Genomic DNA, 56,427 nt, shown 5'->3' on the forward strand with positions numbered 1-56,427 from the left:
TGGGCGCGGAGATCGAACTGGCGGCCGGCTATGTGAAGGCGAGCGCGCCCGATGGCGGGCTCAGGGGCGGGACGATATCCTTCCCCGTCGTGTCTGTCGGCGCGACGGAAAATGCGGTTATGGCGGCCGTGCTCGCCAAGGGCGAGACGGTGATCGAAAATGCGGCGCGCGAGCCGGAGATTGTCGACCTGTGCAACTGTCTGGTTGCGATGGGCGCGGAGATCGAAGGGATCGGCACCGACCGGCTCGTCATCCACGGTAAAGACAGGCTGCACGGCGCGACCTACAGCGTGATGCCGGACCGGATCGAGGCGGGCAGCTATGCCTGCGCGGCGGCGATTACGGGCGGCGAACTCATGCTGTCCGGTGCGCGCGGGGCGGACATGCCGTCGATCATCGCGGGCCTGCGCGATGTCGGGCTGGCGGTCGAGGAGCTCGACGATGGCGTGAAGGTGACGGCCAATGGCCGGCTCGATCCGGCGACGATTTCGACCGCGCCGTTCCCCGGTTTTCCGACCGACATGCAGGCGCAATTCATGGCGATGCTGACGTTGGCCAACGGCACAAGCATGCTGACCGAAACGATTTTCGAGAACCGCTATATGCACGTGCCCGAGCTCGCGCGGATGGGCGCGGATATCGAGGTACGCGGGCGCACGGCGGTGGTGAAGGGCGTGGACGAGCTGGTCGGTGCGAACGTTATGGCGACCGATCTGCGCGCCTCGATGAGCCTTGTTCTTGCGGGTCTCGCGGCAAAGGGCGAGACGAAGGTGCTGCGCGTCTATCATCTCGATCGGGGCTACGAACGGCTCGAGGAGAAACTCAGCGGCGTCGGCGCCGATATCGAGCGCGTCAGCGAGGGGTAAGAGATTTTATTGTCAGGATCTCCCTATCGGGAAATCGCGGCACCAGCCCTCTCCCCCTCCCGACCTCCCAACCAGGGTACACTCAATGGGAGGTCGGGAGGGGGAGAGGGCTGGTGCGGCGATTTTCCGCCAGGAAAATTCTGACAAACTAGCTCCCGCTCAGAAAATCACGATGATTGTGTGGATGGTCAGGCCGACCAGTCCGCCGACCAGCGTTCCGTTCATCCGGATATATTGCAGATCGCGGCTGACGGCGTTTTCGACGCGGTCGGTGATCGTTTTCGCGTCCCAGCTTTTTACGGTTTCGGAGACCAGCCGAACGATGCTGTCGCCATAATCGGCGACGGCGCCAACCGTCGCGCGGCGGGCAAAGCTGTTGATCGCGCGCCGGATTTCGGGATCGTCCTGCAGCGTCCGGCCGAGTTCCTGCAGCGCCTCGCCGAACCGGCCTTCCATCGCGCGGTCTGGGTCGCGCGCGGCGCGGAGCAGCGCTTCGCGCGCCTGTTCCCATAACCCGTCCAACCATTCTGTGACCGCCGGATTGTCGATCATCTCCAGCTTGAACTGTTCCACTCGCGCGCGCGTCTCGTCGTCATGCTGGAGATCAAAGGCTAAGCGGACAAAGCCTTCATTGGCTTGATCGCGGAGCGGATGGTGCGGATCGCCTTCCATCTGCACGAGCAACCGGCGCAGGCCGTTGATGATCGCGTCGGACAGCCGGTCGTCGATCGCGAGCCAGCGCATGAAATTATTGGCCCGCTCATAGACCATGGCGCGGACGATTTCCTCGTTGGAATCGAGGATATTGGCCGCCCAGCGGACGAGGCCGTCGACAACGGGCACATGCCGATCCTCGCGCATCGCGGCAACCATCGACTGGCCGAGCAGCGGTGCGACATCGAGTTCGCGCAGCCGGTTGGCGATCATCGTCTTGGTCGTACCACCGAGTCTCTCATCGTCGAGATTTTCGAGGATCATCGCGATCAGTTTGGACGCGCCCTCGCGCATCCGCCCGCTGCCGCCCTCGGGATTGGTCAGGAAGTTGCCGATCGCGCCGGCGACGTCGAAGCGCTTCATGCGCCGGGCGACGACGGCGGGGGTGAGGAAATTATCGCGCAGGAACCAGGCCAGTTGCTCGCCGATCTGGTCCTTTTTGCGCGGGACGATCGCGGTGTGCGGAATCGGTATACCCATCGGGTGACGGAACAATGCGGTCACGGCGAACCAGTCAGCCAGCCCGCCGACAAGACCGGCCTCGGCAAAGGCGCGGACGAAACCCCAGGCCGGATGCGCGTCCTCCATATTGTGCGCGAGCACGAATATGCCGGCCATGAGGAACAGCATCGCCGTCGCTGTCCGGCGCATCGCGCGCCCGCGGTCTTCGGTCGAATTAAACCGGCTGATTGGCCGGGAAGGATCGTGCTCGGTCATTCGGCCGGCTGGATGGTGGCCTTCTCGTCATCCTCGGGCTTGTAGGTCAGGGCCCGCCCGAAGAAGCGGCGGATGCGTTTCTCGGTGCTGTCCGCCAGACTGAAACAGGCCGGCACGATCACAAGCGTCAGCACGGTCGAAAGCAGCAGCCCGCCGATCACCGTCCAGCCCATCGGCGCACGCCATGCGCCGTCGCCAGTAAGCGCCAGCGCCGTCGGGATCATCCCGGCCGTCATGGCGACGGTGGTCATGACGATGGGTTGGGCGCGCTTATGGCCCGCATCGATAATCGCCGTATCCTTGTCGACGCCCTTGTCCATCTCCTCGATCGCGAAATCGATGAGCAGGATCGAGTTTTTGGCGACGATGCCGAGCAGCATCAAAAGGCCGATAAAGACTGGCATGGACAGCGGCTGGCCGACGATATGAAGCGCGATAGCACTGCCGAGCGGCGCGAGTATCAGCGATCCCATATTGACGAGCGGCGCCATGATCCGACGGTAGAGCAGTACCAGTACCGCGAAGACGAGCAACACGCCGGACAGGACCGCCACCATGAAGTTGAACAGCATTTCGGCCTGCCACTCTTCGGGACCGGCAATGACCCGGTCGACGCCCGGCGGCATATCTTCCCAGAAAGGCAGGGCGTTGATTTCCGACATGGCGTCGCCCGTCACGAGACCCGGCGCGAGATCGGCGCCGACGACGATGCGGCGGCGCTGGTCATAGCGGCGGATTTCGGTCGGGCCCGAGCCGAAATTGATATCGGCGACGAGGCGCAGCGGCACCGATCCGCCATTTTGCGTCGTGACCGGCAAGTTCTCGATCGTTGAAAGGTCGCGGCGCGATTCCTCGGCCAGCGCGACGCGGATCGGGATCTGACGGTCGCTGAGCGAGAAGCGAGCGGCATTCTGATCGATCTCGCCCTGCGTGGCGATGCGGATGGCGCGGCTGAGTTCGGCCGTCGTCACACCGAGATCAGCGGCCAGATCGAGCCGCGGCGTCACGACGATTTCCGGTCGGCTGAGATCGCCGTCGATCCGCGGTGCAACGATCGTGTCGAGCTCGCTCATCTGGCGGACAAGCTCGTCTGCCGCGGCTTCCAGCACCTCGGGATCGTCGCCGCCGATCACCATCGAGATATCGCGGCCGCTAAAGCCGCCTTGCTGCGACTGGAAGGTCACGCGTGCATCGGGGATGGCGCGCAAGAGTGGTGCGGTTTCGCGTTCGAATTCGGTGCTCTCGCGCTCGCGATCGTCATGCAGCGTCATGAAGATGCGACCGCTGCCCGGATCGATCCGCTGGAAGGCCGTGCGCACTTCGGGCTGTTCGCGCAGGATCGCGGCAACCTGATCGGATACGCGTTCGGTTTCTTCAATCGTAGTGCCCGGCACCATCTCGATATTGACCCGGCTGAAATCATTATCGGTTTCAGGCTGGAAGGTGATCGGCAATGTGTAGAAGGCGAAGATCGTGGCGACCAGCGCCCCGCCGCCGCCAATCAGCGCGGTCTTCCAGCGATGGACGAGCGACCATTTGAGGAGCGCCATATAACGGTCCATGGCCGGGCCTGCGCCATGTTCGCGCACGCCTTCGGCGCGCAGGAAATAGGCGGCCAATAGAGGCGTGATCAATCGCGCGACCGCCAGGCTCATGATCACCGCGACGCAGGTCGTCAGTCCGAACTGGATGAAGAACTGGCCCGAAATACCCGGCATCAGCGCAACGGGCAGGAACACCGCGACAATGGCCGCCGTCGTCGAGAGCACGGCGAGACTGATTTCCTCGGCCGCGTCGATCGACGCCTGATAGCTGGATTTGCCCATGCGCATATGTCTGACGATATTCTCGATCTCCACGATCGCGTCGTCGACAAGGACACCGGCCACCAGACTCAGCGCGAGCAGGCTGATGAAATTGAGCGAGAAGCCGAACAGGTCCATGAACCAGAAGGTCGGGATGGCCGAGAGCGGAATAGCGATCGCCGAGATCAGCGTTGCGCGCCAGTCGCGCAGGAAGAACCAGACCACGATGACCGCGAGGATCGCACCCTCGATCAGCGCCATCATCGCAGACTCATAATTTTCGCGCGTATATTCGACGGTCGTAAAGAGGCGCGTGAACTCGACGCCCGGATTGTCTTCCTCGATCTCGCGGAGCACCCGCTCGGCTTCGTCATAGACGGTAACGTCCGACGCGCCTTTCGCCCGCTCGATGCCGAAGCTCAGCACCTGGCGGTTGTTCATCTTGGAGAGCGACCGCTGTTCGCCATAAAGATCGCGCACATCGGCGATATCGGCGAGTTTGATCGTCCGGCCGCCGCCGAGCGCGATATCGGTCTGGCCGAGCTCATAGGCCGTATCGGCATTGCCGAGCACACGGACCGACTGTTCGGACCCGGCCACCTCGGCGCGGCCGCCGGCCGCGTTCACATTGACCGCGCGCAGCTGCGCATTGACCTGGCTCGCCGTAATGCCGAGCGATTGCAGGCGCGCCGGATCGAGGATCACGCGGATCTCGCGACTTACCCCGCCACCACGATCGACGGCCGCCATGCCGTCGATCGACAGCAATTGCCGCGCGACATTATTGTCGACGAACCAGCTCAGCTCCTCGAGCGTCATGTCGACATTTTCGACGGCGAAATAGGCGATCGTGCCGCCACCATTGATCTCGACCCGCACGATCTGCGGTTCGAGAATGCCTTCGGGCAGGTCGCCGCGGATCTGCGCCATCGCATTGCGCACGTCGTTGACCGCCCGGTCGACCGGCGTGCCGATATCGAACTCGATAAAGGTGCGCGAATTGCCTTCGTTGACGAAGGAGGAGAGCGTGTTGACGCCACTGATGTTACGCACCGCCGCCTCGACCCGCTGCGTCACCTGCGTTTCGAGTTCGGTCGGAGCGGCGCCCGGCTGCGCGATGATTACCTGCACCGCCGGGAAATCGACCTCCGGACTGTCATTGACGTCGAGCCGGATGAAACTGACGATGCCGGCCAGCATCAACCCGAGGAACAGCACGAGCGGCGGCGTCGGGTTCTTGATGGCCCAGGTCGATAATGTCCGGAAACTCATTGAGTAGCTCCTAGCTCTCGTTTTCCTGGGTCATGCGTTGCGGGATGACCTCATCGCCCGGGTTGAGGAACGCGCCCGCCGACCGAACGACACGCTCATTGCCCCGCAGGCCTTCGCGGATCGTTATCCCGGTCGTGCTGACCGTGCCGATCGTCACTTCGCGCCGTTCCACAATATTATCTTCATTGATTATATACACATAATTGCCGTCATTGTCGCTCTGCACTGCCGATTCCGGCAGCATCGGCGCATCGATCGAGCCGCTGACGATTTCCGCGCTCGCAAAACCGCCCGGGCGGAGGCCTTCCTCATAGGATAATGCGACGCGCGCTTGTCCCTGTCGGCTGGTCGGATCGATTGTCGGCGAAAGCTGCCAGATCTGGCCTTCGAAACGATCGGCGGTGCCAACCGGGACGATCGTCGCCTGCTGTCCGACCGACATGCGCCGGAGATCGGATTCCGACACTTGTGCAATCATCTCCATTTCGCCGCCTTGAGCGAGCATGAACAGTGCGCCGCTGCCCGCGCTGACGACCTGACCCGGTTCGGCGCTCCGCTGCAGCACCAAGCCCGCGGACGGCGCGCGAATGGCGAGTCGACCCGCCCGGGCGCGCAGTTCGTTAAGCTGAGCCGCCGATACGTTGACGCGGGCCCGTTCGGCATCGCGCGTCGCGGTCAACCGGTCGATATCGGCCTGGCTGATGAAACCGCGCTCGACGAGCTGGAGCGAGCGATCGAGATTGGCTTGGGCAAGTGCGAGATTGGCGCGTGCGACTTCGAGCTGCGCGGCCGCGCCGCTCACCTGCTGCGACTGGACCGAGCTTTCGATGGTCGCAAGCACCTGACCGGCACCAACCCAGTCGCCGGCATCCACGAACACCCGCGCAATCTGGCCGCCCTCGCCGGCGACACCGACCGGCATCGGCCGCCGTGCGGCGAGCGTGCCGCTCGCGGTTATGGTATTGGATATGGATTGCGAGCCGGGTACGATCACGGTGACCGTCGGCAGGTCGCGCGCAGGGCCGTCTTCGCCCGCCGCAGCGCCCGCATTTTCGCCGGACCCGCCTGCGAACATGAAATAGGCCGCGACAATGACCAGCGCGCCGACCACCACGCCAATGATGATCATGCGCCGCCGCCGGTCGCGCCGCCGTTCTTCTTCCTCAAATTCGCTCATCGGCGCTGCCCCCTCGCCTTCGAAGCGTTGTTCGACGTTCATATCTGCCACCTTGGCCTTGCTCCGCATTCTTCACTGTCGTGCTGTATTACAATAATAGAACACGAGGCTCAAGCGGTAAGTGTTTTCGCGGCTCGTTTGCGTTTTTAACGGTGCGAAATCAAGGTGTCCTAACGGACGGATTCGACCGTTCATCGAAGCGCAACCCCGAATCTGCTCGGGGAATCGGGTAAGGATGGCCCATGGGCCGAAATCCTGCAGCCAAATCCAATCGGGAGTGCCCTCTATGAGATATTTTCTTCCCACGCTCGCTTTTGCCTGTTTTGCGGTCGCCGTTACGCCGCCGGCGGTGGCTCAAATGCCTGCGCCGACGATGGCGATCGACGGCACACGGCTCGATATCGTCGCCATGGGCGAATCGCGCCGGACACCGGATATCGCCGTGATCAACGCTGGCGTAGTGACCGAGGCCCCGACGGCATCCGCGGCGCTGCAGGCCAATAATCAGCAGATGAGTCGCGTGTTCCGGGCGCTCGAAGCCGCTGGTTTCGCCGAGCGGGATATCCAGACGGCCTCGATCAACCTCAGTCCGCGCTACGATTATTCGGACCGCAGCGAGCGACGACTGATCGGCTATACCGCGTCGAATCAGCTCACCATCCGCTTTCGCGAGATCGAGCAGGCGGGTTCGGTGATCGACACGCTGGTCGCGCAGGGCGTGAACCAGATCAACGGGCCGAGTTTTCAGGTCGATTCGCCCGAAGAGGCACTAAACGAGGCGCGGCGCGATGCGATTGTCAAAGCGCGTGAGCGGGCCGAGCTCTATGCGGCGGCTGCCGGTATGCGCGTCGTGCGGATCGTTGCGATCAGCGAAGCCGGTGCGGCCCGTCCGCCGGTGATCATGCAGCGCGGCGGGATGGCGATGGATGCAGTGGCCGAAGCTGCACCTTTACAGGTCGCGCCGGGCGAACAGCGGCTGACGGCGAATGTTTCGGTGACGTTCGAGCTGCAATAGGCGCAAAAAAAGCGCCGGGCGCACTGCCGCCCGGCGCTTTTTTGATTCACTGTCGCTTAGCGGACCCGTCCGCGCTGGATCAGGTTGACGATGCCGAGCAGGACAACCGCGCCGACAAAGGCGACGACGAGCGTTTCGATATTGAACGCGCTGTCACGCAGGCGCGCCGACTCGCCGCCGATGAAACCGTAGAGAAAACGGCCGAGCACCGAACCGATACAGCCGACGATGACGTTCCAGAAAATACCCATCGATGCGTCGCGGTTCATCACCATGCTGGCGAGCCAGCCCATCACGCCGCCCATCACCAGGGCGATAACAAATCCAATCATGCGGTCCTCCCAATAGCTGCGCCCCCGTATTGGCGGCGCTTCCGATCATAGCTGGGTTACGCATGGCGACGGCCATCCGTTCCCAGTGCGATTCGCGTATCGGGGAGGGTGCTAGCCGGTTATCGTCCAAAAACAAATTCCCCGGCCGCCGACGGAGATGGCGACCGGGGAATCCGTTGCTCGCTGGCGGCCGCTGCTCGGCCGTGCGACAAATTCGGTTCTAATATTTCTGCTGGCGTTCGTAGAGCGACTTGTAATGCTGGAGGCGCGTGACGCGCAGGCCCGGCATGCCGGAGCGATCGATCGCGCGCTGCCAGCTGGCGAATTCCTCGACCGTCAGGTCGTAGCGTTCGCAGGCTTCGTCGACCGTCAGCAGACCGCCATTGACCGCAGCCACGACCTCGGCCTTGCGGCGCACGACCCAGCGGCGGGTCGAAGGCGGCGGCAGCGTTTCCAAGGTCAGCGGCTCCCCCAGGGGACCGATCACTTGCGCCGGGCGTATCTTCTGGTTCTCGATCATTCTTTCCTCGATAGGATCAGCCGATCCGGGCTTGTTCCGTAGCATTACGATGAACGCCTTATAATCAAAGGCCGTTGAAAGAAGCCTAAAATGCCAAGGTAAACAGCCATTTTACCAAGCTTTCCGTTCGGTTAGCGCGGCGTTCCAGGATGGGACGGCAGGGTTGAAGCTGCCGCGCAAAATCGCCGCCCGCGCCATGCCGGTCAGGCCGTCATCTTGCGGTTGCGGTGCGAACAGCGCGGTCAGCGATTGGGCGATGTCCATCGTGCGCCCATTGCCCATGGCGAGTCGCGTCGCGAGCCGCGCCGTCGGCTGCGCGGCCTGCGCCGCGGCAAGCAGGGCGACCAGCGCGCGAAAGTCCGGCGCTATGCGTCCGGCTGCGTCCATGCGGCCGCCAAAGGGGCTGAAGTTCATCTCCATGACCCCGGCTATTAGGGATCAAGGCTGAAAACGTGGTAAAGGCGCCGGCAACGCTTTGGTGAGGAATTGTGGCGGCGAAACCGCACGATGGTTAGCAAAGCGAGAATGGCGATGCCGATTGCCCCTTTGCGCATAGCGTCATCAAACCCTAAATAGCGCGCCATGACGGAAGCCGATTTTCAGCTCGATCGCCCGGCCAGCGAAAGCCGGATCGTCGTCGCCATGTCTGGCGGCGTCGACAGCTCCGTCGTGGCCGCGCTCGCCGCGAAGACGGGCGCGGAGGTGATCGGCATCACGCTGCAGCTCTACGATCATGGCGAGGCGACGGGCCGCACGGGCAGTTGCTGCGCCGGGCAGGATATCCGGGATGCGCGTGCCGTCGCCGAAAAGCTCGGTATTGCGCATTATGTATTCGACTATGAATCCCGCTTCCGGGAATCGGTGATCGACGATTTCGCCGACGAATATATGGCGGGCCGCACGCCGATCCCGTGCATCCGCTGTAACCAGAGCGTGAAGTTTCACGACCTGCTCGGCATGGCGCGCGATCTCGGCGCGGATTGCCTGGCGACCGGCCATTATGTCCGCCGCGTGATCGGTGAGCACGGTCCCGAACTGCACCGCGCCCATGATCCGGCGCGCGACCAGAGCTATTTCCTTTTCGCGACGACGAAAGGCCAGCTCGATTATCTGCGCTTCCCGCTGGGCAATATGCCGAAGACGCAGGTGCGCGAGATTGCGCAGGAGCTTGGCCTCGTGGTCGCGCTGAAGCCCGACAGCCAGGATATCTGCTTCGTGCCGGACGGCGATTATGCGAAGATCGTCAAGAAAGTGCGCCCCGAGGCCGGCGAGGGCGGCGAGATCGTGACGCGCACCGGCGAGGTGCTCGGCGAGCATAAGGGGCTGATCCACTATACGGTCGGCCAGCGGCGCGGCCTTGAGATCGGCGGCCAGCCCGAACCGCTTTATGTCGTGAAGCTGGAGCCCGAGACCCGGCGCGTGGTCGTCGGCCCGAAATCCGCGCTGGCGGTCAGCGCGGCCCGTATCGAGGACCTCAACTGGCTCGGCGATGATTTCCATGGCGCGATGACCGCGAAAGTCCGCTCGCTGGCCAAGCCCGCGCCGGCCCGCTTCGACGGCGAGATGGTCACCTTCGATACGCCGGAATACGGCGTCGCGCCCGGCCAGGCGGCCGTGCTCTATCAGGGCGATCGCGTCATGGGCGGCGGCTGGATTGCCGAAACGGTGGCCGCCGAAGAGGCGCTGGCGGCCTGATGCGGTTCGCGCGCTGGACGTTCGGCATCGCCGCGGTCTGGGGCATCGCGATCATCGCACCACTCTATTTCCTCGAAAGCCGGATCGCGGCCGATTTCCCGCCGCCCGTCGCGCGCCCCGAACTCTATTACGGATTTGTCGGCGTGGTGCTGGCATGGCAGTTCGTCTACGCGCTGATCGCGATCGATCCCGTTCGCTATCGCCCGCTCATGCTGATCGGCGCGCTCGGCAAGCTCTCCTTTTTCGGTGCCTGCACCGTGCTCTATCTGCAGGGCCGCGTCGACGCCACGCTCGTTGCTACGACGGCACCGGACCTGCTGCTGGCGCTGCTATTCTGTCTGGCCTGGGTGAAGACGGGCCGTTCGACTCGCAGCGCCTGACTACCTAATCCGCTCCCGGCAGCGGCTCCAACACGCACCCCAAGCCTTCCCGGAACTGCGCCGAACGGCTCGCGAGCAGCGGCACGCTCGCCGTGATGCGCTTTTCCGCCTCGTCTTCGGTCATCGAGATCATCTCCATGCCGGGCTCATAGTCATTGTAGCAGCTCTCCATGTCGCGCCCGCCGATATAGCGGCAGGAGCAGACGACATGCGCGCCATAGCCGACGCCGAGTTCGACCGTCGGCCGCATCCGCATCGCATAGACGATGACCGCGATCAGCAGGATCAGCAGCACGATAATGGTGCCCGTCAGAATTGGCCGCTTCACTTTCATGGCGGTCAGCCCTAGCCTGACGCAATGATGAAGCAAAGATGGCTTGTTCCTCTTGCCGCCAGCGCGGCGTTGATCGCAATCGCCGCCGCGCCCGTACTCGAGACCGGCGATGCGGAAGAGACCGTTGCGTCCGAAGAGACAACGGCCGCCCCGGTCGTGGCGCGTCCCGATATCGCGCCGCTGGTCGATGATCTGTTCAGCGACGATGTCGTCGGCGAAACACGCGTCGTGCTCGTGATGCATGACGGCGAGATCGTGGCTGAACGCTATGCGCCCGGTTACACGGCGGACATGCGCTACGTCTCCTGGTCGATGGCGAAGACGGTCACGGCCATGCTTGTCGGTTTCCTCGTCGACGATGGCGTGCTCGAACTCGATGCCCCGGCGCCGATTTCCGAATGGCGGGACGCAGACGATCCGCGCGGGGCCATCACGCTGCGCCACCTGCTCCATATGGCGTCCGGGCTCGAACATACCGAAGTCAATGATCCGATCTGGGATTCCGATACCAATCGGATGCTCTTCACGAGCGGGACGGACGATATGGCGGCCTATGCCGTGTCGCAGCCGCTCGAAGCCGATCCCGGCAAGAAATATGAATATTCGAGCGCGACGACGGTTATCCTCTCGCGGATTATCGCCGATGCGCTGACGGATTCGGAAGATCCGGGCGAACGCGCGGCGGCTTATCGCCGCTTCGCCGAACAGCGGCTGCTCGGGCCGGCCGGCATATCGAGCGTCTATTTCGAGTTCGACGCGAGCGGCACGCAGATCGGCGGCAGCCTGATCCATGCGACGGCGCGGGACTGGGCTCGGCTCGGCGAGGTCATGCGCACCGGCCAGGCGCCGGACGGCACGCAGATCATCTCGCCCGAATGGCGCACCTTCATGCTCACGCCCTCACCGTTGAACGGCGAATATGGCGGGCAGACCTGGCTCAACCGGCCCGGCGGCGTGTTCGATACGCCCGTCCTGTTTCCGGATCGCGGGCCCAATACGATCTTCGCCTTTAACGGGCATCTCGGCCAATATGTGATGGTCTCGCCCGAACAGGGGCTGACGGTCGTGCGGCTGGGTAATACGCCCGATGGCGAGCTGCGCGAGGCCGTCGTCATGCGGATGGCGCGCATTTTCGAGGCGTTCGGCTGATTCTCGCGCCTGTGTTTTAAGTCATAGCCGGTGCGCCGCTTTGCGGCTAAACGCGCTCGGGACGCGGGTCGAAAACGCTTTATCGCTGTTCAGCCCCGCTTCACCGCAGCCATGCCATGGGGGTCATGGGTCGGCGCATTGGGGAAGAAATGATTATGAAATCCAAGATATTGGCAAGTTGCGGCGTCGCGATGATGGCGATTGCGCTGAGCCCGCCGGTCATGGGGCAGGCGCAGGACGGTGCGTTGACGCTCGGCCAGACCGCGCAGGGCGAACTGGAGGCCGGCGATCAGGTATCGGGCGGCAAGGGCCAATATTATGATGAATGGACCCTTCGCGCATCAGCCGGTCAACAGGTTTCGGTCATCCTCGAATCCGATGCTTTCGACACGAAGCTCGAGGCGCAACTTCCAGACGGTACGCGGCTCGTAAACGACGATAACCACTGGGTGCCGGAAACGACCAACAGCCGTTTGGACTTGGTGATGCCGGCATCAGGCGAGCTTGCCGTGCGCGCGCAATCCTTCCGCCCCCAGGAAAACGGTGCCTACACGATCCGTCTGGTGCCGACCGATAGGCTGCAGGTCGCCGAAACCGTTATCGCACCGCAGACGATATCAATCGGGCAGACCCGCAATGGCAGCCTGTCGTCGGACGGCGATGCCGAGGTCAACGGCCGCTATACGGACCGCTTTGTGTTTCGTGGCACGCGCGGTCAGCGGATCGATCTGCGCGCTTCGGGCGATTTCGACACGATGCTGACGCTGATCGGCCCGGACAATTTCCGCGTGCGCAACGACGATGACAGCACGGCGCGGGAGCCGACGCTCAACAGCCGCGTGCTCGCAACGCTGCCGGCCGATGGCGAATATACGATCGCCGTCACCAGTTACGGCCGCGGCTCGACCGGCGATTATGAACTGGCGACCGGCCTCAATCGGAACGGCGTGGCCGATACCGCGATGATCGGCGGCAATGCCGCACCGCTGAGCTTCGGGCGGACGCTGACGAGCGAGCTCGGCAAGGATGACGAAACGCTGGGCAGTGGCGAATATCTGGAGCGCTACAGTTTCGAAGGCCGGCGCGGCCAGCCGGTGACCATCGATCTGAGTTCGGATGAGTTCGACACCTATCTGATCCTGCAATCACCCTCGGGCGAACAGGTCGATATCGACGATACCGGCGAATCACTGAACAGCCGGTTCGAGCGGGTGCTGGAGGAAGACGGCATATATACGCTGATTGCGACCAGCTATGCGCCCGGCGAAACCGGCGCGTTCCGTCTCGCGTTGAGCGAGGGCACGACGCGCATTCCGGCGAATCCGGAGCAGCGCCAGGTCTTCGCGATTTCGGTCGGCATTGCCGATTATGGCGGCAACACGTCCGATCTCAGCTTCACCGACAGCGATGCGGCGAAGCTGTACCAGAAGTTCGAGGAGCTCGGCATGCTGCGGCAGGAGAGCATCCTCTTGACCAACCAGGATGCGACGCTGCCCGAATTTCGTCGCGCCTTTCAGCGCGTCGCGGCGCAGGCGGGGCCTGACGATATCTTCCTGTTCTTCTTCTCCGGCCATGGCAATCAGATCGACGATCCCAACGATCGCGCCGAGCTGGACGGGCGCGACGAGACACTCGTGTTCGGCGATGGCGAGGAACTGACGGATGACGAGCTGGCGCAGATGTTCGCCGGCCTCAATGCGGGCACGACGATGATCGTGCTGGACGCCTGTTTCTCGGGGGGGTTCGAACGCGATCTGATCACGCGGCCCAATATGATGGGGCTGTTCAGCTCGGAAGAGGATCTGACGAGCCTTGTCGCGTCGGAGTTCAACGCGGGCGGCTATCTGTCGCGTTTCTTCTCGGACGGCGTCGCTGGGCAGGCCGATGACAATGCCGATGGCAATATTACGGCGGGCGAGCTCGTCTCCTATCTCCGCTATCGCTTCCGCGAACAGTGCGACGGGCGCAACTGCATCGAAGCGGAAACCGGCGATGCCCAGCGCAACCATCAGGAACTGGTCGTGCAGCGCGGCAGCGTTGAGGTCGACGATATCCTCGTCACCCTGCCCGAACGGTTCGGCGTGATGAGTGGCGCGCGCTAGAAGAAAAACTCGCCTTCGATAACCGTCGCGCAGTGGCCGGATAGTACCGCACGATCGCCATCGAGGCGGCAGCCCACATGGCCGCCACGGGCGCTGGCCTGGAAAGCGGTAAAGCGGTCGCGGCCCAGCCGTTCGGCCCAGAAGGGTGTCAGTACGGCATGAGCTGAGCCCGTCACCGGGTCTTCATCGACACCCGCGCCCGGTACGAAGACGCGGCTCACCACATCGGTCTCGCTACCGGGCGCCGTTGCAATGAACTGCCAGTCTCCGATTGCGGCGAGTGCGCGCATATCGGGCGCCAGCGCGCGGACCTGATCTTCATTCTCGTAGAGATAGAGAGAATAGCGGCCCTCATGAAAATGGGTTTCGAGCGGCTCTGCGTCCAGCGCCGCAACGGCCTCGGGCAAGGCTTTGGGTGCTGGCGGATAGGCGGGCAGCGAGACTTCAAAGCCCTCGCCATTGCGGCGCACTTCGAGCAGGCCGGCCTTGCGCGTGCGAAATATGACGCTGTTTCGCGCCCAGCCCTCGCGCAATATGTGCGCGCCCGTCGCCAATGTCGCATGACCGCATAGCGCGATTTCGAGACCCGGCGTGAACCAGCGCAGTTCGAAATCGGCCTCGGGGTCGTCTTTGGCGGGCAGATAGAAGGCCGTCTCGCTGAGATTATTCTCGACCGCGATGGCCTGCAGGATATCGTCTTCGAGCCAGCTTTCGAGCGGCATTACCGCCGCCGGATTGCCGCCGAATGCGGTTTTCGAAAAAGCATCGATCTGTACGAGGCGCAGCGTAGGCATCACCTGTCTCCCTTCGCCACGGCGCATAGGCGCGCGCAAAGCGAGCGGAAAGCCCGATTATCTCGTCAGGGGTAAAGCAGGCCTTCGTCCCAGCCGTACGCCGTGCGTGTGAACACCCGCCGATGGTGTAGGCGATGTTCGCGATCTTCCCAGAATTCGATACGCTGCGGATCGAGGCGGAAGCCCGACCAATGCGGCGGGCGGGGCACATCGCCGCCCTCGAACCGCGCGCGCATTTCTTCATAGCGCGCCTCGAATGTCTCGCGGCTGTCGAGCGGGCGCGACTGGTCTGACGCCCATGCGCCGAGTTGCGAATCCCGGCTGCGCGTTGCGAAATAGGCATCGCCCTCTTCGTCGGACACCCGGCTCACCGGGCCTTCGATCCGCACCTGCCGGCGCAGCGATTTCCAATGGAAGAGTAGCGCGGCCTTTTCGGTTGCCAGCAATTCGTCGGCCTTGCGGCTTTCGAGATTGGTGTACCAGACGAAGCCGCGTTCATCATGCCCCTTGAGCAGGACCATGCGGACCGATGGCTGATGATCGGGCGTGGTCGTCGCGAGCGCCATCGCATTCGAATCGTTGATTTCGCTGGCCCGCGCTTCGGCGGCCCAGGCGGTGAAGATGGCGTGCGGATCGTTGGTCATGCCGGAGCTTTTAGGGCAGCCGGGCATCGTCTATCAACGCCGGAAATCAATTCGATCAAGCGCAGGCTTTCGGGGGGAACGATATGGATTGGCCGACAATATTCAGCATAGCGAACCTGTTCGCGCTACTCGCCTGGGTGGCGTTGATCTTCGGACCGCGGCGGGAGATCGTTTTCACGGTCCTGCGCGAGGGCGTGGTCGGCTTGCTGAGCCTCTTCTATGCCGCCCTGCTCATCTATCTGATGGTCTTCGCGCCTGCGCCCGGCGGGGCGGGGCCGGACTTCTCGACTATCGAGGGCGTACGCACGATTTTCGCGACGGATGCCGGGCTTACGCTCGGCTGGGTCCATTATCTGGCGTTCGACCTGTTCGTCGGTCTGTGGGTCGCGCGCAACGCGGACGCGATATCCCTGTCCCGCATCGTCCAGGCGCCGATCCTGCTCGCGACCTTTCTTTTCGGGCCGATGGGATTGTGCATCTATCTGATCGTCCGCCGCATTCACGGCATGCCGAAAACCGCTTGAAAAAGCGGGAGCTCTCCCCCATTTCAGTTGTTGTATTTTTGCAACAGTTGGCTAATGGGACATGATGTACGACACGGACACTATGGCAGCAGATCCTTACGCTACTTTGGGTGTATCGCGCGGCGCGAGCGAGGCGGAGATCAAGTCCGCCTATCGCAAGCTCGCGAAGGAACTGCATCCGGATCGCAACAAGGACAATCCGCAGGCGGCCGAAAAATTCTCGGCGGCCACCAACGCCTATGACCTGTTGAGCGACAAGGACAAGCGCGCGCAGTTCGACCGGGGCGAGATCGATGCCGAGGGCAATCCGACGCATCCGTTTGCGGGCGGCGGTTTCAGTGGCGGCCGCCCGGGGCGCGAGGGCACGCATTTCGAATTCTCCGAAGCCGGCGATATCGGCGATATCTTCGAGGGCCTGTTCGGTGGCGGGGGACGCAGTACGGGTTCGTCGCGCGGCCCGTTCGGCGGTTTCGGCCGGCGTCAGGCGCCGCCGCGCAAGGGCGCGGATATGGGCTACAAGCTCGCCGTGCCGTTTGAGGACGCGGCGCGCCTCGATGATCAGCGGATCACGCTTTCGAGCGGCAAGACGATCGATCTCAAACTCAGGCCCGGCGTCGAAAGCGGCACGCAGATGCGGCTGACCGGACAGGGGCAGGAGGGCCCCGGCGGCGCGGGCGATGCGATCGTCACGATCCTCGTCCAGGATCACAAATTCTTCGAGCGCGATGGCGACAATATCCGGCTCGATATTCCGATTGGTCTCGACGAGGCCGTGCTCGGCGCGAAGATCAAGGTGCCGACGGTCGACGGGCCGGTAATGCTGACCGTGCCGAAAAATGCGGCATCGGGGAAAACACTGCGGCTCAAGGGCAAAGGCTTCCATAAAAAGGGCGGCGGCCGGGGCGATCAGCTTGTGAAGCTCGAAATCGATCTCCCCGAGGATGACAAGGATCTCGCCGAGTTCGTGAAGAGCTGGAAACCTGGAAAGCCGCAGAACCCCCGCTCCGAATTCGGTGTGTAGGGTTTAACCCTTGACGCACGAAGCTTCGCAATCGCCTGAGGCGCGCCGCAGGCTGGACGAGCTTCGGATACGCGAGGGACGGCCGCTCGAAAGGCCCGAGCCGCGCACCTGGGGCTGGACGACGCTCAAACGCATGGCCGAAGGCGTCTATGCCGAGGGCTTCGTCCATGCCGGCAATCTGGCCTTCATGGCGCTGCTCGCGCTCTTTCCCTTTTTCATCGTGCTGGCGGCAATCGCCCAGATTGTCGGGCGGACGGAGGACGGGCTGCAGGCCGTTTCGATGTTCCTCCAAAGCGTGCCGCCTACGGTAGCATCGGCGCTGGAAGACCCGATTGCGAGCGTGCTTTCCGCGCGGACGGGCAATCTCTTATGGATCGGCGCGGCTATCGGCCTTTGGACGACCACCAGTTTTATCGAGACCATCCGCGAGATCCTGCGCCGCGCCTATGGCACACCCTATGGCCGGCCCTTTTACGAGTATCGGCTGTTCTCGATCGGTCTCGTGATCATCGCGGTTGCGCTGGCGCTGCTCGCCTTTGTACTCCAGTTTCTGATCACCGGTCTCGAACAGTTCATCTATGATGTACTGCCCGTGCTCGAGGAATATCGCGTACTCGTCACGATTTCCCGCGTCGTGCCGGCTTTGGCCATTTTCCTCGCCTTCTATCTGGTCTTCTGGACGCTTACGCCGCGCGAATACCGCCCCCGTCGCTATCCCAAATGGCCGGGCGCGCTGCTGGTGACGGTCTGGTGGCTGGGTACGACGGCGCTGATGCCGATCGTGCTCTCCAACCTCATCAGCTACGACCTGACCTATGGCAGCCTTGCCGGCTTCATGCTGTCGATGATGTTCTTCTTCGTGATCGGCTATGGCGTCGTCGTCGGCGCGCATTTCAACGCGGCACTGGCGGAAGTGCCCGAAAGCGAGCTAAGGGAGCGTCTGGACGAAACTGCGTCCGAAATTCAGATCGAGGAACCGTAATGGCGGGATTGATGGAAGGGAAACGCGGGCTGATCATGGGGCTCGCCAACAACAAGTCGCTGGCATGGGGCATTGCGCAGCAGCTTGCCGATCAGGGCGCCGAATTGGCGTTCAGCTATCAGGGCGAGGCACTCGAAAAGCGCGTGCGCCCTTTGGCCGACAGCCTGGGTTCCGATTTCCTGATCGAATGCGATGTATCGGATATGGATGCGCTCGACGCCGCCTTCGCGACGCTTAAAGAGCGCTGGGAGACGATCGATTTCGTCGTTCACGCCATCGGCTTTTCCGACAAGAACGAGTTGCGCGGCAAATATGTCGACACCAGCCTCGATAATTTCCTGATGACGATGAACATCTCGGTCTATTCGATGGTGGCCGTGACGAAGCGCGCGGCCGAAATGATGCCGGATGGCGGATCGATCCTGACGCTCACCTATTATGGCGCGGAAAAGGTCGTGCCGCACTATAACGTTATGGGGCCGGCCAAGTCGGCGCTCGAGACAAGCGTCCAATATCTCGCCATGGATTTGGGGCCCGACAATATTCGGGTGAACGCGATTTCCGCCGGCCCGATCAAGACGCTGGCCGCCAGCGGCATCGGCGATTTCCGCTATATTCTCAAATGGAACGAGCTGAATTCGCCGCTGCGCCGGAACGTCACGATCGAGGATGTCGGCGGGGCCGGGCTTTACCTGCTCAGCGATCTCTCCGCGGGCGTGACCGGTGAGATTCATCATGTCGACAGCGGCTATAATGTGATCGGCATGAAAGCCGAGGATGCGCCCGATATCGCGCTCGAGAAATGAGCGTCAACAGCTTCGGCCATGTGTTCCGCTTCATGACCTGGGGTGAAAGCCACGGGCCGGGGCTCGGCGTGGTTATCGATGGCTGCCCGCCGGGGATTGCGCTCGCGGAGACCGATATCCAGCCCTGGATGGATAAGCGCCGTCCGGGCCAGTCCCGCCACACCACGCAGCGCCGCGAACCCGATGCGGTGAAGATCATGTCAGGCGTCTATGAAGGCCGCACGACGGGCACGCCGATCCATCTGATGATCGAAAATGTCGACCAGCGGTCGAAAGACTATTCGAAAATCGCGGCGAAGTACCGGCCCGGGCATGCGGACTATACCTATGATGCGAAATACGGCTTTCGCGATCCGCGCGGCGGTGGGCGGTCTTCAGCGCGCGAAACGGCGGCGCGGGTCGCGGCGGGCGCGGTGGCGCGCAAAGTGCTGGGCGAGACTATCGCTATCCGCGGCTATCTGACCGAGCTTGGCGGTATTCCGATCGACCGGTCGCGCTTCGACGATGCCGCGATCGATGCCAACAGTTTCTTCTCTCCCGATCCGGTTGCGGCGGAGGAATGGGAAGCGGCCGTCGATGCCGCGCGCAAGGACGGCAATTCGCTGGGCGCAGTGGCCGAATGTATGGCGACCGGCGTTCCGGCCGGCTGGGGCGCGCCCGTCTATGCGAAGCTCGACGGCGAACTGGCGGCGGCGATGATGTCGATCAACGCCACCAAGGGCGTCGAAATCGGCAACGGGTTCGAAGCCGCGCGGATCACGGGGCGCGACAATGCGGACGAAATGGCGCCCGGCAACGAGGGGCCGCGTTTCCTCTCGAACAATGCGGGCGGTATTCTGGGCGGCATATCCAATGGCGATGTGATCGTCTGCCGTACCGCATTCAAGCCGACCAGTTCGATCCTGACGCCGCTCAAGACGGTCACACGCGATGGCGAAGAAACCGAGATTTCGACCAAGGGCCGTCACGATCCCTGTGTCGGCATTCGCGGCGTTCCCGTGGTCGAAGCGATGATGGCGCTGGTGCTGGCCGATCAAATGTTGCTTCACCGGGCGCAATGCGGGTGATAAACCGGCTCGCTTGGGGGTAGAGTTGGAAGCAATACAAGCCTTTATCGATGTCAATCAGGCGGTTATCGGCCTGGTTATCCTCGGGATCATGTTCGTTGCCTTTCTCTTCGAACGCTTCCCGGCGGCGGTGATAGCGCTGTTCGGCGCCTGTGCGTTTCTGTTCCTCGGCATCCTCGATTCCGATGGCTTATTGTCGGTCTTCTCAAACCCGGCGCCGATCACCATCGGTGCGATGTTCGTGCTGTCCGGCGCGCTGCTCAGAACCGGCACGATCGACGCGCTGGCCTCCGGAATCGTCGCGCGGGCGGCGAAGCGGCCGAAACTGGCCTTGGTCGAACTGTTCATCGGCGCATTCGTCGCCTCGGCCTTTATGAACAACACGCCCGTCGTGCTTGTGCTTATCCCGATCATGGCGCGGCTTGCAGAGGCAACCGGCATGTCGGTCAAACGCTTGCTAATCCCGCTGTCCTATATCTGCATCCTTGGCGGTACGATGACGTTGATCGGGACGTCGACCAACCTGATCGTCGATGCCGTCGCCCGGCAGGAAGGCATGGATTCGTTCGGGATTTTCGAGATCACGCCTTATGGCCTGATGGCCGCACTCGCCGGCGCGGTGACGCTGGCGATTTTGGGGCCGATCCTGTTGCCCAAGGGCGATCCGACGTCGCTCTACCGCAGTACCGAGGATACCGACTTTTTGACCGAGTTGATCGTGCCCGAGGATGGCGATGTGATCGGCCGCAAATATAGCGAACTGGCGGCGCTCAGGCCCTCACGGTTGAAGGTCTTGTCGATCAAGCGCGGCGAGGAATTCATCCGACATGAACTGTCGGAAGAAGTCGCCATGGCTGGCGATCATGTGATCATCCGTACCGATATGACCGAATTGCTCTCGCTGCGGCGTACACGGCAGTTCGAGATGGGGATCGCGGGCAAGAACGGTCCGAGCGCGAACAGCGAGGCGCTGGTCGAAGCGACGATAGCGCCGACCCATCCGAGCCTCGGACGGCGGCTGGCCGACATCCCGTTCCTGAGCCGGTTGCGCGTGCGGATCATCGGTATCACGCGCCACCGCCAGCTACCCGGGCCGGACATGGCCAATTCGCGCATGCGCGCGGCCGACCATCTGCTGGTGACGGGTTCTGAGGACGCGATCCGGCGCATGTACGAAAATCCGAACCTGCTCGGCGTCGGCCAGACGCGGACGCGCGAATTCCGCCGCGACCGGGCACCGATAGCGATCCTCGCGCTGGCGGCCGTGGTGACGCTAGCGGCGCTCAACATCGTGTCGCTCGCCGTGGCCGCGATCCTCGGTATGGGCGCCATCCTTGCCGCCCGCTGCATCGACGCAGAAGAGGCCTGGGGCTCGATCGATGGCAATGTGCTGATCTTGATCTTTGCGATGCTCGCTGTGGGCGTGGGCCTGCAACAGGCGGGCAGCGTCGCGCTGATTGTCGGAGCGATCGTGCCAATCCTCGAAACGGTGCCGCCCTGGTCGCTGATTTTCGTCGTCTACATCCTCTCGGTGCTGCTGACCGAAATCGTTACGAACAATGCCGTTGCGGTCATCGTCACACCGATCGTAATCGGCTTGGCGAACCAGCTCGGCGTCGACCCGCGCCCGCTCGTGATCGCCGTCATGTTCGCAGCATCGGCGAGCTTCGCGACGCCGATCGGCTATCAGACCAACACGCTCGTCTATGCGGCGGGCAATTACCGCTTCCTCGATTTCGTGAAGGCAGGTTTGCCGCTGACCGCGGCCGTCGGTTTTACGACATGCTGTGCCATCGCCTTCCTGTTCGCCTAGCGCTTGCGGTAGTGCCGGTCGGGCGATAGCGTTGGCGCCATAGGGCGGGGAGATGTTGCGTGCTCAAAAAATGGTTTGAAATCCCGCTCTGGAAACGCGTCGTTGGGGCGCTGATCCTTGGCGGGATTACGGGCTACATCTGGGGCCCCGGCGCCGAGAGCATCAAGATCATCGGCGATATTTTCATCGATTTCATCAAGATGCTGATCGTCCCGCTGATCTTCTTCAGTGTCGTGTCGGGCGTCGCATCAATCGGTAACGTCGGGCGGCTGGGCAGTGTCGGCTGGCGCGCGATACTGCTGTTCGTGATTACCGGGCAAGTAGCGGTGTGGCTGGGCCTTGCGCTTGGCACCTGGTTCGAACCGGGCATTGGCGTCGATACGTCCGGGCTCGAAATGGGCGATATCCCGGACCCAGCCCAGCCGACCTGGCAAGAGATGATCCGCTCGATGATTCCCGTCAGCCCGGTCGACGTGATGGCCAAGGTACAGGTGCTGCCGCTGATCGTTTTCTCGCTGCTGGTCGGGATCGGCATCCTGCTTGCCCGCGGCGATGTCGAGGATGACGACGAGGCGGAGACCGACAGCGGCGTGCGCGGCGCCGCCATGATCGCCAAGGCCTTCGATGGCGGGGCGCTGATCTTCCAGAAGATCACCATCCTGGTAATGGAATTGACCCCGTTCGGCGTCTTTGCGCTGATCGCCTGGGTGGTCGGCACGCTCGGGCTCGACGCGGTCTATGCGCTCGCGAAGCTGGTGGGCATGAACTATCTCGGCTGTCTGCTGATCATCGGCGTCATGTATGTCGGCATCCTCGCCTTTCTCGCGCGGGTTTCGATCATCGGCTTCTTCCGCGGCATGATCGATGCGATCGCGGTCGCCTATTCGACTGCGAGTTCGTCTGCGACCCTGCCGGTGACCTTGCGCTGCACCCAGCGCAATCTCGGCATCAGCAAGCCTACGTCGAGCTTCGTCGTCTCATTGGGTTCGACCATCAATATGGACGGCACCGCGATGTATCTGGGCCTCGCGACGCTGTTCGGCGCGCAGATGTTCGGCGTCGATCTGAGCATGACCGACTATGTGACCATCGCCATTCTCGCGACGGTCGGCTCGATAGGGGCCGCGGGCATTCCGGGCGCGGGGCTGGTGATGATGGGCGCGGTCTTTGCGGCGGTCGGCGTGCCGCTGGAGGCCATCGCCTTTATCGCCGGCGTTGACCGGATCATGGACATGATGCGCACCGCGACCAATGTGACCGGCGATGCCACGGTGACGGTGACGACCGCGAGCATGCTGGGCGAAATCGACAGGGAAGAGTTGCGGAGCGCCGACGATATCTAGGGCCGATATCTAGCTTTTACGGATACCGACCACCGTACCTTTGGTGCCCTCGCTGACCAGTTCGAAGTCGAAATTGGGCCAGGCTTTCGCCCAGCGCCGCCGGAGGATGCGTTCGCCCGGCCGCGCGCCATCGTCGAGCATCACCATCCCACCGATCGCTATTTTGTCGAACACCTGCGCCGCCGCACCGCGCGTAAAAGGATGGATCGTCCAGCATGGCCCGTCGATCAACATTAGGTCGATATCGTCGGGGAGCGGCCCATGATCGTACCACAGGCCGTTCCACGGTTCGGGCGGGGAGACCAGCGGCACCGCATGCATATCGGCCGACAGCTCGTGCTCGCCCAACCATTGGCGCGTCGCCTCGACGAAATCGGCGTGCTGGTCGAAGCTGATCAGCCGCCCGTCTTCGCCAACCATCTGCAGCGCGCGGGCTGCGATCAACGTCGATGCCCCAGCGCCGAACTCGACGACCGTCTGCGGTTTTGCCGTCAATATCCGGTTGGCGATCTTGCCGAGCAGCGCGACATCGGCCTTCCAGCTGCCGAGATTGGGCAGCGTATCGGGCGGCAGCTCTAGCCGCGCCAGCAGTTCCTGCTTGTCGGCCTGGCTGCCGCCGCGCAGCGAGCGCAAGAGCCACGGCCATTGGATCGCGCCGATGCCGAGCAGCGCGGCCCAGTCCGATGGCTTCCGGTCGAACGCCGCCTCGTCGGCATGGGCGCGCGGCAGGAACTGGGTGGACTCGCGCGATGTCATCGGCTCAGCTCCGCTCGTCCATCGCGGCGATATAGCGTTCGATCAGCGCGATGCCCTCTTCGTGCAGCATGCCGCGGCCGAGTTCGGGCATGGCGACGCCCGGATCGCGCGAGCGCATGCGATAGACGAAGATCGAGCGTTCGGGATGGCCGGGCTCGATATCGTAATCGCGACCACCGCTGCCGCGCCCTGCGGCAACGGGCCGTTTAAGGATACCACGCGCGACCTCGTCCATCTCGTTATAGCCAAGGAACAGGCCGGAGTTGCTGGCGCTGCCCGTGCGGCTGTGACAATGGGCGCAATTGATATCGATATAGGCGCGCGCGCGCTCGTCGAGCGTGCCGTCGCCCTCATCGTCCCAGACGGGCACGCGCGGGGCGTCGTCTGGCGCGCGATCGAGGATCGACCAATCGACCCATTGGGCGAGCCGCTGGCCGTCATTGAGGTTGCGCGCGTTCGGCCCGATCAGCGCGATCTCGTCATTGCTCGAATGGCAGGTCTTGCATTGATTTTGATTGGGCACGCGATAGTCGAGCGATTGCTGTTCGCCCTGCGCATCGATCCATGTGACGGGAATACGCCGCCCGGCCCGTCGCAATACGGCGTCCGTCCCGTCTTCGTTCCACACGTAAGGCAGCGCGACCCAGCCATCGGCGCGGCGCAGCAGCACGCGCGTCTCGAGCCAGCGGACGGGGCTGTCGGCATCGCGGAAATCGGCCGGATAGCCAAAGCTCTTTATGAGTGCGCTGCCGACCGGGAATTCAAATACGCCATCGGCATTATAGGTCGCTGTCTGTCCCTCGGGCACATAGACGAAGCGGTTTTTCAGCGCATAATCGCTGAACAGCGCCGTGTTGAGTTCGTAACCGATCACCCGGTCGTTCGGCGTATGGCCGATATCGTCGGTGAAGAAATGAAATTCCGAGAGATTGCGCGGCAGCGAATCGCCCATGATCGCCGTGTCGGACACGGGTGCGGGCGGGCTGGCGCTCACCAGCGCCAGCCAGCCGGCCATGGCCGCAAGCGCGCGGATCACCGGAGCGCGGCCTCCATGCTGTCGGGCAGCACGACCGCCTGCAATTCGGCCGATCCCTCGCCCTCGCTCAGATCGGCTGGCGCGGGTTGCGCTTCCTGAAATGGCTGGCGCAGCCGGGTCAGGCCGAGCGACAGCACGCCGATATCGTCCGACACGCGGATGCCGCTGCCCTGGCCGTCCCAGATGATCGGCGGCAATTGGCCGCCCAGCGCCGCCTGCAATTCCGCCCCACCGTCGAAATCGGGATTATAGCCGGCGGGCCCGTACAGGTTATCGCGGATCGTGACGTTCAGCGGATAGGGATTGTAGCGCTCATCGTCATAATCGTTGGGATAGGCGACCAACAGGATGTTGCCTGAACCGTGATCGGCCATGATGTTGTTGAACACCTCCACATTGCGGTGCGCCATCACCATTACGCCCATGCCCGCCGGCACGGTCGCGACGATATTGCCCTCATGCGCGAAGTTGGCGGTGTTGTTGTCGTGGATGAAGTTGCGGAACACGCGGACCGAATGGCCGCCGACCTGCGGGATGCTAGGCAGGTCGAACACGAGGATGCCGCCCGTATTGTGGGTTGCGACATTGTCGTAGACATCGGCGTAGAAGCTGTTCTCGATCTCGATGCCCGCGACATTGTAATGGACGTTGTTGTTGCGCACGACGATCTGCTGCGACTGGCCAACATAGATGCCGGCGTCCGACGACCCGATCACCGTCGAGCCATCGACCAGCACATGCGTCGATTCCACCGGATAGATGCCATAGGCGCCATTGTCGGGATGCGGCCCGCGCGTCCATTCGACGCGGATATTGTGATAGACGATCCGGTCGGCTTCCTTCGATTTGATCCCGTCGCCGCGCGTATTTTCCACGGCAAAATCGCGGAGCACCACGTCATCGGACGTGACGAGCAACCCTTCGCCCGATCCGACCTGATTGCTGAAATCGAGGATCGAGGCGTCCGGCCCCGCACCGCGCACGGTCACATTGGCGACATCGAGCGACAGCCCGTCGGTCAGCTCGAACCGGCCCGCGCCGATTTCCACTGTATCGCCGGGCTCGGCGATAATCAGCGCTTCCTGAAGGCGCTCCTGCGCGTCCGGCCCGGCTTCGACAGTATGGGTTGCGGCGAAAACGCTGGTCGATGCCAGCAGCATCGCAGCGGCGGCGATATATTTCATGGCGACGTCCTCTCCCTTTGACGTGGGCGGAAACTAGCGCAAGGCGATGCCAATGTGAATGCACGTCATTGCGAGCGGAGCGAAGCAATCCAGAGCTGCCAAAGATGTCGCTAGCCGCTCTGGATTGCTTCGTCGCTGCGCTCCTCGCAATGACGTTTTGCAAATTGTCAAAACGTGAGCAAATTATCCTCCTAGCTGAGGAGGATTATCGCACTTCAACACTATCGCAGCTACGCGGAGCCGTCGACTTCGGTCTCTGCCAATGCGCAGTTCAAGATGTCTTGAGGATCAAACCGCACTTGGCCAACTGTATCTGCCTCATGGAGCTTTGCCCGAGCAGCTGCTTTCATCAGCGCATCTTTGACGAGCACATGCTTTCGCCCATCGACCTCTAGGAGCCAACCGTCTCCTTCGCCTTCTCGAACCAGCTTTGCGAGAGCTGTGAGACGCAATGTTATTGCCGTCATTTCCTCCGGCTCACACTTGTCATGAAGGACGGCTACGGTTGAAACCGTTGGATCTGGTTCGAGGCCGGCTTCATGATCGTTCGCAATTTTCTGTGCTGCTTCGAACAATAGCTCAGCTCGCACTCGCGGAATTGTGTTCATATTCTTCATCCAACCCTTTGACCTTCTACATCAATCCGCAAACGGATCGCGCACCAAAATCGTATCCTCCCGCTCCGGGCTCGTGCTGACCAGCGCAACGGGGCAGCCGATCAGTTCTTCGATCCGGCGGACATATTTGATCGCCTGGGCCGGGAGTTCGCCCCAGCTGCGCGCGCCGGCGGTGGATTCGCTCCAGCCTTCCATCGTCTCATAGACGGGCGTCGCGCGGGCCTGTTCGCGGGCGTTGGGCGGGAGATAATCGTAATGGACGCCATCGACATCGTAGCCGATGCCGATCTTCAATTCCGCGAAACCGTCCAGCACGTCGAGCTTGGTGAGCGCGATGCCGCTGACGCCGGAGACGGCGCAGGTCTGGCGCACAAGCGTCGCGTCGAACCAGCCGCAGCGGCGCTGCCGCCCCGTCACCGTGCCGAACTCATGCCCGCGTTCGCCGAGCCGCTGGCCGTTTTCGTCGTCCAGTTCGGTCGGGAAGGGGCCGGCGCCGACGCGGGTCGTATAGGCCTTGACGATGCCGAGCACGAAACCCGCGGCGCTGGGGCCGAGCCCCGAGCCGCCCGCCGCCGTGCCCGCGATCGTGTTCGAGCTGGTGACGAAGGGATAGGTGCCGTGATCGATATCGAGCAGCACGCCCTGCGCGCCTTCGAACAGGATGCGCTGGCCCTGCTCGCGCGCCTCGTTGAGCGAACGCCAGACGGGCCGGGCGAATTCGAGCACGAAATCGGCGATCTCGGACAGATCGTTCAACAGCCGCTCGCGGTCGATCGGCGCTTCGTTAAACCCGGCGCGCAGCGCGTCGTGATGGGCGCAGAGCCGGTCGAGCTGCGGCCCGAGCTCGTCGAGATGCGCGAGATCGCAGACGCGGATCGCGCGGCGGCCGACCTTGTCTTCGTAAGCCGGGCCGATGCCGCGACGGGTCGTGCCGATCTTGCCCTTGCCGCTCGCATCCTCGCGCAGCGCGTCGAGATCGCGATGGATCGGCAGGATCAGCGGGCAGTTTTCCGCGACCTGAAGGACGTCGGCGGTGATTTCGACGCTCTGGCCGCGCAATTTCTCGACCTCGTCGCGCAGCGCCCAGGGATCGAGCACGACGCCATTGCCGATGAAGGAGGGCGTGCCGCTGACGATGCCCGAGGGGAGCAATGAGAGCTTGTAGGTGATGTTGCCGATGACGAGCGTGTGGCCGGCATTATGCCCGCCCTGAAATCGCACGACGCAATCGGCGCGCGCGGACAGCCAATCGACGATCTTGCCCTTGCCCTCATCGCCCCACTGGGCCCCGATCACGGTAACATTGGCCAAAGTCCGATTCTCCCATCAATCGTCATTGCGAGGAGGCCGAAGGCCGACGCGGCAATCCAGAGCGGTGGGGTACATCGCCTGCGGCTCTGGATTGCTTCGTCGCTCCGCTCCTCGCAATGACGGAGCGGAGCATCCTATCAAAAGGTCAGAGTTGTTCGGGGCCATCCTTAGCCAGAAAATGCGTGCAGCCCAAGGCGTCCGCCTCGTCTTCGGGGGACAGTGCGGCGACTGTGCGCCAGCCTTCGGAGCGTAGTTTTTTCGCGAGCGCTGCATCGGTACCGAGCGGCAGGAACAGGCGGCGTTTGTCCTTCGCGCCCAGCCCCGCATCGACGAGCGGATCGAGATAGAGCGAAAAGCCCATCGCCGGTTCCTCGCCGCCATCGGGTCCGCAGATCGTATAGCTGCCACCGCGGCCGATCTCGCCGGCGATGCCCGCGCCGAAGAGCGAGAAGCCGAGCCAGCTTTGATATTCGAAACCGTGCCGTTCGGTCGGATCGAGCGTGATCGTGGCACGGCCGTCCAGCGCCGCCGCGATCTGTTCGACACCATCGAGCCGCGATTTGAGCGCGCCGCCCGCATCGATCGCCCGCATGCGCTCGAGCGCGCGGTCCACGGGCCCGGCTGCGTGGATCAGCGGCAGATAGGCGTCGGCGCCGAGCGCCGCGATCGCGCCGGCATCCTTTTCGTCGAGCTCCGCGCGCACGGGCTCGACGAGTTCGGGCGCGAGCGGGAAGGGGCCGTGCGCGAGCGTCGGCACCAGGTCTGGCAAGGTGAGATCGACGGTGATGTCGGCGACGCCTGCTCCGCTCAATGCGTCGACGGCCACGGACAGGATTTCGCTTGCCGCCGCGACGCTATCGGCGCCGATCAGCTCCGCGCCCACTTGGATCAATTGCCGTTCTGGGCGCAGCTGCGTCGCGCGCAGTTTCAGGATTTCGCCGCCATAGGCAAGCCGCAACGGGCGCGGCCGGCCGGCCATGCGCGTCGATGCGATCCGCCCGATCTGCGCGGTGATGTCGGGGCGCAGCGCGAGCGTGCGACGCGACACGGGATCGATAATGCGCAGCAAATCCTGCGAGCCGTCCGACTTCAACTGCCCGACCAGCCCCTCCTCGAACTCCGCAAGGGGCGGGGAGACGCGCTCATAGCCATAGGAGGCGATGCTATCGGTCACCGTGCGCAAGAGCCGCGCAGCTGCCTCCGCTTCCGGCGGAAGCCGGTCGCGCAGCCCTTCGGGCAGCAATCCGGGCGGTATCTGCTTCGTCATTCCCTCTCCCCGGCGGGGAGAGGGTTAGGGAGGGGGGCGTCTTGGAGCTTCTCTTCAATAGCTCTTAACACACCCTCCATATTTCCCATCACTTCCGCGTTCGTAAACCGCATAATCCGATAGCCTTGTTTTTCCAGAAACCGCGTCCGCCGCAAATCGTCCTCATCTGAAAAGTCATGCGTATCCCCATCGATCTCGATAACCAAGCCGAGCTTGCGCGATGCGAAGTCGACGATAAAGGGTTCGATGACGACTTGACGGGAAAATTTGGCGTTACCGAGGCGCTTTGCGCGTAACGCGAGCCAGAGCTTTCGTTCCGCTGGCGTTGGTTCACGCCGCATCTTCTTCGCCCGGGCGAGGAGCACGGGATCGGTTTTCCGATATGTCATTTGTCCGCCCCTCTCCCTGGCCCTCTCCCCAGCGGGGAGAGGGGATTTCTTAGAAGTTCAGCGCCTTCACGGTCTTCACGCCTTCGAGATTGCAGACCTCCCACATCACCGGCTCCTCAACCTGCTCGTCCACCGATAACAGCAGAACGGCATCGCCGCCGCCTTCGCGCCGGCCGAGATGGAAGTTACCGATATTGACGCTCGCTTCGCCCAACGTCGTCCCGATTCGCCCGATGAAGCCGGGCGCGTCCTGGTTGACGACATAGAGCATCGCGCCGTCGAGATCGGCCTCGATATTGATCCCGAACAGCTCGACGAGACGCGGCGCATCCTCGCCGAACAGCGTGCCGGCGACGGACTTTTCGCCCTCTTCCGTCATCACGGCGACGCGGATCAGCGTGTGATAGACGCCCTCCCGGTCATGCCGCACTTCGCGCACGTCGAGGCCCCGCTCCTTGGCGAGATAGGGCGCATTGACCATGTTCACGCTATCGCTGTACGCGCCCATGAAGCCGGCGAGAACGGCGCCCGTAATCGGCTTCTGGTTGAGCTCGGCCGCAGCGCCTTCCACTTCGATCGCAATGCCCTTCACCGCGTCATGCGCGAGCTGGCCGACCAGTGTGCCGAGCTTTTTCGCGAGCGTCATATAGGGTTTGAGTTTGGGGGCTTCTTCCGCCGTCAGCGAGGGCATGTTGAGCGCATTCGTAACGCTGCCTTCGAGCAGATAATCGCTCATCTGTTCGGCAACCTGGATAGCGACATTGACCTGCGCTTCGCTCGTCGACGCACCGAGATGCGGGGTCGAAACGAGGCCCGGCGTCCCGAATAGCGGATTTTCCGTGGCCGGTTCCTCGGCATAGACATCAAGCGCGGCCCCGGCGACATGGCCCGATTCCAGCGCGTCCTTGAGCGCTTCTTCGTCGATCAGGCCGCCGCGCGCGCAATTGATAATGCGCACGCCAGGCTTGGTTTTCTCCAGCGCCTCACGCGAAAGAATGCCGCGCGTCTGATCGGTCAACGGCGTGTGCAGCGTGATAAAGTTCGCCCGGCCGAGCAGGCCGTCCAGCGTGACCTTCTCGATGCCAAGCTCCTTCGCCCGCTCTTCGGTCAGGAACGGATCATAGGCGATCACCTTCATCTTGAGCCCGTGTGCGCGGTCTGCGACGATCGAACCGATATTGCCCGCGCCGATCAGACCCAGCGTCTTGTGGGTCAGTTCGACGCCCATGAATTTGGACTTTTCCCATTTGCCGGACTGGGTTGAGGCATCGGCCTGGGGAAGCTGCCGCGCGAGCGCGAACATCATGGCGATTGCATGTTCGGCGGTCGTGATCGAATTGCCGAACGGCGTGTTCATGACGACCACGCCTTTGGCCGAGGCCGCCGGCACGTCGATATTGTCGACGCCGATTCCGGCCCGGCCGATCACCTTGAGATTGGTCGCCGCGTCGAGAATTTTCGGCGTCACCTTTGTCGAGGATCGCACAGCGAGGCCGTCATACTCGCCAATGATCTCGGCCAGCTCTTCTTTCGAAAGACCGACCTTTTCGTCGACTTCGATGCCGCGCGAACGGAAAATCTCGGCGGCTTTTGGGTCCATTTTGTCGGAAATCAGTACTTTGGGCATGACGAAAACCTTTCTTGGTTTTCGTCATTCCAGCGCAGGCTGGGATCTCTGGCGACTGGGCAAAACCTGTGCGGCCGGAGATTCCAGCTTTCGCTGGAATGACGGAATTAGTTGGAATGTTCGGCCTGAACTTCGGCGTAGGCCCATTCGATCCAGGGCAGCAGCGCGGCGACATCGTCGGTTTCGACGGTCGATCCGCACCAGATACGCAAGCTCGGCGGCGCGGCGCGATAGCCGTTGAAATCATAGCCGATATCGCGCTCTTCGAGCATCGCCACGATCTTCTTGGGCACCGCGGCCTGATCCTCTTTGGATAGACCATCATACCAGTCGCCCTGGAAAACCATGCAGACGCCGGTGTTCGTGCGCTTGGCCGGATCGGCAACCATATTGCGAACCCAGGGCGTCGCTTCGATCCATTCCTGGACGACTGCGGCATTGGCATCAGCGCGCGCCTGCAGTTCGGGTAGCCCGCCGATCGACTGCGCCCATTCGAGCGAAGCGATATAGTCCTCGGTCGCCAGCATGGACGGCGTGTTGATCGTCGAGCCTTCGAAGATCGCCCGGTTGAGCTTGCCGTTTTTCTTGACGCGGAAGATTTTGGGCAGCGGCCAGGGCGGATCGTAGCTCTCGATCCGCTCGACGGCGCGTGGCGAGAGGATCAGCATGCCGTGCGCGGCTTCCGAACCCATGACCTTCTGCCAGCTATAGGTGGTGGCATCGAGCTTCGGCCAATCCATCTCCTGCGCGAAAATGGCAGAGGTCGCATCGTTGATCGTCACGCCCTCGCGCTCGTCCGAAATCCAGTCGGTGTCCGGGATTTTCGCGCCCGAGGTCGTGCCGTTCCAGGTGAAGACGATATCGTCGCCCGGATCGATCTGGCGCAGATCGGGGATCTCGCCATAATCGGCTTCGAGCACCGTCAGGCCGTCCGGCTTCAATTCCTTGGCCGCATCCTGAATCCAGACATTGCCGAAGCTTTCCCAAGCGGCGACGGTCGCCGGGCGCGCGCCGACCATATTCCACATGGCGAGTTCGACTGCGCCGGTATCGGAGCCCGGCACAATGCCGATCAGATAGTTGTCGGGAATACCGAGAATCTCGCGGCTCAGATCGATCGCATATTTGAGGCGCGCTTTGCCGAGCTTCGATCGGTGCGAACGGCCAAGCGAATCGGTGCTCAATTTATCGAGCGACCAGCCGGGAAATTTGGAGGTGGGTCCGGATGAAAAAAAGGGGCGGCCCGGACGGACCGTAGGTTCGATAGTCATGTCATTCTCTCCTCACAGAGAGCACGCGCTGCGTTGGGGCAGCGTGGCCCGCCGCCGCCATGCGTGTTGCAGCGCACCATGTCAACATGATTGATTGGAAAGGCGTGGGAGCTTGTACGCGCAACGTCATTGCGCCGGTTCGTCGCAGAAAATGCACGGCATAGTGCTGTTTCCGCCCTTCAGCGCGGTCATGGGCCACACCGTTAACCATCCGATAACCATGAATCGATAATTGTTCATGCATGCATTCTCGCCTTCTCATCGTACCGGTGCTGATGCTGCTCGGCGCATGCGGAATGATCGACGGCCGGACCGACGGGCCGAACCCCTCGCAGCGCGTGGACCGTCTTCCCGAACCGAGCGCCGATACGCGCCAATGCCTCGCTAATCTCGACCGCGCGAATGTGCGCTATCGACGCCTGCCCGATCGGACATTCTCTAACGGCTGCAGGGCGATCGGCGCGGTCCAACTCGTCGAGATCGGCACACCGACCAATAATCTCGGCGCGATGACCTGCCCGCTCGCCGAACGCTATGCGCGCTGGACACGCGAAGTCCTGCAGCCTGCCGCACGCGACCATTTCGGACAACAGGTCACGCTGGTTGAAACCTTCGGCACATACAGTTGCCGCAATATCGCGGGCACCAACCGGCTTTCCGAACATGGCAAGGCCAATGCGATCGACATCTCCGCTTTCCGGCTCGCCGACGGGCGGCGCATCACCCTGATCGAGGGCTGGGATAGTGGCGACCGGCGCGAACGGGCGTTTCTGAGAGACCTGCAGCGCGGCGCCTGCGAACGCTTCGAGATCGTGCTCGGCCCCGAGGCGAATGCCGCTCATCGCGACCATTTTCATTTCGATATGGGTAGCCGCGGGCCATATTGTCGCTAAAGACTAGGGTCATGAACGACCCAACCATTCCCGATCACATTTTTTACACATCCGGCGAAGACGCCGCCTATGCGCGCGACATCACCTCGACGCCGCAGACCGAGGACCCGGCCTATCGCCTGGCGTTTCAGGATACGGATTTCCTGCTGCGCGAGGATTTGCGGCCGATCCGGTTCCAGCTCGAGCTCTTGAAGCCCGAACTGCTGCTCGACGAAGCCAATATCGGTTCGACGCTGGTCATGTATGGCTCCGCCCGTATCCCGGAGCCCGATAAGGCCGATGCGGTAGTCGAGGCAGCGGAAACCGAAGGGCAGAAGAAGATCGCCGAACGGCTGCGCGAAAAATCCAAATATTATACCGAGGCCCGCAAGCTTGGGCAGCTTGCCAGCCAGTGCGATTGCGACGAGGACGGCAAGCGGCAATTCGTCGTATGCTCGGGCGGCGGGCCGTCGATGATGGAAGCGGCCAACCGTGGGGCGGCCGATGTCGGCGCGGAATCGATCGGCCTCAATATCGTCCTGCCGCACGAGCAGGCGCCGAACGAATATGTGACGCCGTCGCTAAGCTTCCAGTTCCACTATTTCGCGCTGCGCAAGATGCATTTCCTGATCCGCGCGCGCGCGGTTGCCTGCTTCCCCGGGGGATTCGGCACGTTCGACGAGATGTTCGAACTGCTGACGCTGGTGCAGACGGGCAAGATGAAGCCGCTGCCGATCCTGCTGTTCGGCAAGGATTTCTGGACGCGGGTCGTCGATTTTCGCGCGCTGGCCGAGGAAGGCACGATCTCGCCGGACAATCTCAACATCTTCCGTTTCGTCGAAACGGCCGATGAAGCATGGGATATGATTAACGACTTTTACGTCGAGCCCAAAGGCTGGAAATCCGAGCCGACTGTCGTGAACGGCGGCTAGCCGGTTTTACTCGGCGGCTTCGGCTTCCGCAGCTTCGCCGCCTTCGATATCGGCTTCGGCTTCCGGATCGGCGGCTTCCTCGCCTTCGATCTCCGCGTCTTCCGCTTCGGTTTCGTCCGCGGCCGGCGGTTCGGGCAGCGGCAGGTTGGAGCCATTGGCGTTCATGTAGAGGATGACCGCCGCGCGATCGAGCGGATCGGACAGGCCGGCAAAGCTCATCGTCGTGCCCTGCGCGAAGGCGGCCGGGCGGGCGAGCCAATCCGACATATTGTCGAAATTCCAGCTGCCCTCGATGGCGGACAGCGCGTCCGAATAGTTGAAACCGGGTATCGAAGCGATATCGCGTCCAAGCTTGCCCCAGAGGTTCGGGCCGATGCCGTTGGCGCCGCCCTCGTTGATCGTGTGACAGCTCGCGCAGCGGCGATAGACCGCTTCGCCCTGCTCGACGGTGACCTGCGTGAAGGCTTCGGCCATCGTCATTTCGGCCTCTTCCTCGCCGCCTTCTTCGACGACGCCTTCGACCACATAGCCCATCGTTTCGGGCCGTTCGCCGTGGAACATGCCGTTGGTGACGATCGACGCGCCCAATGCGACGATGCCGCCTGCCAGGGACCAGCCTGCGATGGTGTTGAACTGACTCATGATTCTTTGCTTCCCGCCTGTCGGATTGGTTGCGCAGCGCTTTAAAGAGCGGCGCGCACTATCGCAAGCGCACAATCACTTGCCGTCCACCCAGGCGCGTAACAGCGTGTGGGCGATGGCGAAATGCGGTGGTGCGATAAACTGCGCATCGACCGCTCCGTCGAACGCGTCCTGCACCTGTTGGCGTGTTACCCATTTCGCCGCTTCAATCTCTTCTTCGTCCAGGGTCAGTGCGTCATCCTCGACAGGCGCAATGCAGGCCATCATCATCGTGTTGGGAAAGGGCCAGGGCTGGCTCGTCAGATAGCGCACCGATGTCGCGCGGACGCCGGCCTCCTCGAACAACTCGCGCGCGACCGCGCCTTCCAGCGATTCGCCCGGTTCGACGAAACCGGCCAGCGCCGAATAACGGTCCGGCGGAAAGCGCGGCTGGCGGCCGACCAGCGCCTTGTCCTCGAATGTCGCCAGCATGATGACGACGGGATCGACGCGCGGGAAATGATCGGCCCCGCAATTCGGGCATTTGCGGCCCCAGCCCGCCTTGGCGACCTCGGAGCGTGTGCCGCAACGGCTACAGAACAGGTGCCCGCGATGCCATTCGATCAGCGAGCGCGCGGCGGCGTAGGTCGCGGCTTCTTCGGGCGGCATGATGTCGAGATAGCGCCACACGGCATAGGCGCGCTGGCCGACCGGTGGGGTGTCCTCGATCAACGGCGCGAAACAGGGCGTTTCGCCGTCCAGTCCCAGAAACAGCAAATCGGCGTTTTCAGGCCGGTCGGCCATCGATCCCCAGGCGAGCGCGCCGTCCGGGCCGATCTCGGGATCGAGATCGTCGAGCTTAAGCAATCGCGCACGGAGGCTATACTGAACGTCGGCCAGTTTCTCTTCGTCGATCCGGATCTGGTCGGCCCGGTCGAGCCGCGAATCGGTCAGGCCGGGATGGAAAGGGGTGATCACGCGTCATTCTCCCGCTGCGCAAGGGCCAGCGTGGCGGCCTTGGCGAAGACTGTCGGTAGCCCGGCATCGTCGATTGCGTCGAGCGGCCACCATTCGCCGTCCCAATCGGCCTTCAGGTCCGGCTGCGTCAAGACGCGTCTGCCGACGATATCGAGTTCGAGCGCGAAATGGGTGAAGACATGGCTGACCGTGCCGAGCGGCGTCCAATCGATGTCGGCTGGCGCATTGGCGTCGCCCGAAGGCGTCTCTTCCCATGGCCCGCTCGGCAACGCCCGCATCCCGCCGAGCAGACCCTTATCGGGCCGGCGGACCAGCAGGACATGCGCGTCTCGCTCCAGCCAGTAAGCCGTGCCGCGGCGCACGGGTTTGGGCTTTTTCGCTGCCTTGACGGGGAAACGCGCGGGATCGTCCGTGCGTGATGCGGTGCAATAGCTTTCCAACGGACATGCAGCGCAATCCGGATTGCGCGCGGTGCAGATCGTCGCGCCCAAATCCATCATCGCCTGGGCGAAATCGCCGGGGCGTCCGGCAGGCGTGAGCGTTTCGGCGATGCGCCGGATTTCGGGCCGGGCCTTGGGCAGCGGCGTTTCGATCGCGCGCAACCGCGCGATAACCCGCTCGACATTGGCGTCCACGACGGTTGCGGCCTCTCCGAATGCGATCGCCGCGACGGCCGCGCCGATATAGGCGCCGATCCCGGGCAGCTTGCGCAGTTCTACCTCGGTTTCGGGAAAGCGGCCGCCATGATCGCCGGCGACGGCCTTGGCGCAGGCGTGAAGATTGCGCGCCCGGGCATAATAGCCGAGCCCGGCCCAGGCGGCCATCACATCGGCGCTATCCGCCGCGGCCAAAGCCTCCACAGTCGGCCAGGTTTCCGTGAATTTCGCGAAATATGGCTTTACCGCCGCGACGGTCGTCTGCTGGAGCATGACTTCGGAGAGCCAGACGCGATAGGGGTCGGGCGGCGGTTCGCCCGGCGGCGCGCGCCAGGGCAGGGCGCGGGCATTGCCGTCATACCAGCGCAAAAGCGCTTCCCCAAGCGCCTCCGGAGCCTCGAAATCAGCCATTTATGAAGGCTTTGGGGGTGGTGCGATTATCCACATCGCCCGAAAAGTTTTTATGGCAGCCATCAGGGGCCTATGGCATGAGCGGCGGGATGGCGAAAACCCGTAATCTTTCCGGGCGCGACACGGCGAAAGGACGCGGCAAACCAGCCGGGCGCAGCCGCCGCGCGCGTGCGGTCGGCGATATGCTGCCCGAGATCGGCCGCGCCTCGTTCCGGCGCTTCGGTTTTGTCCAGAGTTCGGTCGTCACGCGTTGGCGCGAAATCGTCGGCGAACGCTATGCGGAAGTTTCGACGCCGGAATCGATCCGCTTTCCCGCCGGCAAACGGTCCGACGGGACGCTGCGGCTCAATGTCGCGGGCGCGCATGCGACGATGATGCAGCATATCGAGCCGACGATCATCGAACGGGTGAACCGGTTTTTCGGCTATGCGGCCGTCGCGCGCGTCGCGATCCAGCAGGGGCGGCCAACCCGTCCCGAAAAGCGCCCGCCCGCGCCGCCCTCGCTGCGGCCCGTGCCCGAAGCGCTGGGCGAATCGCTGCGCGAAATCGCCGATCCCGAATTGCGCGCATGCCTGGAAGGGCTTGCCGCCTCGGTGGCGGCGACAGAGGGCGCGCCTCTGGTCGACGATCAGGCGCCGCCCCGGCAATTGCAGATCAAGCGTCTCGGCGATATTGGCCGCGGCGGACACAATGGAGTGAGCGAGTAATGAAAAGCGTTTTCAAGATATCCGCGATCGCGCTCGGTATGACGCTGGCGGCCTGTGGCGGTGAAACCAGCGCCAGTGGCGGCGCGGCGGTCGGCGATGCCGAAGTCGATACGTCACAAAACTGGGTGGAAGTCGTCAGCAAGACCGAAGATGGCGGCTATGTGATGGGCAACCCCGATGCGCCGATCAAGGTCGTCGAATATGCATCGCTAACCTGCCCGGCCTGCGCGGCATTTTCCGAGCAGAGCCATGAGCCTATGATGGAAAACTATATTTCCCAAGGTCTTGTGAGCTTCGAGATCCGCAATTTCGTGCGCGATCCGCTGGACCTCAGCGCCGCACTGCTCGCCCGCTGCAACGGTGAGGGGCCGTTCTTCCAGCTTAACCAGCGGCTGTTCATGAACCAGGATAATATGTTCCAGACCATCCAGACCGCCGATCAGGCGCGGCTCCAGGCGCTGTCGACACCGGAAGCGCTGCAGAGTGGCCAGACCTTTGTCGGTTTTGCCGAAGCCTCAGGCCTTATCGAGCTGGTGGGTGGCATGGGCATTTCTGATCAGCAGGCGCGCCAGTGCCTCACCGATTCGGCGGCGATCCAGGAGCTGGATGAGGTACGCAACCGCGCGCTCAACCAGCTCAATATCACCAGTACGCCCTCTTTCCTCATCAATGGAGAATTGGTCAGCGGTGTTTCGAGCTGGGCACAGCTCGACGCGCGGCTCCAGGAGATGGTCCAGTAGGTTGAAGGTCTTGGGGACACCGCAAATCGAGAATAAGGCGCGACGCCGATGCGGATAAAGCGCCTGAAACTTGCGGGCTTTAAAAGCTTTGTCGATCCGACCGAACTGCGCATCGAACCCGGGCTGACCGGGGTCGTGGGCCCGAACGGGTGCGGCAAGTCCAACCTGCTCGAAGCGCTGCGCTGGACGATGGGCGAAAGCTCGCCCAAATCGATGCGCGGTGGCGGCATGGAGGATGTGATCTTCGCGGGTACCGATGCCCGGCCCGCGCGCGATTTCGCTGAAGTCTCGATTCTTGCCGAGCGCGATGAGAGCGACCGGCCGGACAACGATACGGTCGCTCTCGAAAGCGAGGTAGAGGTCGTCCGGCGGATCGAGCGCGGGGCGGGGTCCGCCTATCGCGTGAATGGCCGGGATGTGCGCGCCAAGGACGTCGCCCTGCTGTTCGCCGATGCGGCGACGGGCGCCCATTCCCCGGCGCTTGTCAGCCAAGGCAAGATCGGCTCGGTGGTCGCGGCAAAGCCTGCCGAACGGCGCCAGATGCTGGAAGAAGCGGCCGGTATCGCGGGCCTGCATGTGCGCCGCAAGGATGCCGAGCAGAAGCTGCGCGCGACCGAGACCAATCTTGCCCGGCTCGACGATCTGCTCGCCGATATGGAAAGCCGGGTGCGCGCGCTGAAGCGGCAGGCGAGTGCGGCGCGCCGCTATCGCAAGCTGACCGAGCAGATCGAACTGGGTGAGGCGCGCCTTGTATTCGCACGCTGGCGCGATGCGGCGGAAGCGGCGGAGAGTGCCAAGGCCGAGGCCGAACAGGCCGAAGCGGCGGTCGCCGAGGCGGCTGAACGCCGGCGGGCGGCGGCTGTGCATCAGGCTGATGCCGCGCGCAAACTCGCCGAGCAGCGCAATGCGGCGCAAGAGGCGCGCGAGACTGCCGCTGCACTCGGCCATGAACTGGCTGCGCTGAAGAACGAACGCAGTGCGCTCGAACGGCGGATCGGCGAACTGGCGAGCCAGCGCGAGAATCTCGCGCGCGATCGCGGCCGCGAGGATGCGCTGGCCAGCGATGCGGCGGCCGCGCTCGAACGGCTGGAAGCCGAAGAGCAGGAGATCGCCGCGCGGCTCGAAGGTACCGATGACCGGCTCGCTGAAAGCCAGGAGAAGGTGCAGGAAGCCGAAACCGTTTCGCGTGAGGCCGAGCTCGCCATGGCCCGGGCGCTGGCGGCGCAGGCGGCGCAGCAGGCCGATATCCGGGTCGCCGAGGCCAATGCCGAAAGCGCGCGCCAGCGCGCGGCACGGGCCGAAGCGGAGGCCGAACGGATTGCGGCCGAGCTGGCGGAGCTGGGCGATATCGAACCGCTGGAACAGGCTTATCGCGCGGCGGAGAAGACGCGCGAGGCAGCCGAACAGCGCGTTGCCGATCTGCGGGCCGCCATCGAAGCCGCCGACGAGCGCCGCGAAAAGGCGGCGCAGGCGCGCGATACGGGCGAAAGCGAGACGGCATCCGCCCGGGCCGCACTGGCCGCACTCGAATCCGAGGCCGAAGCGCTGGCCAAGGATCTGGACGATGCGGTCGATGACAAGGCGCTTGGCCATGTTCGCGCCGAAAGCGGCTATGAGAAGGCGCTGGCGGCGGCGCTGGGCGACGATCTGGAGGCCGGGCTGGGCGAAGCGAGTGCGCGGCGGTGGGCGGGTTCTGATACGGCGAGTGGCGATCCTGATCTGCCGTCCGGTGTCGAGCGGCTTTCCGATCATGTGGCGGCACCCAAGCAGTTGATGCGCCGCCTCGCGCAGATCGGCGTGGTCGGCAGCGACGATGGATCGATTGCGCTCGCCGTCGGTCAGCGGCTTGTCACGCGCGATGGCGGATTGCGCCGCTGGGATGGCTATGTCGCACGCGACGAAGGCGCGGCCGCGGCCGACCGGCTGGAGCGCGCCAATCGCCTCGAAGCGATCAAGGCCCAGCTGCCGGACGCGCGCGAAACGGTGGAAACGGCAGCGGCCCGGGCGGCTGAAGCGATTGCCGCCGTCACCGAAGCGCGCACGGCGCTCGAAGATGCGCGCGCGGCACTCGGCACGGCCGAGGACGAAGCGCGTGCCGCGATCCGCGATCGGGACGGCGCCCGAGCCGCCATCGAGCGGCTCGCTGACAAACAGGCTGGGCTTGCCGAGCGCCGCGAGCGGTCAGCGACGGAGCTGGCCGAAGCCAAAGAGGTTCTGACGGCGGCCGAGGCCGTGCTCGGTGAATTGCCCGATAGCGGCGACACCGATGCCTCGGTCGAACGTTTGAAATCGGCGAGCGAGGCCGCGCGACTTATCCTGGCCGAAGCGCGTGCGGAGGCGGCGACGATCGGACAGGCGATCGATGCGGACAAGGCGCGCCTCGATGCCGCGCGCGCGGAAGCCGATAGCTGGAAGAGCCGCGCGGGCGAAGCGGCGCGGCGCGTGCAGGAAATGGCCAAGCGCGAAACCGAGGCCGAAGCCGAAGCGCGGGAACTCGCCGACGCGCCGGACGCTATTGAAGCGAAGATCGCGGCCTTGCAGACACAAAGCGCCGAAGCTGAGGAAAAGGCCGAAGCCGCGCGGGCTGAAGAACGCGCGGGCGAAGATCGGGTTGCTGAAACCGAACGGCTCGCGGCCGAAGCCGTCGAGGCGCTGTCATCGGCGCGCGAACATCGCGCGGGCGGTCAGGCGCGGTTCGAAAATGCCGAAAGCCGACGGCGGGAGTTCGAGCGTGTGGCGAGCGAGCGGTTCCAGTCAGCACCCGATGGACTCGCCGAAAAGTTCGAATTCGACGTAGAAACCGTGGACGGCGCCGAGGCGGAATCGGCGGCGCTCGACAAGCTGAAAGCGGATCGCGAACGGATCGGCCCGGTCAATCTCGTCGCCGAGAGCGAGTTGGAGGAGTTGGAGACCGAGCGCGAATCCTCGCTCGCCGAACGCGAGGAATTGGGCCAGGCGATTAACCGGCTGCGCGGCTCAATCGGCAATCTCAATCGGGAGGGCCGGGCGCGGCTGCTGGCCGCGTTCGAAGAGGTCGACAAGCATTTCCGGCGGTTGTTCGGGACGCTGTTCCAGGGCGGTCGGGCGCATCTGGCGTTGATCGATTCGGACGACCCGCTCGAAGCGGGCCTTGAGATCATGGCGCAGCCGCCGGGCAAGAAGCTCGCGACGCTCACGCTGCTCTCGGGCGGCGAACAGGCACTGACGGCGGTCGCGCTGATCTTCGCGCTGTTCCTCACCAATCCCGCGCCGATCTGCGTGCTCGACGAGGTCGATGCACCGCTCGACGATGCCAATATCGAACGCTTCTGCGAGCTGCTCGACAAGATGACCGCCGAGACCGACACCCGCTATCTGATCGTTACCCATAATGCTGTGACGATGTCCCGTATGCACCGCTTGTACGGCGTCACAATGGTCGAGCGCGGCGTGAGTCGTCTCGTATCGGTCGATCTGGGCGGTGCGGAAACCCTGCTCGCCGCGGAGTAGCGGTTACGGGCTACTCGGCCTGTGCATTTCTCGCGGCGATGGCCGGTGGGATATGGTCAGTGAAGAGGCCATCAATACCGAGCGCGAGATAGGCCGCGATTTCTTCCTCTGCCGCGCCATGGACGGTCTCGCCGCCTTCGATATGCATATCGTCCGGCAGGAACGGATTTTCCGGGCGGAAGGTGTAGGGGATCACCAGCAGGCCGCGTTCGTGTGCATTGGCGACCAGATCGGTCGGCTCGCCGAGCGAATGGGCATCGCGCGGCAAGACCAGAAACTTGTCCGGCCCGATCGCATCGGCATAGGCGGCGATAGCGTCCAGCCCGGCCGGCGTCGTCATATGCGCATAGCTGGTGCCCGGCGCATCGGCCGGGCTGCCCCGGCCCGCGATCAATTGTACGAGGCGCAGATCGGTCAGCACGTCGAGTTCGGCGAGCGGCGCGATCTCGAATGACTGGATCATAACGGGATCGTCGGCGCTGTCATAACCGGCTTCGGCCAGCTGACGCACCAGCGCTTCCTCCATCGGCAATCCGACAGAGGCCGAATAAGTCGGATGTTTGATTTCCGGGATCAGCCCGACCGTTCGATCCTGACGCTGCACAAGTGCGATGATCTCGGCGAGGGTCGGGACGGCATATTGACCGTCAAAGCGCGCGCTTCCGGGCCGTATTCGGGGCAGGCGTTCGCGCGCGCGGAGCGTGCGGATTTCGGCCAGCGTGAAATCCTCTGCGAACCAGCCGGTTACCGACCGTCCATCGATCGTCTTGGTGGTCCGCCGGTCGGCAAATTCGGCCCGGTCGGCGACATCGGTCGTATCGGACAGTTCGTTTTCATGACGCGCGATGAACACGCCGTCGCGCGTCATGACGAGATCGGGTTCGATATAGTCGGCGCCCTGATCGATGGCGCGCTGATAGGCTTCCAGCGTATGTTCGGGCAGTTCAGCCGAAGCGCCGCGATGGGCGATGATGAGCGCCGGCGCAGTGTCGCTCACGGCCGGTGGCGCCGCGGTCGTGCAGGCCGGAACGAGTATCGCCATGAGAGCAAGCCAGACCCAGCGCATCGAACAGTCTCCCGCGATCTTTCTATAGTCCTTCGATATCGCGAAGGGCTTCTCTTGTTAACCGGGCTTCGCCGATATTCGGTCGCCTGATATCTCTGTTCTATTCGGCTGACGCCCTTTTGATCTGTGTCAATCAAAAGTGACACTATCGATGCCATTCCTGTTCGAACATAACAGGAGAGGGCAGATGCGGATTCTTTTCGTGCATCCGAATTACCGGTCGGGCGGCGCAGAAATAGCGGGCACCTGGCCGCCCGCTTGGGTTGCCTATCTGACCGGTCATCTGCGGCAGGCTGGATTTGAAGACATCCATTTCATCGATGCGATGACCAATGATATTTCGGACGCCGAGCTCGCCCGCCAGATGGAGGAATATGATCCCGACGTGGTCGGCGTCACCGCGATCACGCCGTCCATCTACCGCGCCGAGGATGTGTTGAAAGTCGCCTCGCAGGTCGTGCCGAAGGCCGTGCGCGTGCTGGGCGGGGTGCATGCCACCTTTATGTATAAGCAGGTGCTGAGCGAAGCGCCCTGGGTCGATGTGATCGTGCGCGGCGAAGGCGAGGAAATCTGCAACGCATTGATGCGTGCGATCGACGATGGCCGCTGGCCGGCGGACCGCCACAGCATCAAGGGCCTTGCCTTTCGCGATGGCGACCAGATCGTTGCGACCGCGGCAGCGAGCACGGTCAAGGACCTCTCCAAGATCAAACCCGACTGGAACATACTCGACTGGGAGAAATATAAATATATCCCCCTCGGCACCCGCGTCGCGATACCCAATCTCGCGCGCGGGTGTCCTTTTACCTGTTCTTTCTGCTCGCAATGGAAATTCTGGCGCGACTATCGGGTGCGCGATCCGAAGGATGTGGTCGACGAAATCGAAGATCTGGTCGAGAATCACGGTGTCGGCTTCTTCATCCTCGCCGACGAGGAACCCACGATCAACAAGAAGAAGTTCGTTGCCTTTTGCGAGGAGCTGATCGCGCGCGATCTGCCCAAGCGCGTCAAATGGGGCATCAATACGCGCGTCACCGATATCTATCGCGATCGCGACGATCTCAAATTCTATCGCAAGGCGGGCCTCGTCCATGTCAGCCTCGGTACCGAAGCCGCCGCGCAGATGAAGCTCGACCGGTTCAACAAGGAAACCAAGGTCGAGGAGAACAAGACCGCAGTGCGTCTGTTGCGCGAGGCCGATATTCTGGTCGAGGCGCAGTTTATTGTCGGCCTCGACAACGAGACGAGCGAAACGCTCGAAGAGACCTATCAGATGGCGTGGGACTGGCAGCCCGATCTCGCCAACTGGTCGATGTATACGCCCTGGCCGTTCACCCCGCTGTTCCAGGACCTGAAGGACCAGGTCGAAATTCACGATTTCAGCAAATATAATTTCGTGACGCCGATCATGAAGCCGGCGGCGATGGAGCGCGGCGAGCTGCTCGACGGGGTGATGAACAATTATCGGCGCTTCTATATGAAAAAGGCGCTGTTCCATTATCCGTGGCGCGGCACGGGATTCCGGCGTCGCTATCTGCTCGGCTGCCTCTGGGCCTTTATGAAAGCCGGTTTCCAGCGAACCTTCTACGATCTCGGCAAGGCCGGCTATTGGGGTCCGCAGACCAAGAAGACGGTCGATTTCCATTTCGACGAAAGCCGGACCATCGCCGAGGCGCAGCTTGAGGATTGGGAAGCGGCAGGGGACCGCGCGGCCCGGGCCGCGGAACGGCGCGAGGCCGTGCGCGCGCAGACCAAGGCAGCAAAGGCGCGCGCAGCCGAGGTAAAAGCCTGTGGCGGCGGCGATCTCCAGATGGAAGATGTCTAGGCTGCCTGCCGATGCTCGCCTCGATGCGCCGGGCCTGATCGGCCCGAACGCGATCCTCCAGCTTCTGCCGGTCGTGGAGCAGGCCTATGGGGCCGGCCGCGCCGGCGCGATGCTGAAACGGGCTCGTATCGCCGCCGTGCCCGATGGCGAGCATATGATTCCGGAAGGAGATGCCGCGCGGCTGCACAGGCTGTTGCGCGTTCAGGATCCGGAACGGGCACCGGGCCTCGCTGCCGAAGCGGGCCGCAGAACCGCCGACTATATCCTTGCGCATCGTATCCCGAAATTTCCGCAGATGGTGCTGAAGCTTTTGCCAGCGCCGCTGGCCGCGCGCGGCCTATCCCGCGCGATTGCGCGCCATGCCTGGACATTTGCCGGATCGGGCAGCTTTCGGGTCGTCGATCCCTGGACGTTCGAGATCGCGCATAATCCGATGATCAGCGGCGAGCATAGCAACCTCCCGATATGCCATTGGCATGCGGCGGTGTTCGAACGGCTTTACCAGGCGCTTGTCTGCCGCCGCAGCATGTGCGTCGAAACCCAGTGCGGCGCGCAGGACGATTCCGACATCTGCCGCTTCGAGATATTCCGAAACGCCGGTTAAGCGCGGCGCGGCCCGCATGCGGCGCGCCTCCTGATATATGGCCGAAAGCGCAATTGTTTCGTGCGGAGCCAGCCCTTACGTGATGCACAGCGGTATATGGGCTGGGAAGGAAAGTTATGACGGACGAAATGCCGCCGGTTGAGGCAGGGCCGGCCCCGCTAACCCCGCTCGATCCGCGCCAGAAGGCGGTGCTGCGGGTCCGCTCGATTATCGCCGGGCTGGTGCCGCTGATCATTCTGAGCGTCGGCGCATCGATCCTCGAACGCGAAACGGGCTTCCCGTCGCTCTGGATCATCGGCGCGGGCATCTTTCTCTACATGGCGACGGTGCTCCTGCTGCCCGAGCGCCGCTATCGGCGCTGGGGCTATCGGCAGGAAGGGCGGGGCATAAGGATCGCGTCTGGCCTGATCGTGCGCCGCGAAACGGTCGTGCCCTATGATCGGGTACAGCATATCGACATTTCGCGCGGGCCGATCGAACGCTTTTTCGGCGTCGCGACGCTGACCCTCCACACGGCAGGCAGCTACAACAGTACGGTCGATCTGCCGGGGTTGGCGGTCGAAGATGCCGAACGGATGCGCGACGAAATCCGCAGCTTCATCCGGCACGACCTGCCATGAGCGAACAGCCGGAAAACTGGTCGCGGCTGCACCCCGCGACACTTGCGATCCGGGCGCTCGAACAACTGCCGCAATTCGTGCTCGGCCTGCCGGCGGCCGCCTATTTCATCGGTAATACGGGCATAGTTGTCGCCTTGTTTTTCGCGCTGGTCGGCGTCGGAGTGTCGGTGGGGCTGGCCTATATCTACTGGCTGCGCTTCGCCTATCATGTCGGCGAAGAGCAGCTCATCATCGAGAGCGGCGTGTTCAACCGCAACCGGCGGACGATTCCCTTCGACCGAATCCAGGATGTCAGCCTCGAACAGAAACTGCTGGCGCGAGTGTTTGGCGTGTCGGTCGCGCGGATCGAGACCGGCGGTTCGGGCGGCGATGAGGGCGAACTCGATTGTATCAGCCGGGAAGAAGCCGATCGTTTGCGCGATCGCATCCGCGCCTATCGGGCGGGGAGCAGCGCCGATGCGGACACTGCAGACGAAGCGGCGGTAGAAACCGAACCTGTACTCTACACCATGTCGGCCGGGCGGCTCGCGATCGCCGGGCTGTTCAACTTTTCGCTCGTCTTTCTCGCGGTGCTGGGTGGCGTCTGGCAATATGTCGGCAGCTATCTGCCGTCCGACTATCTCGATCCGCGGCAATGGATCGACGCCTATGGCGATCAGGCGCTCGGCATGATGACGGCGCTGCCGATAGTGGGATTTTTCGCGCTGCTGATTGCGATCGGCGCAATTACCGGGCTCGTGCGCACCTTCGCGCGCGAGTTCGGCTTCCGGCTGACACGGACCGAAACCGGGCTGCGGCGGCAGCGCGGCCTGTTCACCCGCACCGATGTCGTCATTCCGCTGAAGCGCGTGCAGGCGGTCGTGATTTCGACGTCCATCCTGAAACGCTTTTTCGGCTGGCGCGGAATGGCCCTGCAGAGCCTTGGCACGGATGGCGGGGCGGGCACCAATCATGTCGTTGCGCCGCTCGCTTATGCCGAAGATTTGCAACCGATACTGGATGAACTGCATTCGCGTCCGCCGCCGCCCGATGCGCGGTTCGAACGCGTGTCGCCGAAGCTCATCTATCGCAGCTGGCTGGAGGACGGCATCGTGCTGGCCGCAATTATCGCCGGCGTTTCATTCTTCTGGTCGGGCGGGCCGTGGTTGCTCCTGCTTGTGCCGTTGTTCGCGATCGCGCCGGTGCTGCAATATCGTGCGCATGGCTATTGCATCGAGGGTGAACTGCTGTTCGTGCGTCGCGGCTTCTGGCGGCCGCGCATCACCATATTGCCGCTCAACCGCGTGCAGTCGGCGAGCCTGGTCCGCGGCCTGACGCAGCGCGGTTTCGGAATCGCCACGCTCGTTATCGGTTCCGCCGGTGCATCTCTCGCATCGCCGCTGAAGATACTGGATCTCGATGAAAATGCCGCCCGCAAGCTGCTGGGGCGGGACATTTGCCGTGTGTGACCGGCGTTGGTCGAACCGATACTGGTCAACTTCGCTTCGGGTGCTTAGTTCGGTCGCAAAGAAAAAGGGGAGTGGATGATGCGCACATTGGTTCTGGCTCTGGCGCTCGCGACGGCGGCGCCGGCGCCGGCGGCGGCGACGCCCGACGAGGATCTCGGCGCGCTGATGGATGAAGTCTGGGCGTCGGCGCTCCGCGAAAATCCGGTCTTGGCGACCCGGGTTGGCGTACGCGATTATGACGATCGGCTCAGCGATATCAGCCTTGAAGCCAGCGATCGGCGAGCGGCGGAATCGCAGGCATTTCTGGATCGCCTGCGCGCGATTCCGCGCGACAGCCTCTCCGCCTCGGCGCGCGCCGATTACGGCATTCTTGAACGAATCTTGTCCGAAACGGTCGAAGCGAACGGCTATCCGCAGCGCATGATGCTGTTCACGACCTTTTCGAGCTGGCAGCAGAGTTTCGCCTCACTGCCTTCGGGTCTGCCCATGCAAACGGCGGCGGATTTCGAAAGCTATCTGGCGCGCTTGCGGCTCTATCCCACGATCAATGATGCCGCGATCGCGATCAGCACCATGGCTGCCGAGGGTGGCTATACGCTGCCCTGCGCAATTCTCGATGGGTATGAAAACTCGATTTCGGGCGTGATCGGCGATGATGTAACGCAATCGCGCTTCTACGAGCCGTTTCGCCGTCCGCGGCCGGCGGGTGTCAGCGAGGAGGCCTTTGCCGCTTTTGCCGCCGAGGCGCAGACGATCATCGAAACCGTGCTCGTGCCTGAATATGACGAGCAGTTGCAATGGTATATGGAAACTTATCTCCCGGCCTGTGCCACCGAGGTCGGTATCTCCGCCCAGCCCGGCGGCGCGGAATTCTACAATTTCCGCATCCGTCAGATGACGACCACCGATCTGACCGCCGAGCAGATTCACGAGATCGGGCTGGACGAGGTTGCGCGTATCCGCGCCGAGATGGAGGAAGTCGCCGCCGAAGCCGGTTTCGACACGCGCGAGGCCTTTATCGCGCATCTGCGCACCGACCCGCAATATTATGCGGAAACGCCCGAGGAGCTGATGGCGACGACGGCGCTGATGGCGAAGGAGCTGGATGCCCTGATGCCGCAATTTTTCGGCACGCCGGCGCGGCTACCCTATGGCATCCGCGCCGTGCCGGAGGAGATCGCCGAGGGCACGACGACCGCCTATTACAGCCCTGGCTCCCCGGAGTCGGGCATCGCTGGCTATTATTATGTGAACACATCGCTGCTCGATCAGCGGCCGCTCTGGGAAATCCCTGCGCTGACCGCGCATGAAGGCGTGCCCGGGCATCATCATCAGATAGCGCTCCAGCAGGAAATGGACATTCATCCGCTGCGGCGGAATGCGGCCTTTTTCACCGCCTTTGTCGAGGGCTGGGGCCTCTACACCGAGCATCTCGGCATCGAAATGGGGATTTACGATACCCCGGCCGAGCATATGGGGCGGCTGTCGTACGAGATGTGGCGCGCCTGCCGGCTGGTCGTCGATACCGGCCTCCACGCGCTGGGCTGGTCGCGCGACCGGGCGATCGCGTTTATGCGCGATAACACCGCGTTGACCGACTCCAATATCGAAGCCGAGGTCAACCGCTACATCTCATGGCCGGGCCAGGCGCTGGCCTATAAGATCGGCGAACTGCGTATCCGCGAGCTGCGCGCACAGGCCGAGGACGCGCTGGGCGATCGATTCGACATCCGCCTGTTTCACGACGCCTTGCTCGGACAGGGCGCAGTACCGCTCGACGTGTTGGAGCGGCAAATTATGGATTGGGTCGCGGAGCAGCAGCAGGACGGTTAGCCGCTGGAGCGGTTTATATCCGCCGCTAAAATTCCAGCAGCGCGCCGCGTTCAGCCCGCGCCGAACGGAGCAGCTGGTCCGTGCAGCCGGTAAAGCCGCCCGGACCGACGGGCGAACAGCTCATCGTACCGCTGCGGCCGACATATTCGACGCTCTGGGCGCGGGCGAGCCAGCTTTCATTGGCGGCAAGATCGCGCGTGTCGCGCAATTCGGGTGGGATGCGATAGCGTTCGCTCTCGTCGCGCCGGATGCAAACGACAATGATTTCGCCATTGGACGTCGTACATTCGTCATCGCCATAAACGATCTGCATGCGCACATTATTCTGCGCTTCGGCAGGCGCGGAGGGGAGAACGGCCATCGCTCCGATCAGGGCCGTAACGGCAAGCAAACGCGTCATTCTCAACCTCCTATTGCACCGCTAACGCTACAGCTTTTCGAACCATGTCGGCAAGATGCCAGAGCGATTATTGCGCTGGCCTGAATTCCCGAAACGGGTCAAATTCTTTTGGCCGCGGCAATGGCGAGCCGGCAGCCGAGCCGGATCGCGCCGGAGAGTAGCGGATAGGCCGGCGCCTGTTCCGCGCCCTCGGCCAGTGCCGTTTCGCGGTGCTCGACCTCCTCGGCCTGGAATTCGGCGATCATCTCGCTGAGTTCGGGGTCCGAATCGCCCAGTTCCTCGAGCTGCTCGCCATAATGTTTATCGATCTCGGTCTCGATAGCGGCGGTACAGGCCATGGCCGCTTCCGGCCCCAGCAGCGCGGTTGCCGCGCCCAGCGCATAGCCGGCTTTGTCCCAAAAGGGCTGGAGCAGGGTCGGGCGCACGCCGCGCTCGATGGTCAGCGCGTCGAACCGTTCGCAATGGCGCTTTTCCTGCTCGGCCATATGCGCGATCGAGCGTGCCGCCGGGCTGCGGTCGCCAAGGATTGCCAATTGCCCGGCATAGATGCGCGTCGCGCCATATTCGCCGGCCTGATCGACCCGGATCATCGCCTCGATATCGGGGCGCGGGTCGCCGGGGAGTCTTACGGGATCGGTTTGCGTATCAGCCATCCAATCACCATAGCAGCGCCGATTGAAATAATCGCGTTAAATCCGGCGAGCGATATACCGAACAGCGTCCATTGCGGGCGATCGCAAGCGATGATCGGCGTCGAGGCGATATCGGCCAGGAAATCACCGCTGTTCGCTGGTATCGCCGCGCAGCCGGTTATCCCTTCCCAGAAGCCATATTCGACCCCTGCGTGAAAAACGCCGATTGCGCCGCTCACGAATATCGCGAGCGCCGACAGCCACAGAAAGAAGGTGCCGGCGCCGCCGTTGCGCAAAACGATCGCGAGCAGGGCGAGCGGGACGGCGGCATAATGCGGCCAGCGCTGCCAATGGCACATCTCGCACGGATAAAGCCCGCCCAGATGTTCCGAACCGAGCGCGCCGGCGAGCAGCGCTACGGGTACAGCGAGCGCGAGCGTCCGGGCCAGTCCGAGTGCTGTCATGGCCGTTTTGTCCTGCTTAGCGCCGTCTTGTCGCCGCAGCTGTTCTCATCGGCGGGTCCTGCCGTGCGAGCCGGGCGATCATTTCCACCGCATAGTGCATCTGGAAATCATCGATGCCCTGCTCGGCCAGTTGCTCCGAGGTGAGCGAGAAGCGCGGATCGTCGCGAAGATCGTCTTCGATCACATCTTCTTCGACCGTTTCCTCGTTAATCAGGTGACGCCTGAGATCGGCCTCGCGGAAGCGCGGTGCGTCCCGCCAGTCCGGATTGGACAGCTGGGGCACGTTGAGATCGGGTTCGATCCCGCCCTCCTGCACCGAATTGCCGGCCGGCGTATAATAGCGCGCGGTCGTGAGGCGCAGCGCCGTCTCTTCGGAGAGCGGCAGGATGGTCTGGACCGATCCCTTGCCGAACGTCTGTTCGCCGATGATCAGCGCGCGGCGGTGGTCCTGCAGTGCGCCCGCCACGATCTCGGACGCCGATGCGGTACCGGCATCGACGATAACGACGATCGGCAGGCCGTTCGTGGCGTCTCCGGCGCGCGCATAATAGCGCTGGATGTCGCTGCTGCGCCGTCCGCGCTGCGAAACGACCTCGCCGCGCTCGAGGAAGATGTCGGACACGGCGATGGCCTGATCGAGCAGGCCGCCCGGATTGGACCGGAGATCGATGACATAGCCGGTCGGATCGCCGCCCAGCGACTGGCTGATCGCGGCAATCGCTGCCTCCACTTCGTCGCCCGTATTGCGGTTGAAAGTGTTGATGTTGATTACGCCGACGCTGTCCTGCACTTCCCAGGTCACGGCACGCAGCTCGATAATCTCGCGGGTCAGTGTGAATTCGAGCGGCTCATCCTGACCGGGTCGTACGACGGTGATGTCGATCGAGGTGCCCGGCGTGCCGCGCATCTGCTCGACCGCTTCGTCCAGCGTCCCGCCGAAAATCAGCTCACCGTCGAGATGGGTGATGTAATCGCCAGCCTGGACGCCCGCGCGATCGGCAGGCGTGTCCTCGAACGGTGCGATGACCTTCACCGCACCGTCTTCGAGCGTCACGGTGAGGCCAAGGCCGCCATATTCGCCCTGGCTTTGCGTGGTCAGCCGGTCGAAGCCGGTTTCGTCGAGAAAGGAGCTGTGCGGATCGAGGCTGGCGAGCATGCCGTCGATTGCCCCGCGCATCAGGTCTTCGTCGCTGATTTCCTCGACATATTCGGCGCGCACGCGCTCGAAAACGTCCATGAACTGATCGAGTTCGCGATAGGTATCGACATCGACAGCCGCGAGTGCGGCGGTAAAGGCGGGGATCAGGGCCAATGTGCCGGCGGCGCCGATCGCACTGATAAATGGTCTTGCCATGGGTTTCACTCTCTCAACAGATAGTGGGCATGATAGCGGTTTTCGCGGCTGCGGCAAAGGATAGTCTGTTTCGTATTAACCGCGGCTTACGAGCGAGGAAATATCAACCGGTTCGCCGCCGCGGCGCAATTCCACCGTAACGGTGGGCCGATCCCGGCCCGTACGGCCGATCGGAGCGCCCTGACGCACGATTTCACCGACCTGTACGCTGATCGAGGCGAGATCGGTGATCAGCGTCGTCCAACCGCCGCTATGATCGATGATGACGATCCTGCCATAGCCGCGAAATTCGCCGGCATAGCTCACACGGCCCGCGGTCGGCGCGATCACTTGCGCGCGCGGCTGGGTCGCAATTGTGAGGCCGCGCGAGCGGATCCCGGCATCGGATACCTCGCCCAAACCTTCGACGACTTCGCCCATCACGGGCAGCCGATAGGGCGGGCGGCGATTGTTGCCGGCGTTCGCCGTGCGGCGCGCCGGTGCACGCGCTTCACCGGGCTGGGCAGGACGCAGGCGCGGGCCCGGAAGCTCCATCAGGTCTGCGCGCACCTCGGCCTGGCGTTCGAGTTCGGCCATCAGAACGCGAATGTCGCGCGCATCTTCGCCGAGGGCCAGTACACGATCGCTTTCGATCATCGCCGATCGCTCGAGCTGTTGAGCCCGGGCGCGGGAACCCTGTTCGAGCTGGGCGAGCTGGACGCGGCGTTCCTCGAGATCGCTCTGCCGCTGTTCGAGCAACGCTATCGCCCGATCGGCCTGCAGCCGCAAATTCGATCCGCGCACGACTTCGGCCCGCAAACCGGCCGTTCGCTCCCGTACCGCCGGCAGCGTCGTCGAGAAGAGCGAGCGGATATGGACGAGATCGGTGATGCTGCCCTGATGCACGAGCGCCAGCGCGGGCGGACGGCGGGCCATGGTCTGCAGCGCGGCCGTCAGCGCGATGATCGAGCCTTGCCGTTCGGCAAGCCGCGCGCGCTGCTCCACGCGCAGTCGCTCGATGAGTTCGATCCGGCTTTGCGCGGCCGTCAGATCGGCCTCGGCTGCCTGAACCTGCGCGGCCGCAGCCGCCTCGTCGGCCGCGGCACGTTCGGCCTGACTTTCCGCGCTTTCCGCCTGTTCCTCGAACTGCTGCGCGCGCTGCCGGGCGATGGCGCGCTGGCGCAGCGCTTCCTCCAGCGCTTCAGCCTCGCTGGCGCCGCTACTCGGTTGGGCGAGCGCGAACGGCGCGAGAACCGCAGCGAACAGCGCGAGCATGGCGGCGAGGCGCAGTATCATGCCGCTATCCTTCGCGATGATAGGGGTGATTGGCAAGGATCGAACGCGCCCGCCACAGCTGCTCCGCCAGCATCGCGCGCACCATCAGGTGCGGCCAGGTCGCATTGCCAAACGCGATCGACAGGTCCGCGCTCGCGCGCTCCTCGGCGGTCAGTCCGTTGGTTGCACCGATCAGGAAGCGGATTTCGCGAATACCCTGATCCCGCCAGTCGCCGATCTGCCGCGCGAGTTCGACGGACCCCAGCTGGCGGCCCTTTTCGTCCAGTGTCACGATTTTCGTGACGGGCGGGGCAGGGGGCACTTTCCCGCCCGTATCGGGCAGTTCGGTCATCTTCACGTCCCATCCGATCCGCTGGACATAGCGATCGACGAGCTCGGCTTCCGGGCTGCGCCCGATCTTGCCGCGCGCGATAATGTGCAGCGTCAGGCTCAGCTAGCGGCCTCTTCGTCATCCTGTGGCTCGCCAAAACCCCACATCCGTTCCAGATTGTAGAAGCTGCGCACTTCCGGGCGGAACAGGTGAATAATCACATCGCCCGCGTCGAGCAAAACCCAGTCGGCCTGGGGCAGGCCTTCGATCCGCGTCGGTATGCCGAATTCGGATTTCATCCGCTCGGCCAGTTTTTCCGCAATCGCGGCGACATGACGGGTCGAGCGGCCGCTGGCGATGACCATATAATCGCCGATAGACGATTTCCCGGCGAGCGGGATCGAGGTCACTTCCTGCGCCTGATCGTCATCGAGGGACTGCAAAATAAGCTGGTGAAGATCTTCGGCCGTGTGGGCGTCAGTGTTCGGGAGCGTCGCAGCTGATGAAGCGGGCAAGATGTCTCCTATGGGATGCGCCGTCGCGTGACCGGATCACGCGAAGCTGTTGGGGAAAAGGCAAGATGCCATTGCGGATTGGCACGCCGCAATCGGGTGGCGGAACGGGGATCGGGTCGAAAGCGCAGATACACGAGCGCTGGCGGTCTCCAATCGGTCCAATCACGCGATTGGCTTGCGGGCCGGACGTAGCGCCGCAGCCAAGCCATGGCCGGAGCGGTCAAGGCCTCATCTTCATACCCCGGACGGGCGACCACGGCAATCACAATATGCCGGGCGATTCTCCGCCAGTTTTTCCAGCGATGGAACTGCGCGAGATTGTCCGAACCCATGATCCAGACGAATTTGCGCTTCGGATAGCGCTGGACCAGTTTTTCCAGCGTGTTGACGGTGTAGCGCGTGCCCAATTCCCGCTCGATCGCCGTCGGCCGGATGCGCGCGCGCCGTGCCATCTTTCGAGCCGATGCCAGCCGCGCGCCGAGTGGCGCCATGTCCGTCGCGCCTTCCTTGAGCGGGTTACCCGGCGATACCAGCCACCAGATTTCGTCGAGCGCCAATGCATCGAACGCGAACAGGCTGATCCCGCGATGCCCGCCATGCGCGGGGTTGAACGAGCCGCCGAGAAGGCCTGTGGGTTTCAAGTCGCGATGCTGCCGCCATTTGGGCGAAGTGCCGGCCAGCTGAGCCATGTGCCGGCGGCATAGGCGAAACCATAGGCGAGCACGATCAGAGAACTCCAGATGGTGAATGGCGTGGCGGGTACATCGGAAAGAAAGAGTATCGGAACGAGTATCAGCCCGCGCAGCAGATAGATGGCCGAAATTGTGATGAGCCCGGTCCGTAATAGCGGCAGGCGGCGGATCAGGCCCGCGCCGGAAAACGCATATGCCGCCCAGATCGCCAGTATCAGGGCGATCAGCGTCGTGACGATGGCTGGATAGGCATCGCCGCGTTCCGCCATCCGGGCCATTTGCTCGCCCGCGCCGAAAAAGCGGTACCAGTCCGGTCCGCCAACAATGACCGCAATGTGCAGAAACGATGCGGCAGCCGACATCCAGCCGCCGACGATCAGCAGGATCCGCCCGTTCATGGTCGGGTCGTCCCGTCGCCACGCGCGATCCATTTATAGGTTGTCAGGCCTTCGAGCGCGACCGGACCGCGGGCATGGAGGCGACCGGTGGAGATACCGATCTCGGCGCCGAGGCCGAATTCGCCGCCATCGGCGAACTGGGTGGACGCATTGTGCATGACGATGGCGCTGTCGACCGTGCTAAGGAAATGATTGGCGGCGACCGGGTCGCCGGTGACAATGGCGTCTGTATGGCCCGAGCCATGGCGCGCGACATGGTCCATCGCCGCATCGATCCCATCGACCATGGCGACCGACAGTATCGGTTCCAGATATTCGGTGTCCCAATCAACATCCGTCGCCGGCACGACTGCGTCGTTGAGCGCCTGTATCGCCGTATCGCCGCGAATTTCGCAGCCCACTTTCAACAAACCGCGTACCAGCGCTTCGGGCGCAGCAAATGCCCTATCGATCAGCAGCGTTTCCATTGCGCCACAGATGCTGGGGCGGCGCATTTTGGCGTTGATCGCGATTGCCTGAGCCATCTGCGGATCGGCCGCGGCGTGCACATAGGTGTGGCACTTGCCCTCCAGATGGGCGAGCACGGGCACACGCGCCTCCTTTTGTACGCGTTCGACAAGGCTCTTGCCGCCGCGCGGCACGACAATGTCGATCAGGCCGCTGGCGCGCAGCATCGCCCCGACGGCTGCACGATCCGTCGTGGGGACGAGCTGAACCGCGTCTTCCGGCAAACCGGCTTCCTTCAGTCCCGTCACAAGACATGTGTGAATGGCGCGGTTGCTCTCGCTGGCCTCCGAGCCGCCACGCAGGATCGCGGCGTTGCCCGCCATCAGGCAGATCGCGCCGGCATCGGCCGTCACATTGGGTCGGCTCTCATAGATGATGCCGATCACGCCGAGCGGAATGCGTATGCGGCTCAGTTTCAGGCCGTTGGGCGGGCTGCTTTCGTCGATGATCGCGCCGACCGGATCGGGGAGACCTGCAACCGATTCCAGCGCGTCGGCAATACCCGTGATCCGATCGCTGTCGAGTTTCAGCCGGTCGAGCATGGCTGC

General features: G+C 63.3%; 55 protein-coding genes (2 of these 55 only partly in view). 23 read left to right on the forward strand and 32 right to left on the reverse strand.

The window, feature by feature from the left end; translation table 11 throughout:
- Window positions 1-866, forward strand: the 3' portion of a protein-coding gene (gene murA / locus Q0974_RS07745; protein ID WP_299324543.1) for a UDP-N-acetylglucosamine 1-carboxyvinyltransferase. 418 nt of this gene lie to the left of the window's left edge; the window shows 866 of its 1,284 coding nt (coding positions 419-1,284); its start codon lies beyond the left edge, outside the window; the stop codon is at window positions 864-866.
- Window positions 867-1,025: 159 nt separating this feature from the next.
- On the opposite strand, the gene Q0974_RS07750 is transcribed toward murA, so the two are convergent.
- The 3 genes from Q0974_RS07750 to Q0974_RS07760 all read right to left on the reverse strand — a co-directional run bounded on the left by Q0974_RS07750 (window position 1,026) and on the right by Q0974_RS07760 (window position 6,593).
- Window positions 1,026-2,231: a DUF445 domain-containing protein gene (locus Q0974_RS07750; RefSeq protein WP_299326243.1), complete on the reverse strand. Its 1,206-nt coding sequence runs from the start codon at window positions 2,229-2,231 to the stop codon at window positions 1,026-1,028.
- Window positions 2,232-2,293: 62 nt separating this feature from the next.
- Window positions 2,294-5,374 carry an efflux RND transporter permease subunit gene (locus Q0974_RS07755; protein ID WP_299324546.1) on the reverse strand — a complete coding sequence of 1,027 codons (3,081 nt, stop codon included), beginning with the start codon at window positions 5,372-5,374 and terminating at the stop codon, window positions 2,294-2,296.
- A 10-nt stretch (window positions 5,375-5,384) separates the two neighbouring features.
- The gene (locus tag Q0974_RS07760; protein ID WP_299324549.1) at window positions 5,385-6,593 is read right to left on the reverse strand and encodes an efflux RND transporter periplasmic adaptor subunit; all 1,209 of its coding nucleotides are present in this window, start codon (window positions 6,591-6,593) and stop codon (window positions 5,385-5,387) included.
- 244 nt (window positions 6,594-6,837) lie between these two features.
- Here Q0974_RS07760 and Q0974_RS07765 point away from each other — a divergent pair, with 244 nt between their 5' ends.
- Complete coding sequence (locus Q0974_RS07765) at window positions 6,838-7,566, forward strand: SIMPL domain-containing protein (RefSeq protein ID WP_299324551.1); 729 nt, start codon at window positions 6,838-6,840, stop codon at window positions 7,564-7,566.
- A gap of 56 nt (window positions 7,567-7,622) precedes the next feature.
- Here Q0974_RS07765 and Q0974_RS07770 read toward each other — a convergent pair whose 3' ends face one another.
- The 3 genes from Q0974_RS07770 to Q0974_RS07780 all read right to left on the reverse strand — a co-directional run bounded on the left by Q0974_RS07770 (window position 7,623) and on the right by Q0974_RS07780 (window position 8,838).
- Window positions 7,623-7,895 (reverse strand): GlsB/YeaQ/YmgE family stress response membrane protein, encoded by a 273-nt coding sequence (locus tag Q0974_RS07770; protein ID WP_299326246.1) that lies wholly within the window; start codon window positions 7,893-7,895, stop codon window positions 7,623-7,625.
- Window positions 7,896-8,118: 223 nt separating this feature from the next.
- On the reverse strand, window positions 8,119-8,418 hold the full coding sequence (locus Q0974_RS07775; protein ID WP_299324554.1) for a DUF1153 domain-containing protein: 300 nt from the start codon (window positions 8,416-8,418) through the stop codon (window positions 8,119-8,121).
- A 111-nt stretch (window positions 8,419-8,529) separates the two neighbouring features.
- Window positions 8,530-8,838, reverse strand: a complete 309-nt coding sequence (locus Q0974_RS07780) for a hypothetical protein (RefSeq protein ID WP_299324556.1) — start codon at window positions 8,836-8,838, stop codon at window positions 8,530-8,532.
- A gap of 162 nt (window positions 8,839-9,000) precedes the next feature.
- Between Q0974_RS07780 and mnmA the strand changes: the two genes are divergently transcribed.
- Complete coding sequence (gene mnmA, locus Q0974_RS07785) at window positions 9,001-10,113, forward strand: tRNA 2-thiouridine(34) synthase MnmA (protein WP_299324559.1); 1,113 nt, start codon at window positions 9,001-9,003, stop codon at window positions 10,111-10,113.
- Window positions 10,113-10,493, forward strand: coding sequence for a hypothetical protein (locus Q0974_RS07790; protein ID WP_299324562.1), 381 nt, complete (start codon window positions 10,113-10,115; stop codon window positions 10,491-10,493). The genes mnmA and Q0974_RS07790 overlap by 1 nt, the downstream gene beginning before the upstream one ends.
- 4 nt (window positions 10,494-10,497) lie before the next feature.
- Here the strand turns inward: Q0974_RS07790 and Q0974_RS07795 are convergent, their stop codons facing one another.
- Window positions 10,498-10,827: a hypothetical protein gene (locus Q0974_RS07795; protein ID WP_299324564.1), complete on the reverse strand. Its 330-nt coding sequence runs from the start codon at window positions 10,825-10,827 to the stop codon at window positions 10,498-10,500.
- 24 nt (window positions 10,828-10,851) lie between these two features.
- Here Q0974_RS07795 and Q0974_RS07800 point away from each other — a divergent pair, with 24 nt between their 5' ends.
- Both Q0974_RS07800 and Q0974_RS07805 read left to right on the forward strand, forming a co-directional pair.
- Complete coding sequence (locus Q0974_RS07800; protein WP_299324567.1) at window positions 10,852-11,976, forward strand: serine hydrolase; 1,125 nt, start codon at window positions 10,852-10,854, stop codon at window positions 11,974-11,976.
- A 149-nt stretch (window positions 11,977-12,125) separates the two neighbouring features.
- The gene (locus tag Q0974_RS07805) at window positions 12,126-14,078 is read left to right on the forward strand and encodes a caspase family protein (protein WP_299324571.1); all 1,953 of its coding nucleotides are present in this window, start codon (window positions 12,126-12,128) and stop codon (window positions 14,076-14,078) included.
- On the opposite strand, the gene Q0974_RS07810 is transcribed toward Q0974_RS07805, so the two are convergent.
- The gene (locus Q0974_RS07810; protein ID WP_299324573.1) at window positions 14,075-14,872 is read right to left on the reverse strand and encodes a PhzF family phenazine biosynthesis protein; all 798 of its coding nucleotides are present in this window, start codon (window positions 14,870-14,872) and stop codon (window positions 14,075-14,077) included. The genes Q0974_RS07805 and Q0974_RS07810 overlap by 4 nt on opposite strands.
- Window positions 14,873-14,937: 65 nt before the next feature.
- Window positions 14,938-15,516 carry a pyridoxamine 5'-phosphate oxidase gene (pdxH, locus tag Q0974_RS07815; RefSeq protein ID WP_299324577.1) on the reverse strand — a complete coding sequence of 193 codons (579 nt, stop codon included), beginning with the start codon at window positions 15,514-15,516 and terminating at the stop codon, window positions 14,938-14,940.
- A gap of 83 nt (window positions 15,517-15,599) precedes the next feature.
- On the opposite strand from pdxH, the gene Q0974_RS07820 reads away from it, so the two are divergent.
- The 7 genes from Q0974_RS07820 to Q0974_RS07850 all read left to right on the forward strand — a co-directional run bounded on the left by Q0974_RS07820 (window position 15,600) and on the right by Q0974_RS07850 (window position 23,072).
- Window positions 15,600-16,040, forward strand: a complete 441-nt coding sequence (locus tag Q0974_RS07820; protein WP_299324580.1) for an ABA4-like family protein — start codon at window positions 15,600-15,602, stop codon at window positions 16,038-16,040.
- 82 nt (window positions 16,041-16,122) lie between these two features.
- Window positions 16,123-17,061: a DnaJ C-terminal domain-containing protein gene (locus Q0974_RS07825; protein WP_299324583.1), complete on the forward strand. Its 939-nt coding sequence runs from the start codon at window positions 16,123-16,125 to the stop codon at window positions 17,059-17,061.
- Between the two features lie 10 nt (window positions 17,062-17,071).
- Window positions 17,072-18,043, forward strand: a complete 972-nt coding sequence (locus Q0974_RS07830; protein WP_299324585.1) for a YihY/virulence factor BrkB family protein — start codon at window positions 17,072-17,074, stop codon at window positions 18,041-18,043.
- Window positions 18,043-18,849, forward strand: a complete 807-nt coding sequence (gene fabI / locus Q0974_RS07835; RefSeq protein ID WP_299324587.1) for an enoyl-ACP reductase FabI — start codon at window positions 18,043-18,045, stop codon at window positions 18,847-18,849. Before Q0974_RS07830 ends, fabI begins: the two co-directional genes overlap by 1 nt.
- Window positions 18,846-19,916 carry a chorismate synthase gene (gene aroC, locus Q0974_RS07840; RefSeq protein ID WP_299324589.1) on the forward strand — a complete coding sequence of 357 codons (1,071 nt, stop codon included), beginning with the start codon at window positions 18,846-18,848 and terminating at the stop codon, window positions 19,914-19,916. The genes fabI and aroC overlap by 4 nt, the downstream gene beginning before the upstream one ends.
- A gap of 25 nt (window positions 19,917-19,941) precedes the next feature.
- Window positions 19,942-21,729 (forward strand): SLC13 family permease, encoded by a 1,788-nt coding sequence (locus Q0974_RS07845; RefSeq protein ID WP_299326249.1) that lies wholly within the window; start codon window positions 19,942-19,944, stop codon window positions 21,727-21,729.
- 59 nt (window positions 21,730-21,788) lie between these two features.
- The gene (locus tag Q0974_RS07850; RefSeq protein WP_299324590.1) at window positions 21,789-23,072 is read left to right on the forward strand and encodes a dicarboxylate/amino acid:cation symporter; all 1,284 of its coding nucleotides are present in this window, start codon (window positions 21,789-21,791) and stop codon (window positions 23,070-23,072) included.
- 9 nt (window positions 23,073-23,081) lie between these two features.
- On the opposite strand, the gene Q0974_RS07855 is transcribed toward Q0974_RS07850, so the two are convergent.
- The 9 genes from Q0974_RS07855 to Q0974_RS07895 form a co-directional block, all read right to left on the reverse strand.
- The gene (locus tag Q0974_RS07855) at window positions 23,082-23,828 is read right to left on the reverse strand and encodes a class I SAM-dependent methyltransferase (protein ID WP_299324591.1); all 747 of its coding nucleotides are present in this window, start codon (window positions 23,826-23,828) and stop codon (window positions 23,082-23,084) included.
- 4 nt (window positions 23,829-23,832) lie between these two features.
- On the reverse strand, window positions 23,833-24,864 hold the full coding sequence (locus Q0974_RS07860) for an SO2930 family diheme c-type cytochrome (protein WP_299324592.1): 1,032 nt from the start codon (window positions 24,862-24,864) through the stop codon (window positions 23,833-23,835).
- Window positions 24,861-26,048: a parallel beta-helix domain-containing protein gene (locus Q0974_RS07865; RefSeq protein WP_299324594.1), complete on the reverse strand. Its 1,188-nt coding sequence runs from the start codon at window positions 26,046-26,048 to the stop codon at window positions 24,861-24,863. Before Q0974_RS07865 ends, Q0974_RS07860 begins: the two co-directional genes overlap by 4 nt.
- Window positions 26,049-26,278: 230 nt before the next feature.
- Window positions 26,279-26,665 (reverse strand): hypothetical protein, encoded by a 387-nt coding sequence (locus tag Q0974_RS07870; RefSeq protein ID WP_299324596.1) that lies wholly within the window; start codon window positions 26,663-26,665, stop codon window positions 26,279-26,281.
- A 21-nt stretch (window positions 26,666-26,686) separates the two neighbouring features.
- Complete coding sequence (locus Q0974_RS07875) at window positions 26,687-27,976, reverse strand: adenylosuccinate synthase (protein WP_299324598.1); 1,290 nt, start codon at window positions 27,974-27,976, stop codon at window positions 26,687-26,689.
- A 145-nt stretch (window positions 27,977-28,121) separates the two neighbouring features.
- On the reverse strand, window positions 28,122-29,243 hold the full coding sequence (locus tag Q0974_RS07880; protein ID WP_299324601.1) for an ATP phosphoribosyltransferase regulatory subunit: 1,122 nt from the start codon (window positions 29,241-29,243) through the stop codon (window positions 28,122-28,124).
- Window positions 29,240-29,632, reverse strand: coding sequence for an endonuclease domain-containing protein (locus Q0974_RS07885; RefSeq protein WP_299324603.1), 393 nt, complete (start codon window positions 29,630-29,632; stop codon window positions 29,240-29,242). Before Q0974_RS07885 ends, Q0974_RS07880 begins: the two co-directional genes overlap by 4 nt.
- Before the next feature lie 49 nt (window positions 29,633-29,681).
- Complete coding sequence (serA, locus tag Q0974_RS07890; RefSeq protein WP_299324605.1) at window positions 29,682-31,259, reverse strand: phosphoglycerate dehydrogenase; 1,578 nt, start codon at window positions 31,257-31,259, stop codon at window positions 29,682-29,684.
- A gap of 107 nt (window positions 31,260-31,366) precedes the next feature.
- Complete coding sequence (locus Q0974_RS07895) at window positions 31,367-32,530, reverse strand: phosphoserine transaminase (RefSeq protein WP_299324606.1); 1,164 nt, start codon at window positions 32,528-32,530, stop codon at window positions 31,367-31,369.
- 242 nt (window positions 32,531-32,772) lie between these two features.
- Between Q0974_RS07895 and Q0974_RS07900 the strand changes: the two genes are divergently transcribed.
- Both Q0974_RS07900 and Q0974_RS07905 read left to right on the forward strand, forming a co-directional pair.
- On the forward strand, window positions 32,773-33,423 hold the full coding sequence (locus Q0974_RS07900; RefSeq protein WP_299324609.1) for an extensin family protein: 651 nt from the start codon (window positions 32,773-32,775) through the stop codon (window positions 33,421-33,423).
- Between the two features lie 11 nt (window positions 33,424-33,434).
- The gene (locus Q0974_RS07905; RefSeq protein WP_299324611.1) at window positions 33,435-34,334 is read left to right on the forward strand and encodes a TIGR00730 family Rossman fold protein; all 900 of its coding nucleotides are present in this window, start codon (window positions 33,435-33,437) and stop codon (window positions 34,332-34,334) included.
- A 6-nt stretch (window positions 34,335-34,340) separates the two neighbouring features.
- Here the strand turns inward: Q0974_RS07905 and Q0974_RS07910 are convergent, their stop codons facing one another.
- From Q0974_RS07910 to mutY, 3 genes are all read right to left on the reverse strand, one after another.
- Window positions 34,341-34,976 (reverse strand): c-type cytochrome, encoded by a 636-nt coding sequence (locus Q0974_RS07910; protein WP_299324614.1) that lies wholly within the window; start codon window positions 34,974-34,976, stop codon window positions 34,341-34,343.
- 75 nt (window positions 34,977-35,051) lie between these two features.
- The gene (gene nudC / locus Q0974_RS07915) at window positions 35,052-35,933 is read right to left on the reverse strand and encodes an NAD(+) diphosphatase (protein ID WP_299324617.1); all 882 of its coding nucleotides are present in this window, start codon (window positions 35,931-35,933) and stop codon (window positions 35,052-35,054) included.
- Window positions 35,930-37,000 (reverse strand): A/G-specific adenine glycosylase, encoded by a 1,071-nt coding sequence (gene mutY, locus Q0974_RS07920; protein ID WP_299324619.1) that lies wholly within the window; start codon window positions 36,998-37,000, stop codon window positions 35,930-35,932. Before mutY ends, nudC begins: the two co-directional genes overlap by 4 nt.
- A gap of 77 nt (window positions 37,001-37,077) precedes the next feature.
- On the opposite strand from mutY, the gene Q0974_RS07925 reads away from it, so the two are divergent.
- Genes Q0974_RS07925 through Q0974_RS07935 form a run of 3 tightly spaced genes read left to right on the forward strand, consistent with a single transcriptional unit; the run spans window position 37,078 to window position 41,936 of the window.
- A complete protein-coding gene (locus Q0974_RS07925; RefSeq protein WP_299324622.1) occupies window positions 37,078-37,707 on the forward strand; it encodes a DciA family protein in 630 nt (209 codons plus the stop codon).
- The gene (locus Q0974_RS07930; protein WP_299324624.1) at window positions 37,707-38,447 is read left to right on the forward strand and encodes a thioredoxin domain-containing protein; all 741 of its coding nucleotides are present in this window, start codon (window positions 37,707-37,709) and stop codon (window positions 38,445-38,447) included. The genes Q0974_RS07925 and Q0974_RS07930 overlap by 1 nt, the downstream gene beginning before the upstream one ends.
- 48 nt (window positions 38,448-38,495) lie before the next feature.
- On the forward strand, window positions 38,496-41,936 hold the full coding sequence (locus Q0974_RS07935) for an AAA family ATPase (RefSeq protein ID WP_299326155.1): 3,441 nt from the start codon (window positions 38,496-38,498) through the stop codon (window positions 41,934-41,936).
- A gap of 10 nt (window positions 41,937-41,946) precedes the next feature.
- Here the strand turns inward: Q0974_RS07935 and Q0974_RS07940 are convergent, their stop codons facing one another.
- A complete protein-coding gene (locus tag Q0974_RS07940; RefSeq protein ID WP_299326158.1) occupies window positions 41,947-43,002 on the reverse strand; it encodes a glycerophosphodiester phosphodiesterase in 1,056 nt (351 codons plus the stop codon).
- Window positions 43,003-43,189: 187 nt separating this feature from the next.
- On the opposite strand from Q0974_RS07940, the gene bchE reads away from it, so the two are divergent.
- From bchE to Q0974_RS07965, 5 genes are all read left to right on the forward strand, one after another.
- On the forward strand, window positions 43,190-44,827 hold the full coding sequence (bchE, locus tag Q0974_RS07945) for a magnesium-protoporphyrin IX monomethyl ester anaerobic oxidative cyclase (RefSeq protein WP_299326161.1): 1,638 nt from the start codon (window positions 43,190-43,192) through the stop codon (window positions 44,825-44,827).
- Window positions 44,820-45,431, forward strand: coding sequence for a bacteriochlorophyll 4-vinyl reductase (gene bchJ, locus Q0974_RS07950; RefSeq protein WP_299326163.1), 612 nt, complete (start codon window positions 44,820-44,822; stop codon window positions 45,429-45,431). The genes bchE and bchJ overlap by 8 nt, the downstream gene beginning before the upstream one ends.
- A 116-nt stretch (window positions 45,432-45,547) precedes the next feature.
- The gene (locus Q0974_RS07955) at window positions 45,548-46,051 is read left to right on the forward strand and encodes a PH domain-containing protein (RefSeq protein ID WP_299326165.1); all 504 of its coding nucleotides are present in this window, start codon (window positions 45,548-45,550) and stop codon (window positions 46,049-46,051) included.
- Window positions 46,048-47,499 carry a PH domain-containing protein gene (locus Q0974_RS07960; RefSeq protein ID WP_299326167.1) on the forward strand — a complete coding sequence of 484 codons (1,452 nt, stop codon included), beginning with the start codon at window positions 46,048-46,050 and terminating at the stop codon, window positions 47,497-47,499. Before Q0974_RS07955 ends, Q0974_RS07960 begins: the two co-directional genes overlap by 4 nt.
- A 75-nt stretch (window positions 47,500-47,574) precedes the next feature.
- Window positions 47,575-49,332 carry a DUF885 domain-containing protein gene (locus Q0974_RS07965; protein WP_366943586.1) on the forward strand — a complete coding sequence of 586 codons (1,758 nt, stop codon included), beginning with the start codon at window positions 47,575-47,577 and terminating at the stop codon, window positions 49,330-49,332.
- A gap of 25 nt (window positions 49,333-49,357) precedes the next feature.
- Here Q0974_RS07965 and Q0974_RS07970 read toward each other — a convergent pair whose 3' ends face one another.
- From Q0974_RS07970 to Q0974_RS08015, 10 genes are all read right to left on the reverse strand, one after another.
- Window positions 49,358-49,732, reverse strand: coding sequence for a hypothetical protein (locus tag Q0974_RS07970; RefSeq protein ID WP_299326169.1), 375 nt, complete (start codon window positions 49,730-49,732; stop codon window positions 49,358-49,360).
- 98 nt (window positions 49,733-49,830) lie between these two features.
- Window positions 49,831-50,385: a demethoxyubiquinone hydroxylase family protein gene (locus Q0974_RS07975; protein ID WP_299326171.1), complete on the reverse strand. Its 555-nt coding sequence runs from the start codon at window positions 50,383-50,385 to the stop codon at window positions 49,831-49,833.
- Window positions 50,358-50,828 (reverse strand): disulfide bond formation protein B, encoded by a 471-nt coding sequence (locus Q0974_RS07980; protein ID WP_299326172.1) that lies wholly within the window; start codon window positions 50,826-50,828, stop codon window positions 50,358-50,360. Before Q0974_RS07980 ends, Q0974_RS07975 begins: the two co-directional genes overlap by 28 nt.
- A 16-nt stretch (window positions 50,829-50,844) precedes the next feature.
- Window positions 50,845-52,182: a S41 family peptidase gene (locus Q0974_RS07985; RefSeq protein ID WP_299326175.1), complete on the reverse strand. Its 1,338-nt coding sequence runs from the start codon at window positions 52,180-52,182 to the stop codon at window positions 50,845-50,847.
- Between the two features lie 75 nt (window positions 52,183-52,257).
- Complete coding sequence (locus tag Q0974_RS07990) at window positions 52,258-53,457, reverse strand: peptidoglycan DD-metalloendopeptidase family protein (RefSeq protein ID WP_299326178.1); 1,200 nt, start codon at window positions 53,455-53,457, stop codon at window positions 52,258-52,260.
- Window positions 53,458-53,461: 4 nt separating this feature from the next.
- Entirely contained in the window at window positions 53,462-53,884 is a 423-nt protein-coding gene (locus Q0974_RS07995; RefSeq protein WP_299326255.1) for a 23S rRNA (pseudouridine(1915)-N(3))-methyltransferase RlmH, read from the reverse strand.
- A 2-nt stretch (window positions 53,885-53,886) separates the two neighbouring features.
- Window positions 53,887-54,282, reverse strand: a complete 396-nt coding sequence (rsfS, locus tag Q0974_RS08000) for a ribosome silencing factor (protein WP_299326180.1) — start codon at window positions 54,280-54,282, stop codon at window positions 53,887-53,889.
- Between the two features lie 8 nt (window positions 54,283-54,290).
- On the reverse strand, window positions 54,291-54,971 hold the full coding sequence (locus Q0974_RS08005; protein ID WP_299326182.1) for a nicotinate-nucleotide adenylyltransferase: 681 nt from the start codon (window positions 54,969-54,971) through the stop codon (window positions 54,291-54,293).
- Window positions 54,920-55,372, reverse strand: coding sequence for a hypothetical protein (locus Q0974_RS08010; protein ID WP_299326184.1), 453 nt, complete (start codon window positions 55,370-55,372; stop codon window positions 54,920-54,922). Before Q0974_RS08010 ends, Q0974_RS08005 begins: the two co-directional genes overlap by 52 nt.
- On the reverse strand, window positions 55,369-56,427 hold the 3' portion of the coding sequence (locus tag Q0974_RS08015; protein ID WP_299326187.1) for a glutamate-5-semialdehyde dehydrogenase. Its footprint extends 213 nt past the window's final position; the window shows 1,059 of its 1,272 coding nt (coding positions 214-1,272); the start codon falls outside the window, past its right edge; it ends in the stop codon at window positions 55,369-55,371. The genes Q0974_RS08010 and Q0974_RS08015 overlap by 4 nt, the downstream gene beginning before the upstream one ends.

Origin of the sequence: Parasphingopyxis sp., assembly GCF_028279465.1 — a bacterium.
In the GTDB taxonomy this organism is placed as follows: Bacteria; Pseudomonadota; Alphaproteobacteria; order Sphingomonadales; family Sphingomonadaceae; genus Parasphingopyxis.

Bases quoted from the DNA above. Each gene is read 5' to 3' on its own strand.
- Q0974_RS07805 (WP_299324571.1), top strand. From the start codon at position 12,126: ATGATTATGAAATCCAAGATATTGGCAAGTTGCGGCGTCGCGATGATG.
- Q0974_RS07990 (WP_299326178.1), bottom strand. From the start codon at position 53,457: ATGATACTGCGCCTCGCCGCCATGCTCGCGCTGTTCGCTGCGGTTCTC.
- Q0974_RS07985 (WP_299326175.1), bottom strand. From the start codon at position 52,182: ATGGCAAGACCATTTATCAGTGCGATCGGCGCCGCCGGCACATTGGCC.
- Q0974_RS07750 (WP_299326243.1), bottom strand. From the start codon at position 2,231: ATGCGCCGGACAGCGACGGCGATGCTGTTCCTCATGGCCGGCATATTC.
- Q0974_RS07960 (WP_299326167.1), top strand. From the start codon at position 46,048: ATGAGCGAACAGCCGGAAAACTGGTCGCGGCTGCACCCCGCGACACTT.
- Q0974_RS07775 (WP_299324554.1), bottom strand. From the start codon at position 8,418: ATGATCGAGAACCAGAAGATACGCCCGGCGCAAGTGATCGGTCCCCTG.
- Q0974_RS07865 (WP_299324594.1), bottom strand. From the start codon at position 26,048: ATGAAATATATCGCCGCCGCTGCGATGCTGCTGGCATCGACCAGCGTT.
- Q0974_RS07895 (WP_299324606.1), bottom strand. From the start codon at position 32,530: ATGACTATCGAACCTACGGTCCGTCCGGGCCGCCCCTTTTTTTCATCC.
- Q0974_RS07930 (WP_299324624.1), top strand. From the start codon at position 37,707: ATGAAAAGCGTTTTCAAGATATCCGCGATCGCGCTCGGTATGACGCTG.
- Q0974_RS07955 (WP_299326165.1), top strand. From the start codon at position 45,548: ATGACGGACGAAATGCCGCCGGTTGAGGCAGGGCCGGCCCCGCTAACC.
- Q0974_RS07900 (WP_299324609.1), top strand. From the start codon at position 32,773: ATGCATTCTCGCCTTCTCATCGTACCGGTGCTGATGCTGCTCGGCGCA.
- bchE (WP_299326161.1), top strand. From the start codon at position 43,190: ATGCGGATTCTTTTCGTGCATCCGAATTACCGGTCGGGCGGCGCAGAA.
- Q0974_RS07905 (WP_299324611.1), top strand. From the start codon at position 33,435: ATGAACGACCCAACCATTCCCGATCACATTTTTTACACATCCGGCGAA.
- mnmA (WP_299324559.1), top strand. From the start codon at position 9,001: ATGACGGAAGCCGATTTTCAGCTCGATCGCCCGGCCAGCGAAAGCCGG.
- mutY (WP_299324619.1), bottom strand. From the start codon at position 37,000: ATGGCTGATTTCGAGGCTCCGGAGGCGCTTGGGGAAGCGCTTTTGCGC.
- Q0974_RS07825 (WP_299324583.1), top strand. From the start codon at position 16,123: ATGGCAGCAGATCCTTACGCTACTTTGGGTGTATCGCGCGGCGCGAGC.
- Q0974_RS07870 (WP_299324596.1), bottom strand. From the start codon at position 26,665: ATGAAGAATATGAACACAATTCCGCGAGTGCGAGCTGAGCTATTGTTC.
- Q0974_RS07965 (WP_366943586.1), top strand. From the start codon at position 47,575: ATGATGCGCACATTGGTTCTGGCTCTGGCGCTCGCGACGGCGGCGCCG.
- Q0974_RS07760 (WP_299324549.1), bottom strand. From the start codon at position 6,593: ATGAACGTCGAACAACGCTTCGAAGGCGAGGGGGCAGCGCCGATGAGC.
- Q0974_RS07980 (WP_299326172.1), bottom strand. From the start codon at position 50,828: ATGACAGCACTCGGACTGGCCCGGACGCTCGCGCTCGCTGTACCCGTA.
- Q0974_RS07925 (WP_299324622.1), top strand. From the start codon at position 37,078: ATGAGCGGCGGGATGGCGAAAACCCGTAATCTTTCCGGGCGCGACACG.
- Q0974_RS07855 (WP_299324591.1), bottom strand. From the start codon at position 23,828: ATGACATCGCGCGAGTCCACCCAGTTCCTGCCGCGCGCCCATGCCGAC.
- Q0974_RS07820 (WP_299324580.1), top strand. From the start codon at position 15,600: ATGGATTGGCCGACAATATTCAGCATAGCGAACCTGTTCGCGCTACTC.
- Q0974_RS07790 (WP_299324562.1), top strand. From the start codon at position 10,113: ATGCGGTTCGCGCGCTGGACGTTCGGCATCGCCGCGGTCTGGGGCATC.
- Q0974_RS07880 (WP_299324601.1), bottom strand. From the start codon at position 29,243: ATGACGAAGCAGATACCGCCCGGATTGCTGCCCGAAGGGCTGCGCGAC.
- Q0974_RS08010 (WP_299326184.1), bottom strand. From the start codon at position 55,372: ATGAACGGGCGGATCCTGCTGATCGTCGGCGGCTGGATGTCGGCTGCC.
- Q0974_RS07975 (WP_299326171.1), bottom strand. From the start codon at position 50,385: ATGGCTGATACGCAAACCGATCCCGTAAGACTCCCCGGCGACCCGCGC.
- Q0974_RS07940 (WP_299326158.1), bottom strand. From the start codon at position 43,002: ATGCGCTGGGTCTGGCTTGCTCTCATGGCGATACTCGTTCCGGCCTGC.
- Q0974_RS08005 (WP_299326182.1), bottom strand. From the start codon at position 54,971: ATGGCTCAGCTGGCCGGCACTTCGCCCAAATGGCGGCAGCATCGCGAC.
- Q0974_RS07755 (WP_299324546.1), bottom strand. From the start codon at position 5,374: ATGAGTTTCCGGACATTATCGACCTGGGCCATCAAGAACCCGACGCCG.
- Q0974_RS07795 (WP_299324564.1), bottom strand. From the start codon at position 10,827: ATGAAAGTGAAGCGGCCAATTCTGACGGGCACCATTATCGTGCTGCTG.
- Q0974_RS07780 (WP_299324556.1), bottom strand. From the start codon at position 8,838: ATGGAGATGAACTTCAGCCCCTTTGGCGGCCGCATGGACGCAGCCGGA.
- Q0974_RS07765 (WP_299324551.1), top strand. From the start codon at position 6,838: ATGAGATATTTTCTTCCCACGCTCGCTTTTGCCTGTTTTGCGGTCGCC.
- pdxH (WP_299324577.1), bottom strand. From the start codon at position 15,516: ATGACCAACGATCCGCACGCCATCTTCACCGCCTGGGCCGCCGAAGCG.
- bchJ (WP_299326163.1), top strand. From the start codon at position 44,820: ATGTCTAGGCTGCCTGCCGATGCTCGCCTCGATGCGCCGGGCCTGATC.
- Q0974_RS07970 (WP_299326169.1), bottom strand. From the start codon at position 49,732: ATGACGCGTTTGCTTGCCGTTACGGCCCTGATCGGAGCGATGGCCGTT.
- fabI (WP_299324587.1), top strand. From the start codon at position 18,043: ATGGCGGGATTGATGGAAGGGAAACGCGGGCTGATCATGGGGCTCGCC.
- serA (WP_299324605.1), bottom strand. From the start codon at position 31,259: ATGCCCAAAGTACTGATTTCCGACAAAATGGACCCAAAAGCCGCCGAG.
- Q0974_RS07910 (WP_299324614.1), bottom strand. From the start codon at position 34,976: ATGAGTCAGTTCAACACCATCGCAGGCTGGTCCCTGGCAGGCGGCATC.
- aroC (WP_299324589.1), top strand. From the start codon at position 18,846: ATGAGCGTCAACAGCTTCGGCCATGTGTTCCGCTTCATGACCTGGGGT.
- Q0974_RS07810 (WP_299324573.1), bottom strand. From the start codon at position 14,872: ATGCCTACGCTGCGCCTCGTACAGATCGATGCTTTTTCGAAAACCGCA.
- Q0974_RS07800 (WP_299324567.1), top strand. From the start codon at position 10,852: ATGATGAAGCAAAGATGGCTTGTTCCTCTTGCCGCCAGCGCGGCGTTG.
- Q0974_RS07885 (WP_299324603.1), bottom strand. From the start codon at position 29,632: ATGACATATCGGAAAACCGATCCCGTGCTCCTCGCCCGGGCGAAGAAG.
- Q0974_RS07935 (WP_299326155.1), top strand. From the start codon at position 38,496: ATGCGGATAAAGCGCCTGAAACTTGCGGGCTTTAAAAGCTTTGTCGAT.